Source organism: Shewanella avicenniae (genome assembly GCF_017354945.1).
Classification (GTDB): Bacteria; Pseudomonadota; Gammaproteobacteria; order Enterobacterales; family Shewanellaceae; genus Shewanella; species Shewanella avicenniae.
Genome location: NZ_CP071503.1, coordinates 3,227,559 through 3,285,229 on the forward strand (window position 1 = coordinate 3,227,559; position 57,671 = coordinate 3,285,229).

The window sequence follows — 57,671 nt, forward strand, 5'->3', positions numbered from 1 at the left end:
ATAGATCTGTCGCCGCTGTAGCGAACAATATTTCGTGTTAACATAACCGCATTGTTCGCTTCAGCCACTATTTGAATGTCCAGTAAACATCGACTCAAGGAATCGCCACTTACCCCGCATATTCGTGGCGTACAATGGTCCCGCCAACGCTTACTGGCGGTGGTCAGTCAATTATGTATGTTGGTGATAACCATAGTGCTGATTGCCAATGTGGTGGTCACGCTTGGCGAACGTAAATTTCAACAAGAATGGGCTGTGCAACGTTACAGCGAATTGCAGACCGTTGGCACCCTGTTAGCAGATAAAGTCTCTTTTCAACAGTTTCGCACCCAGATGTTCGCCCGCGCTGAACAGCTGCGCCATTACTTGCAAAATCCCGGTGAGCAAGAACTCGATAAAATGCTAACCAGCTGGGATTCGATGAAACAAAATATTCCCGAACTGATGGACATCGCCTTGTTCGATGCCAGCGGGAAATTTAAACAAGCCAGCAGCCCGCGTTTTGGTGCAGCACCATTACCTAAAACCTTACTGCAGCAGGTCAATACTCTCAGTGACAACAATATCTATATCTCTGGGGTAGAGTTTGTGCCAGTTGAAGATCGGCTTGAGCCTTATCAGATGCAAATAGCCCGTCTGGAAAACCCCGATCAATCGGTACGCGGCTATCTGGTCACCTACAACTCCTTACAGCAGATGTTGCAAGCGATTAAGCCCGCATTTTCCAGTAATGATTCGCCACTGTTACTGTTAGATGACCAAGGCCAGTTATATGCTGGTGCCAGCAATCTCGATCCTTTGCCCGGTATTCCCGATACCTTAGGCAGCAGCTTGCGCCAAACCTACCCGACGTTATGGCGTGAGTTAGCCATGAACAATTTCGGTGAATTCCAAGGTGATAACGCCGCCTTTGTGTTCCTCAAAATTCAGTTAGGCGCCCAAGCCACAGCAATTGATGGGCAACAATACCTGCTGATGTCCTACATTCGTAATGACGACATCACCGCCAGATTTGAAGAGTGGCGCAATATCCTGCTGATTTCAGTAGTGATTATGACCATTCTCGCCACCGCTGTGATTGTGTTGGTGCATCTGTATCGCATTGAACAGCGCTCACGGGCTAACGCCATTGAGTTGGCCGATGGCTTGTTCGGTAGCGATGCCGGCTGCCTGCTAGCCAATACCATGGGGCGGATTATCTGCGCCAACGACCGCGCGGCAAAATTGTTCAAATTAGCTCAGCAAGACATTGAAAACCGTAGCTTGCAGAAGCTATTTGAACAGGATGATCTCTGGTACAGCAAAGTCCGGGAGCATCTGCAACACGCCCAAATTTGGCACGGTGAAGTACAGTTACAGTCGCTCGATAACATCTATATTCGCTTTAATATTCGCCTCAGCGGTGATCACGAATACACCTATGTGTTAGTCACTTTTGAAGATATCAGTGACCTTAAACAAGCACGCGAAGAAGCCCATTTGAACCAAATGCTGAGCGACTCATCGGTGGCCACCGCCTTGCTTCGAACCAATGGCCAGTTGGTTAAGGTGAATGACAGTTTTAATCAACTGCTGCGCCTGAATGATTGCCTACAACAAAGCCTGCTGCAGCTGCTGAAAAATGATTTTGAAAACCAGTGGCAACGGATTTTAAAACTGATCAGCATGCATGGTCATTGGCAAGGGCAAATCCTCAACGGTGAACGCCGTGGCGAATGCCTACAAATCACCTTGAAAGGCTGTTTAGATGAAGAAGGTGAGTTGGAGTACTTGATCTGCACTCTCGAACAAGCAGGGAATCACTGGGGTCACAAAGGCGAACATGCGCCCTATCGCAGTACCGTGATGAATGAATTGCCCGATTTAGAGCGCTACTTTGAGGCAATGGATAAGGACGACAAGCGCCACAGTTGCCTATTACTGTTAGATATCAACCCAGAAGATATGTTGAGTCACTTTAGTGATATTGGCCAATTGGAAAGCCGCCAGCAACAGGTCGAAATGCAACTGCTTCGCGACCTGCCACGGGGTTATCAAATGTCGAACTGGCAGTTAGGGCGGCTGGTGATCTTGCTGCCAAATACCGACCCAACCCGTACCCATCACTACGCTAAGAGTTCGCTCGATAAACTCAGCCACAATGGGCTGTCTGATGGCATCTGCATGGGCATTGCAGCCTATAGCAACGGACAATCGTTAGAGCAGTTTTTAGCCAACGCCGAAGTCGCGCTAAAACGCGCCAAGCAAAGTGGATATGGCAGCATCTGCCAAGCCTATACAGCCGAGACTAGCGCTCCGCAATAGGCGTTGATTGGCTGTCGAGTCGCCCGGTCGCACTGCCATTCTCGTCAGCCAACTCATCGATTAGTGGCAGGTTATCCGGCAGATCACTCATGGTAATCTCCACAATTTGATGACGATTCACCGTGATTTTATAGCGCGCATATTGCACATCCTGCTTTTCCCGCTGACACATCACGACCAAGTTTATTTGATAACGGCGCTCCACCGGCTCACAGGTCACCATGCCGTCCTGCTCGTGATAAATCTGATCGCTACCGCGCTCAAGAAATTCGACAAAGGGCACCAAGCTAAACACCACTTGCTCTTGTATGGTGTTATAGCCGGTTAAAAAATCGGTATCGGCCACCCGCGTTTCAATGCCGTAATGCAAAATTTCAGCCTCGACTTTGTTTTGGCTGTGGCGCCGCTTGAGGATCTCATTCACGGCATCGGGTAGATCACGCGTTTTGACAAACTCCAACCAAACGAGTTGGCGCGCGATCAGCTCCTGAGTGGTGGTATCACGTAGAATACGGCTCCAACGCGGCCGACCACGTTGCACCACACGCCATAACGCGTTGCGCACATCCTCTTTAAAAATCTCACGCGCGCCGTAAATCAACGCCAAGACAAACACCAGCACTAAGGTCAGCCCATCAAACGCACCTTGGGCTTTGATAATCAAGGTTGAGACCACCAACATCACCAGTGCAGTGGCAAAACCCGTGGTGAGTTTTTTGAGCCCTTCACCTAAGGTTTTGAGTTCCTCTTTGAGAACTACCCCTTGCTGGATCAACCGCCGCAACAGCAGCATTTTATTGGCAATACGGTTGGGGTCTTTACTGGTACGTTGCGAGTTATATTTGCGGCCATCGCGATACTCACGCTCCTGCCGACATAACATCAACACCTTTTCGGTGACATGATTAATGTTGCCATCACCATATTTTGCCAACAGTTTCAGCAGTTGCTGTTCAGTAAACCATGATAGGTAGTTATCGGCATTTTCAAAGTAGTGATGCCATTTTTCATCCGCAGGCGCACCGCGTCTAAAACGCCGCAACAAGGTGGTGGCATGCACCGTAAATTCATTTAAGGCTTTAAAGAACGCTTGGTCATCATCAATCCGCAGTAATTCACGGGCATCGTTTTCCATTGCCACCGCATATTGATAGGCGAACAGGTTCATATAGAGTCGAAACTCTTCTAAGGTGCGCTTTTTTTGGCTAACAAAGCGTGATTGCACCAGCGGCAAATGCAGCCCTTCGGAATAGTAGGCACGCCGCCCTTGCACCCCACTGAAATAGTATTCTTCTTCGTTAAGACTATTTGGGCCAATGCCCATCTCCTTTGGCAAAGAAAAATAGAGATCCAGCTTGCGCCGCTCACCGCGACCAAGCAAATGATTGAATTTAATGGAGAGCTGTTCTTCCTGCTTAATGCGCAACTTTGACAAAGTGGCAAATCCAAACCAACTAGTTGATTAGTTTGAATATAGCGGATTTAGCCCCTGAAAGAAATCGGCGTTAGTGTTGTAGACGACAACTGTAGACAGCGTTGCCCGGTTGAAACCGTACAATGGCAAATTGCTGCTTTTCATTGGTATCAAGCATCTCTAACGTCATCGGATGCACCGACTTATTAGTTAGGTTTAAGCCACTGATATACGACAAGTAGTCCATATGCGCAGGCTTAGTTTCCTGCAGCAATTGCTCATCTTTGTCGCGAATGGTGATGTCATAACTTGAACCGGCGGGATTACGTTGCCAATCCCCCTGCATTTTGACGCTGCCAACCGGGGTGCCATCCACAGTGAAATAGCGGTAGTTCAGCAGCACTTTTTTGCTGTCAGCTTGCAGATCCATCAGTAAATAGTACTGCTGCGACTCCGCTTTATCTTTGTCGTGATCGTACAGTTCGGAGCTACAGTTGAGCAGCAACTTTTGACTGTCATTACTGCGGGCATAGTAAACACGCACAACAGCAAGTAGAACGGCGAGGACTAATACCAACCACACCCAAGCTCTATTCACAAAGATTAACTCCAGCTAACCACTGCTGACTGAAAAATCCCATATGGCGTTCTACATCACTGGCTTTGAGGTTACGCAGTTTGAAGTGGCCGTTTTCTTCCCCTTTCATTGAGATGTTTAACATCTGCTTTTCATGGGAAATAGACAGGTAAACCTGCTGCCAAGGCACTTTACGACACTGCATCAGCGCCGATGCCAGAACCGTCGCATGAGACTCCAGAATATGGTTATTCATACGTGAGTTGGCGTAGAGAATTAACTGTACTTGCTGGCCAGATGATAACGTCAGCGTTTGCTGTGACAGCGGCATGGTCACTGGCACAGGAAAACGCTTCAGGAAAAAGACGCTCAATGCCAACATAGCCACCAGCACAAGCACCACCCCCAGCATTTTGGGTGCTGGGTTCATCTGCTCATGCAGCATATATTTGGGTGTGCGAGGTTGCGCAAAAGTTTGCACCATAATGTCCTAACCGACGTTGTTCAATAAAACTGTTTCTGAATTCACTGTGGCAAACCGCCCAGTTGCAGCTGAGTATAGGCAAAAGCAACAGGCTGAACTGTGATCTTCTTAACCAAGGGCTGGTGCTAACCATCTAAAAAACGGGTTAATTTATCAAATAGTGATCTATTCGATGCTTTTTAAGTATTCGTAACCTAAGTAAAAAACCTTTATAAAGCATATAGCTATGCTATCTAACTTATGCCGTATTTTTGTGATCTTACAGATTGTTACAGTAAAAAGGCCGCCCGAAGACGGCCAAAAACAACAAGAAAACAACATGAAATCGTAACCGAGCTAGTCCGCAGTAGGTGACAGTAAGGCCACTTCGTTCACCTGGTCGTTACCAAAAATCTCAATCGCTACCCGATAACGCCCAGTTGAGCCGGGTGCGGCATTTTGATTCCAATACAAGCGCTGCGGTGCAAAGCTGTATTGGCCTTCCGTATCGCGTGCTTGAATCGGTTCATCACAACTGCCAGCCGCATCGCACTCATAGCTGTACACCACATGCCACAGTTTCCAAGCTTTCGGGTTTGCAGAAGCATCCCCTTGCGGTGGAAAACCAAAATAGCGAATGCGATATTGCTGCGCGTTGACAATCGCAAGCCCATCAGGATCTTTTAATGAAAACGCAACGCTGCCTGTCTTGGGGTCAAAATTGTCTAAGGTTAACTCGATACCACTGACGCTAGAGATGTCGATAGAAGTTTTCGCAGGTTCGGGTTTTTCCACTACCACAACTTCTTCAACACTGTCATCGCCACAGCCACTGACTAACACGGTTCCCAGTAACAGGCTAAAGGCTAACTTGTTCATGGAAGCTCCTTAGTTGTAATGTCCGGTGTGACAAACAGTACATTCCATATCTGATTTCACGCTTGGTGCGGAAGCGAAGGTACTGGTGCTGCCATGACATGCTTGGCAATTTTGAGCATCGGCAGATGGCTTAGATTCGGCGCTGGCGCTGATCGCTTCACCAGCGTATGCGCGGTTAAGCAGTTCAACTAATTGATAGGTCATTGATGCGGATAACCGCGCACAACGTTCACCTTTTTCACCAAAGGTTTTGCCAGAAGCTTTTGACCAATTACTGATAGACGCGTGGCACAGTACGCTTTTGGCAACGGAGGAACTGACCACTAAGGTTTCGGTTTTTTCAACAGTTGAGCCAATACCTTCAACAAAGGCAACATCAGAGAATGGCAGCGGTGTGTTTTCATAGAAGCGCATCGCCGCACCGATAACCGCAGCGTTTTGGCCATTTATGTCTGCCAAGATATTGGTAATCATCCCCACAGCATTGTTGTTACCGCAAAGCGTACCTTGACCACCCACCCCTGCGGCACCATATCCGGCAATAGCGGTTGGGATGCTGGCGAATTTGGCTGCATCTTCACTTTCGGAATTAGCCAACATAGTGACCATTGCGTAGAACACTTGATGCATACAACCGCCACCGGTTTGATAGGCCAGCTTGGCGGCTGCCATTGGGTCCAGTGGTACATACTTCAGTTTATCGCCGAGTTCTAAACGGAAGTTGCCGTTGCTATCGGTTCCGGCAAATGCTGAAACAGCAGTAAGCCCCAAGCCTGCTGCGCCAGTAATGCCAATGATTTTGCCCAAGGCTTGACGTCTGTTCATGCTCATCTGATTGTCCCTTTTGTTGTTTTTACTTGTCGGCAAATGCGCCGTTTTGGTGTTCGAGAGTCAGCTTAGAGGGCGAAGAAATGAAGATTGTGATAAAACACGCATGAATCATCGGCGACAAATTTGGGCCGATGCGCCGCAAAATCAATCTACAAACTAGATTACAAAGACAATCATTGATTAACGATAAAAATTACAATCTGAACCAAATCACCTTATTTGTTAAATTCAGGTAAATTCAGCAAGATTTGCACAGCGATTCTCTACACTTTAATTGGTTTAAATCAGTCAACATCCATCACATTTTTCTTTTTAAGTCATATATTTATTTAAACTTTACTAATACAGAAGATAACGTGAATGGCAAAATTGGACCAAAAGCTTACTGAGCTGGATCACTATTTGGATTATTGGCCAAATTCGAGTTAATGGAGATCACATTACCAATTAGATTTTTTGCATAGACTGAGGCAGGAAACCAAGGAGTGACCCTATGCGAATTGGAGACTGTTGGTTCGACCCAACCAATGGTGAACTGAAACATCAGCGTGATGACAAGCGTTGGCATCTCCCCCGCGCCGAGTTACACGTATTGAACACATTGATCGCCCATCAAGGCTCACCTGTGAGCAAATTTGACTTGCGCGGTGGCGATGATGAATACCCGCCGCTGAGTGATTCCTCCGTGGCGCGGGCGGTGTGCATGCTGCGTTCTTATCTTGGGCCAGAACATGAGCTGTTGATTGAAACCATCAAAGGCAAAGGCTACTTGCTGCACAGCCAAACACCGAGCAAATCCGCCAAGCAAGCGTCTCCACGTTGGCGTTACTGCTACTGGCGTTGGTTGCTCAGCGCCGGGTTAGCGCTGTTGGTGATGGCCAGCCTTTATTATCTAAATCACCACACAGATCCAACCCCAAGCGAGCCGGTGGCTAACCAAGTGCTGTACACCCAATCCGGGCAGCAGTTGCAGCTGATGCTGTACGCCAATTCCCGTACCAACAATCAACTGTTAATGCAGCAAGCAGAGGTCATTAACCAAGCCATGCAAACCTGTAACACTACAATTTGGCACGAAGTTTACGCGTCGCTCTCCCATGATAAACAGGTGCTGAATATGACCTTGCGCGGCGAATCTAAAGGGCAATCTGTGGTACGAAATCTGAAGATCAGTGATGCACGCCAACCAAAAGATTTTATCAACAAGGTCTGGCTACAAGGGGCTAATCTCTGTGGTTAAATCGCAATACTGGCATTGGGCTATCAATCTTATGCTGTTGCTACTCTTGTTAGTCGCAGCGTTTAAGATCAATCAGTTGCATCAAAACAGCCAACAGTTAATGCTGAGTTGCAGTTCTGAACTATTTGATCGGCGACTCGAAGCGGGCGCCGATGATGAACACTACCTGGTTGTCGACTTGCAACTTAATGGTGCCAAAGCCGTGTTGAATTACCGCTATTTTGATATGGATGGCGCCGCCGCGGGCACCCTGTTAATGGATGGAAAAGTGGAGCGTCTAGCGGATAAGCAATATCAGATCTCGATTGATCACAAACAAGAGCTCGATGGCACTGGCCAAATGCCAGCGCACATGCAATATGTGTCTTACATCAGTAACATCAACCTCAATCGCGATGGTAACCATCTGCTTTCCATCGAGATCCTCGATGTTGATGCCAGTAAAGATTATGCGGTGGTTCGCTTTCAGCCGAGCAACACCGTCTGCGGTTGCCGCTTAATGCACTGATCATCAACACTAAACATACGCGCTGAGCTCTAATCATGAGCACTAAGCAACAGCCACAGAGTTAACCTCAATCATTACTCAGCCTGCGCCACTTTTTGCGCTTGCTGCTGCAACTCATACATAGCGCGATAGCGGCCATGCTCAAGGCGCATCAATTGTTCGTGATTGCCCTGCTCAATCAAATGGCCTTTATCCATCACCAAAATACAGTCGGCATTGCGAATGGTTGATAAGCGGTGCGCCACCACGATCATGGTCACTTGCCGGTGCAGATGACTGAGTGCACGCTGCACCACCTGCTCAGTTTCGCTGTCCACATTGGCAGTGGCCTCATCTAACAACAGAATTTTCGGTGAGCCCGCCAGTGCCCGTGCAATAATTAACTGCTGCCGCTGTCCGGTGGAGAGACGCAGCCCACCTTCGCCCAACTCAGTTTTATAGCCTTGCGGCATCGCCATAATCACCTCATGCAGGTGCGCTTGCTTCGCTGCCCGTTCCACCGCTTGCTGAGTTAATTCGCGCCCCATATCGATGTTTTCAAAGATACTGCTGGCCAAAATAAAAGGCTCCTGCGGAATCAGCCCAATCCCTTGGCGTAGAGCGTCATGGCTGTAACTTTGCAGCGGTTGACCATCAATTAAAATCTGCCCTGACTGCGGCTGATAGAAATTCAGCAATAAGCTGAGCAGAGTGCTTTTACCACTGCCGGTGTGACCCACAATTGCATAAAAGCCACCGGCTTCAATTTCAACATTAACGTTATCCAGCACAGGTTTATTGGCTTGATAGGCGAACTGCAGCTTTGAGATCGACAATTGACCATGAACAATTGCACCGCCCTGCCCTTGGCTGGTTGCGCCGCTCGGCTCTTGCAGCAACTCATACACCCGGTTACCCGCAACAATAGCTTGCTGATACAAACTAAACCGTTGGGTGATCTCCACTAAAGGTTCAGTGAAGCGCCCCAAGTAGTTGAGATAGGCGTACAACACGCCAATTTCAGCCACACCTTGCACCACTTTCATGCCAAAAAACCACACAATGCTGGCCAACACCAAAATGCTGAGAAAGTTAATCGCTGGCCGCAGCAGCAGCGAACCAACGGTCACTGCTTTTAGCCGCGTACTGTAATAACGGCTGTTGATATCATCAAATTGCGCCAGCTTAACCTGCTGTTGATTGGTCGCTTGGATCACTGACATGCCACTGATCGACTCACTGACCGTGGCGTTTATATCTGAGCGTAACTGCCGACTTTCGCTGACCACTTTCACACTAAATTGCTGATAAACATAAATTAATGCCATAACCGTTGGCAGCAGAAACAGCGCAATCAACATCAGTTGCAGATCCAAAATCGCCATTGCCACCAAAATGCCGATCAGCAAAATCACATTCGACAACACATTGGAGAGAAACTGCACATAGATATCTTTGATCGATTCGGTGTCGTTGGTGATACGGCTGACCAATTGCCCGGTGCGGGCATAATCAAAAAACGACATAGGTAAGCTGAGCACATGTTCAAATACTCGCTTACGGATATCCAATACCGCATTCAACGCCATATCCAAAAAGCGCATACTTTGTTGATATTTCAGCAGCGTGCCGACCACCACCGCAAACGCAAACAGTGAAATCACACCCACAATCGGCCACAACGGGTAATGCCCCGGCACAATAAAATCGTCAATAAACACCTTACTGAGCATCGGCCCCATGACATCGAACACGGTGGCCACCACCACTAGCAGCAAGGTTTTGAAAAATCGTACTTTGTCGGCAAACACATAGCTCATCAACAAGCGCAATGAGCCGTTGTCTTGCGCTTTCGCGTTCTCAGGACGCATAGGCCACACTCTCCATTGCTTGTTCCATCTGCTGATACGCTGCCATGCGTGCATACCAGCCATCATGCGCCACCAGCTGTTGGTGAGTGCCGCGCTCGCAAATTTCGCCGTGGGATAACACAATAATCTCGTCGGCTTGCTCAAGTGCTGATAAGCGGTGGCTAATCACCAGCAAGGTTTGCTGCCGCCGTTGCCGCAGATGCTGAATAATGGTCTGTTCGGTTTCAACATCCACTGCTGACAAGGCATCGTCCAAAATCAAAATCGGCGCGACGCTAATCAATGCTCGCGCAATCGACACCCGTTGCCGTTGGCCGCCCGACAAGGTAACGCCACGCTCACCCACTAAGGTGTGGTAGCCATCAGGAAACTGCAAAATATCCTCATGAATTGCCGCTAGTTTTGCCGCTTCATAGACTTCCTCATCAGTGGCGTGCTCACGCCCCATGCGAATGTTTTCGATAATGCTCGTGCTAAACAAAAACGCATCCTGCGGCACGTAGGCATACATGCCACGTAAGCTGGAAAGCGGCAATTGCTGGATGGGCACATCGCCCAGCCGAATCGAGCCATGCTCCACTTCCCAATAGCGCATCAACAACTGCACTAAGGTTGATTTACCGGCGCCAGTCGCACCGGCAACGCCAAGCGTATGATTTTGCGGCAATAGCAGATTAATCCGCTGCAAATTGGCTTGCTGAGTCGCTGGGTAGTGAAATGCGAGATCATTCAACTGCAGCTGATAACCTGCGGCAGTTTGCTGGCCGTTATCGGCAATGGTATCGGGCAGATTCAGCAATTCATCGAGGCGCTCAATCGCCGCATTCCCGCGCTGAATAATGTTCATCAGCCAGCCAAAGGCGAACATCGGCCAGATCAGCTCCGACAGGTATAGAGTAAAACTGGTTAACTGCCCTACGGTCAGATTGCCACTGTGGATCTGCCAGCCACCCGCCAGCAGCACAATCAACAATGCTGCCCCTAAACTCAATTGAATGATTGGTCCGAATAAGGCTTCTGAACGCTGAACTTGATAGGTGCTCTGAGCCGCTTGCTCTGCAATTGCATTAAACTGCTGCGCTTCAATCGGTTCGCGCCCCATCGACTTGATCATGCGAATGCCAGTCATGGCTTGCTGAGTTTGCTGGTTCAGTAAGGAGAACTTATCGAGCGAGTCTTTAAACTGACTGTGGATCCGTTTCGATACCCGATAAAACGCCACCGCCATAAACGGGAAAGGTAACACCGCCAGCGAGGCCAAGCGCCAATCAATAAACACAAACATCATGATCAGCACTAAAAAGAAGGTCAGCACCCCATCGAAACCGGAAAGAATTCCCTCGCCAGCAGCCACTTCAACCGCATCAATATCGTTGGTGGCGCGCGCCATTAAATCGCCGGTGGAATGGGCGTTATAGAATGCTTGCCCTTGCTTAGTGAGCCGTACATAAAAGCGTTGCCGTAAAAAATTGCCCAGTTTGTAAGAAGTGCCAAATAGCATTCGCCGCCAACCGTAGCGCAGTAGATACACGGCAAAGCCGCCTGCAACCAAACCGAGCAGATAGGCTTCTGTGGCCGATTGTTGTTGGCTGGCGAGTAACTGGTCAACGGCGTCACCAATAAATTTGGGGATCGCCATATTGATCACCCCCACCAAAAACAACATCAGCATCGCCAAGGCGTAGGTGTACCAGTAACGTCGGAAAAACCATTTAAGATGTAAAAATAACTGCATGTGATTTGATCCAAACTCACAGTAACCATGTGTTACTGCGGGTAAAGACTTAACTTAGTCTCAAAAATAATCTGTTGGACTGAAACGGCTGCGCCCATTGTCGAGATTACGGCCAGTGACAATGTCGCGCCCATCAGCACAGTTAGGGAATCGTGTAGAAAATTAAGTGGTGCTTGCGGAAAAATCGCCTAGCAACAGACAGTGTTTCACTTCGCGCAAACCACTCAGACGCACACTGAAACTACCTTCGCCAACGCGGCAAGGTAGCGTTATTGGCGTTATTTTAGAGCGAATCGCCGCGACTGGCTATCCCAACCAAGATTAGCGCCATCGCTGATGGTGATGAATTTTAATCATAAAAAAGCCGACAACAGAGTTGTCGGCTGATAAATCAAACGCTAAAGCGCATTAAAACAGGCTGTTATTGAGGAAGTAGTGCACCAAAATACTGGCGATATAACCGAGCGCCACCACTGGCGTCCACTTCAAGTGCGCGCCAAAAGTGTAGATACCGCGCGCTTGCCCCATCAATGCCACACCCGCTGCACTGCCGATAGACAGCAAGCTACCGCCCACACCGGCCGTTAAGGTCACCAACAGCCATTGACCAACCGCCATATCAGGGTTCATGGTCAATACCGCAAACATCACCGGAATGTTATCCACGATTGACGACAACAGACCGACCGCCACGTTGGCATAAGTGGCATCCCAGTGGCCATACATAGCTTCAGACACCATCGCCAGATAGCCCATTAAACCGAGGCCACCTACGCACATTACCACACCGTAGAAGAACAGCAGTGTGTCCCATTCGGCCATTGCGATACGGCTAAATACGTCAAAAGGCACAAACTGATCGCACTCTTGCAGTGCTTTCTCATCTTTTGCTTCAGCGGCCTTCTTACGCAGTTTGCTGATATTTTTGTCAAAGTCTTTGCGCAATACAAAGCCAAACAGTTGTAGCAAACCAAGACCGGTGATCATGCCAAGTACTGGTGGCAGTCCCAACAGTGAGTGAGCACAAACCGCCATAGTGATGGTCAGCAGGAACAACACCACAATCCGCTTTGCCCCCGGTTTAGTGTGAACCACTTCCGCTTTGGCTTCAGATTGAGAATTACTGATAAAGATGCTCATGATTGCCGCTGGCAACACAAAGTTAACCAGTGATGGAATGAACAGGTCAAAGAATTGGGCAAACTGCACCACACCTTTTTGCCATACCATCAAGGTAGTGATATCACCAAATGGGCTGAAAGCACCGCCCGCATTGGCGCCAACCACAATGTTGATACAGGAGACTGTAATAAATTTCTTATTGTCGGCGCCCATCTTCATCACCACGGCACACATCAGCAACGCGGTGGTTAAGTTGTCCGCAATTGGCGAGATAAAGAACGCCAAAAAGCCGGTAATCCAGAAAACTTGTCGTAGGGTGAAGCCTTTGTTGACCATCCAAGCGCGCAAGGCATCAAACAGTTTGCGCTCTTCCATGGCGTTGATATAGGTCATCGCCGCCAGCAAGAACAGAAACAGTTCGGCGTATTCGAGTAAGTCGCTACGGAATGCCGCTTCGGCCACTTCCGACATGTTATGTTGGGTGTATACCCAGCCTAAAATGCCCCAAATAATGCCCGCCGCAATAATCACCGGCTTAGATTTACGTAGATGTAATTTCTCTTCTGACATCACCAAAGCATAAGCGATCACAAAAATCGCCACGCCAAGATAACCGGCAAAGGTATGCGTAAGCGCGAGGTGCTCACCAGCTGCTTCACTGGCCATAACGGCAGGAGAAACGATCAATCCCAGCAAACTTCCCCCAAAGGCTGCGAGCCCTTGGTACATGCTCTTCAACTTCATTTGATTGCTCTCATTTTTATTAGAATGTGCTTAAAAATTACCATAGCCCCAATTAGGCCAATATTGACGTAAAACAAGAATCAAGAATTTGGTGAGTAAAAGAGATAAACCTGCCAGCCGAGACTGACAACTGTTTTTAAGGAGGAATTCGGTTGCTGGGATAAAGATCACAAAGGCACCAAAAGGTGCCTTAATTATGGATCACAAAAAAACGGCTAAATGACGTTTATTTCCGCATATTAGAAGGAATACAGAATCGTCATGTTAGTTTCAGTGTCGGTGCTTTTGATGTCATCTAGAGGGTCGGAATTGTAACGCACAATCACCGCAAACTTCATCGACAAGGCACCGACAATGTTCGCCGTCACAGAGGTTTCTGAACGAGCATCGAGCTTATCACCATAATCAGCCACAAAGGTTTGCTTGAACCTAGAGGTGGGGCTGATCTTCCATGAGTAGTTCAACACGCTATGCACCACCCAGCTTGATTCACTGGTGTAACCCAGATCCGCTTGCTGTTCTTCGTCTAAACGTTGGTATTGATAACCGGGACCGACTTCCGCATCAACAAAGCTATTGGCACCTTGGTAGAGGCGATAACCATAACCAGCCGCTGCATTGTAACGAAAATCATAACCGGTGAATGGATCGACTTCATAACTGCCGGTGGCAAAGGTGTAGCTATGTTTACCAAAGCGATAGTTACCTTGAACACTGCCAAGATAACGTTTCGCGGTGACTTCGTCGGTGTCTTCCTTATACAACCCTTCTAGCACATATTCATTTTCCCAATTCCCCAGCTCGTGTTTCAGATCTAAACGACCTTTGATCGAAGTGGTATCGGTATTCCCTGTGGTCATAGTCGCGCCTAATTCGGCGTCCCCCCCAAAGGTGGCCTCACCCGGCACAAACTCAGTATCCGCAAACACACTTGGCGCGGCCAGCAGCGTTGCTATCGCAATCATCGTTGGCTTCATAACTCTCTCCATTTGGTTAACATTTAATCCTCAATTTTCAGCGACGATCTTATCATCTAAGCCATTCAAATGTGAGCTAAAGCACAGTTTTTATGGGTTTTGTCGTAATTTCCGTCAGTTTAATCGGTTTATTTGGCTATTTTTTCGCTGGCAGCTACCGCATTAGACAGCGTAAAATAGCGCTCACGCCGTTGTTGTCACATCAGTCGCGCCCGCGAACTGAATCACAATGGCACTCACATTGATTAATTTTCGGACTCCCGAGTAAGTAACAACTGGAACACACATGACACACCAAGCCCAACAGGGGCCGGGTTCGCTATTTTCGCTGACCTGGCCACTGTTTATTGATATTGCCTTGCACTTTGCCACCGGGGCAATGAACACCTTTATGATGGGACAAATCAACTTTGCCGACGTCGCCGCCTTGGCCGTGGGCAACCAAGTGTTTGATTTGGCGATTACCGTGTTCAGCTTCGTCAGCATTGGCTCCAGTGTGGTACTGACCCAATATTTGGGAGCAAAACGCTATGACGATGCCAAGGTGGTGATCCATAGTGCGATTGGCTTCAACTTGTTGATTGGATTGCTCGCTGCAATTGTAATTCTCACCGGTGCGGGGCCGATCTTGCAGGCGATGAATCTACCCGCGCACTTGCTAGGCGATGGCCAGTTATATCTGACCATTATCGGTTTGTGCCTGTTACCGGAGGCTGCGGCGTTGTGTTTGGCGGCCACTCTGCGGGCTCATGGACATACCCGCCAAGCCATGTACGCCACCTTGCTGGTTAACTTAGTCACCTTTATCAGTAACCTGACCTTGCTTTACGGCTGGTTTGGCTTGCCCCAATTTGGCGTAGCGGGGGTCGCGATCAGTACCGTGATTGGCCGATTAACCGGTATCGCTTTGCTGATCTGGTTAGTGCAAAAACGTGCAGGTATTCAGTTAGTGCCCAAAATGCTGCTGCATCCCAACAAAGACAAACTGCGTAAAGTGCTGCGTATCGGCCTGCCCGCCGCAGGGGAAAACCTGTCGTGGATGCTGCAGTTTATGGTGATCACCGCCTTTGTCGGGCTATTGGGTGAAACTTCACTGGCGACCCACTCTTATTATTTCCAGATCTGTTTGTTTATGATGCTGTTTGGCATCTCTATCGGCTTGGGTAATGAGATTATCATTGGCTACCTGATTGGTGGCCGCCAGTTTGATTCCGCCTACGCGCGACTACTAAAAACCTTGAAGCTCGGCATTATCGTCACCTTTATCGTCGCCTGCTGCGCCGCGGTTATTGGGCGTCAGGCCGTCAGCTTTTTTAGCGATGATGCCACCATTATTCAGCAGATTTCGATGCTGTTTTTAATCAGTATCATTATGGAGCCGGGGCGCACCTTCAACTTGGTGGTAATTAACGCACTGCGTGCCACTGGGGATGCGCGCTTTCCGTTGATGATGGCATTGTGCTCTATGTGGGGCATTGCCGTGCCGCTGGCCTATTACTTTGGTATTCACTGCCATATGGGCTTAGTGGGGATTTGGATTGGCTTAGTGTGCGATGAATGGGTACGCGGATTGGCGATGTTGTGGCGCTGGCGCAGTCGCCGTTGGCAAAATAAATCGCTGATTGATGATAACGAATTGCTCCCGCAATAACCGCGCATTGCAATGGTATTTGCCCCAGCGATAAGGGGGCACCTAAAAACATCCCAGCTCAGCGCTGGGATGTTTGTTGTACTCAATCAGTAATGTGATGAATTACTTCACAATCACCATCTCATCCAGCAGGTTGTCCGCATGGTCAACATACTTCATTACCCACAGCATATAGCGGCTATCGAGGTGAATTGAGCGGTTGGTGTTATCGTCATAATTCCAATCGCCGATGATGCTTTCATACACGCCATCAAACAGCAAACCGACTAATTCAGCACGGCCATTCATGGTCGGTGAACCTGAGTTGCCGCCGGTAGTGTCAACGGTAGACAGGAAATTCACTGGCACAGAATCCAGCGATTTCACGTAAAGGTCACCATAATGTTTCTCTTTAATCAGCTTCAGCTGTGCGACTGGCGCATTGAATGGATCAACACCGGTATCCTTTTGGGTGATGCCTTCCAAGGTGGTAAACGGAACTGCGTACATACCATCTTTTGGTGAGTAACCTTTGACATTGCCGTAAGTCACCCGCAAGCTGGAGTTAGCATCAGCATACACTGGCTTACCTTTAGCGCGGTTGTAGGCGATGATCGCTTCCATGTATTGCGGTCTGATTTTCATCAAATCGCCCGCCAACTGCTTATCTTCATTACGAATTTTTTCATTGGTGTCGTACATCGCCACAGCGTATTGGATCATTGGGTCTTTTGAGGCTTTGAACTCCTCAAGCGACTTATCCATCCACGCTAAACGCACAGCCTTGTCACCCAACTGAGTGTTAGCAAACATGCTGTCTAACTTTTTGCTGAGCTTGGCAGCATCAATGCCTTTTTCAATGCCAAAGAAGGCATCAAAAGCCGCTAAATGCTCACTGGCAGGCAGTGCGGCATAACGATTTAACAGTTCCATTGCCAAGGTTTTGGCCACGGTTGGGTCGTAACGGCGGTCGATACTTTCTAAACCGTTCACAAAGCGCTTCATGTCGCGCTCTTGATAGCCGGGTTCACGTTCCATATCGGGCAGCTGTTTTTCATGGGCTAAACGATACAAACGCTCAGCAGTGGCTGGCATGGTGGTGTAATAGAAGTAGCCCAATATCATGTCACGCGCTTGATGCTGTTCGCCCTTTTTCACCAAGGCATCCAACGCTGCCAGAACTTTGCCGTACTGCTGTTTACGGTTCTTGTCAGCGTTGATCCACTTGGTCAACTCAGCTTCCGTGGCACGACGATCTTGCAACATGGTGGATTTGCCATAGAACTCAATCATTGAAGTGAAATTCTTGGCATAGTTGTTCAGCCCCGCCAAGGTGCTCTCATACTTAATGCGGGCATCGCTGCCTTCTGGTGCACTTTGTTCAATCAGGGCAATCACTTGCTCACGCAGCTCTTTGGCGGCGGGATAGTAATTTTCAAACTGATTTTGCACTTCATCCGCAGTACGATAGCGGTTGGTACGGCCTGGGTAGCCCGCCACCATCACAAAGTCGCCATCACTCACGCCTTTAGCCGAGACTTTCAAAAAGCTCTTTGGCTCAAACGGCACGTTATCTTTAGCAAAATCCGCTGGCTTACCGGCTTTATTCACGTAAGCGCGATAGAAAGAGTAATCACCGGTGTGACGTGGCCACATCCAGTTATCAACATCGCCGCCGTACTTACCAATACTTTCGGCAGGGTTATACACCAAGCGCACGTCGCGAATTTCCAGCTGTTTGATCAGGTAATATTCCAAACCACCGTGAAAGCTATACACCTGACAACGGTAGCCGTCGTCCTGTTCGCAATCCGCAATCAGCTTCTTATCGGCCGCTTCAAGCGCTTTGTAGTAAGCATCGCCATTCAGTTTGTCTGTGCCTTGGGTGATCTTGTCGGTCACATTGGTGACGGATTCCGTCACATACACCCGTGAACCTGGCGCGGCGGGCAACTCTTGTTCAAATGATTTTGCTAAGAAGCCATCACGCAGAATGTTGTTTTCAGGGGTGGAGTTATATTGCGCTGAACCATAAGCGCAATGATGGTTGGTCACCACAAGGCCTTTAGGTGACACAAACGATGCAGTACAACCGCCTAAGCTGATCACTGCGTTCATTGGGAATTCGGTCAGTTTCGAAATTGATTTAGCGTCTATTTCCAATCCTTTGGCTTTTAACACATCAGCCATTGCAGGCAGTTGATACGGTTGCCACATCCCTTCATCCGCGCTGGCGCCGAAGCTTGCAGTTACCGCAGCTGCAATTAACCATTTATTCATATCAATCCTCTATGTCGTAAGCTAAATAAGTCACTCGCAAAAAATGCCATGCCTACAAAGCAAAAATCGGGCATTGCGCCCGATTTTAACATAGTCAACAATTATCATATATGTACAGGAAAACCCTGGTTACAATTGTTTAACCTTTGCAGCCTTCTAACGCTGGTTACAGCGCCACATACAGCTGCGACACAATGATTAACACTGCACAGATAATCACCAATACCAAGGCTGGTTTACCGCCTACCACTTGATAACCTTCACTCGTGGCAGCACGTTGTTTTAAGGCAATTATGACCGGTAAAATCAACGAGATAACCACCAGCGGGATCGCCGCAAAGCCCAACAAGGCGATAAAACCATTTGGGTAGAACAGCGCACAGGCCAATGGTGGAATAAAGGTCAGCAACCAAGTTTGCACACGACCGCCCACGGTTTTACGCGCACGGATCAGTTCGGCCAAGAAATCATACAAACTCAGGGTAACCCCGAGGAACGAGGTGATCAGCGCCAAGTCTGCAAAGAAGCCGACAAACTTGCTGATCATTGGCTGGTTGGTGATCTCCTGCAACGCACCAATCATCTTCTTCAATGCACCATCAAAGCTGGCAATCGAATCGCTGCCCACAGTGCCCAAGGTCACCAACAACCACAGGATGTAGCAGAACAACGGAATGGTAGAACCAATCAACAATACTTTACGCAGTGTTGCAGCGTCGCCATCAAGATAACGCACTAGAGTAGCGATACACACATGGAAGCCAAAAGAAGTAATCACCACCGGAATTGCAGCAAGCCACACCTTGCTCACAGAATCGGTTGCTGCATGGTGAGCTAACACCTCACCGTTTACCTCAGGCAGCAAGAAAGCAATCACTAATACCAGTAATACCACCATGGCAGAAAACAGCATACGCGATACTTTGTCTACCCAGCCCACACCCAGCGCGGCAAATGCACCGAGGAACAGGGTAAACATCAATACTGCCGGGGTATTGGCTAATTCAAAATCAAACCAAGATTTGGCTTTCAGGGCTAACAGATCGGCACCACCGGTGAGGTAGGCAGCCGTTAAGGCGAACAATAAACTTAAAAAGGACAAGCTCTGCACAACTTGTCCTTTTTTACCTAATGCTTTACCTGTGATGACGTGTAAGTTGTCACCCACACCTGAGCGTAAATTCACTTCCAGCATGAGTAACGAGGTGTAGGCAGAGATGGCCCAGCAACCCAGCATCAGCAAAATGCCGGGATAGAAACCGAGGGCGGCGGTTGTTAACGGCAAGGCAAGCATGCCCGCACCGACAGCAGTACCTGCGACGATTGCGATAGATCCTAGTATTTTAAAATTCACGAAAGATGTCCTGTCTTATATTGTTATTGTTTAATTGTTATTGCGCAGTTTGGGGGGCGCATTAGTTGTTACGGCGAGGAAACATGCAAAATTCACGATGTCCTTAAAGCCGCCCACTAACCTCTACAAGTTAACAACCTGTAAAAATGGGTCAGAACAGTTACGACATTATCAGTTCAATACCAACGCGGCAACATATCTGAAGCTCAAAACGACAATGTATTGCCGTTTCTGCAATCAAGTTCCGACGATTTCTTGGCTTTTGTTGAGTTTGTTAAATCTATCGTTATAATGACGCAACTTCTTAGGGGAGTAGCCGACTCAAATTTGGATTTGAGGGTATATGTCAACACACTTGGCGGTCGCCATGGCATATACAGCAAGCGTTAGACTTGCCTGGCAAGACCTGAGCATAGTGCATCACTCTTTAGGGGTGATGGTGCATTATGCCTGGTTTTTAATTCACCCCTGAGGAATGTCGTTTGGAAGCTCTATTTGCCTCAACCTTTGCTGTAGCCATCGCCGAAATTGGTGACAAAACCCAACTGCTGGCACTGCTACTCGCCGTAAGATTCAGAAATAAAACCGCTATCGTTTTAGGCATCTTACTGTCTACCATTCTCAACCACCTGCTCGCCGCCCTTGTGGGTGAATGGGCTTCAAGCTGGTTATCCCCCGATATTGCCCGTTACATCGTAGCTACCAGTTTCTTTGCCATCGCGCTGTGGGTGCTCGTGCCCGATAAAGCCGACGATGAAGATAACCGCTTCTATCGTTACGGTGCCTTCTTCGCCACCTTTGTGTTGTTCTTCCTCGCCGAGATGGGTGACAAAACCCAAGTCGCGACAGTGGTACTTGCCGCTAAGTACCAAGCCTTAGCTTGGGTAGTTGCCGGTACCACTATCGGCATGTTGCTGGCCAACGTGCCAGTGGTGATTGCAGGCAGCATGGGCGCAGGTAAGCTTCCGATGAAGTTGATTCATCGGACATGTGCAGTGTTGTTTTTCGTATTAGGTGTAGCCACCCTTTTGTGGTCGTAGGCTGAGCCTACGTGCCAAGCTGCGCTTGGCTTTTCTATACCGCTGCGCGGTAACAAGCTAACGCTTGGCAAGATTTATCACTACGTGATTGCAAACTACGTTTGCGAAAGTCGTGGAACTACTCGTTCCACACCAGAGGATAAGGGGGCTGGACAGCCTCGCCCCCTTATCAATCCCCCAACTGCCCCACGGCGCAAAACGCTACGGCGCTTCTGGTTTGCCATTTTCGCAAATCGCCGCCAACTCGGAATCCATTCCTCGGCGCGGCTTCTTCGGCATCCATGCCTCGATTGCTCAATGTCTGCCCAACGCACCTGCGCTGCGCCGAAGGGGAATTGGTGTTGTCTGATAGTTCATTGGCATAGCTGAGTCAAAAATTGGTGGGTATCCCCATTTTTGGTTAAATGTCTAAAAGCTCGACAGGCATACAGTCATATTTAAATTGTGACCATTTTTATCCCAACTTCGTGCGCGTTTTCACATTCCGAAATAAATAAATACAATTAAAATCATGTGGTTATAAAAAATATAAAGTAGATAATAGGTTTGGAAAACGCGCATGCGCATTTTTCCAGATGGTGAATTTAGCAAAATGCTGATAAGTTCATTACATACAGATAGTTAACTGTGTGCGTTTTCACTGGTCCAACGAGGTAAACGCGCATGCGCACGAATAAAATGTTAAAAGGTCTTTCAGTTCAAACTCGTATAGGAATTATATGAATACAATTACCGTTAATCTATGGGATGTTAATTTATTCGGCAATGACGCCGCGGAGGAAGAGCACGAAGATATATTTCAGTCCTATGCTTTAGAACGTAAAGAAGCCAACAAGTTTCTGGATGAAAACAACAAAATACAAGTTGTTAGAGCATATAAAGGTGAAGGCAAATCAGCACTACTACGCATAGTGTCAAATAAATTAACTCGCGAAAAAATAAATTCAGTAAAAATAATTACCACAGGTGTTGCTCTTTCGCCAAATATTGAATCTGATGATTCTGATTACTGGACTAGAGAGTGGAAAAAAAACATAGTAAAACTAATAGCTTCAGAGATTGGTAGCAGAATTGGTTTTGCGTATAAGGATGATGCAATATCATTAGTTGAAGAAGCTGAAAATAATAGCTTTAAAGAGAGATCTTTCGTTTCTACAATTGCAGACCGACTAAAAAGTTCAGCTATCCCGTTAGAATACAATAAAAAGTCAAACTCGAATCACGAACAAGTATTGAAGAGATATTTAGAAAATGGTGAAAAAGTTTGGATTGTTATTGATGATGTTGACCAAAATTTCAAAAACACCGAGAAAAATAAAATTAAAGTCGCATCTTTTTTTACCGCTTGCAGACAAATAGTCAATGCAATACCAGAAATAAGAATTAGAACATGTGTACGACCTAATGTATGGAAAATAATTAAAAGAGAATATGAAGCATTATCACACATAGAGCAATATATGTATGACATAGTCTGGGATTTAGATAGGACTGTCGAACTGCTAGCAAAAAGAGTTCAGGGTTATTTTGAAAGAAATAACAATTGGGTCGAGGTGAAAAAGTCGCTTTCTGATGATATAGAAACAAGAAATAAACAGCTTATATATCTTGTTTTTGAGTCAACTATGAACTGGGGCGCATACAATAGAACGCGCCCGGCACAAATAATATTAAATACTTTGTCCAGAAGTAGACCTAGATGGTTAATTGAACTATGTAAAGTCGCTGCTAAATCAGCCGATTCTCGAGGTTCAAAAACAATTCAAATTAATGACATCACTGACCAATTAGAAGAATTTGGCAAAAGAAGAATTGACGATACCATTGCAGAATTTTCCTCACAATGCCCACAGATTGAAGATATTATTTCTGCATTTTCACAACAAAATGAAAGATATCCAACTTCTGAAATACTCAAGCTAATTGATAATAGAGTTTTATCTAGCGTTAATCCTAAGATTTTTGGTGTTGTTGGTAATCCATCCAATAAAGAGGTTGCTCATTTTCTTTTTCAAGTAGGCTTTATAACAGCAAGAAGAGACTTAGATAATGGAGAATATCAACATATTTCATTCGTTGAACAGCCCGACTTATTAAAAAGTAGAACAAATATTGATGACGGCGTTAGTTGGGAAATACACCCTGTATTTAGACAAGCGTTAAAGCTTAAAAATGTTGAAACTAAACAACAAGCCCAACGTACTCGTAAAAGAAAGTCCTATTAACAAAACTTGAAACTGGATGGCACTACGTGCCGCCATTTAAGTAAAAGTTAATCCATACGGAGAATGGGACCCCACTACCTTAAGATCAACTAACTACCTGAACTATCAGGCAACACCAATTCCCCTTCGGCACAGCGCAAGTGCGTTGGGCAGACATTGAGCAATCGAGATATGGATATCGAGAAGCGATGGTGAGCGAGGGACCTCGAATCAGAGCGATTTGCGAAAATGGCAAACCAGAAGCGCCGTAGCGTTTTGCGCCGTGGGGCGGCAGGGGGATAGATAAGGGGGCGAAGCCGTCTAGCCCCCTTATCCTCTGGTGTGGAACGAGTAGTTCCACGACTTTCGCAACCGTAGGTTGCAATCGCGCAGCGATAATCTTTTCTTTTCAGCAAGGCTAAAAGCCTCACCAACCATTTCAGGATTGCACCGAGATTCCTCAGCACAGATGAACCAGTGACCGTCCGAGGCAGGAGCCGAGGCCGAGCGCCCACGGATGGGTTCACAGCGTGTCACTGGATCATCTGTGCATGCGCCCGCAGCAGGCGATTTAGCGCGACCAACTCGCAGCAAATACTAATTGCTAAATGTAGTCGCCAGAACAACACGGCAACTCCCCTTTGGCGCCAGCCAAAGAAAAAGCCCAACTTCCGTTGGGCTTTCCACATCCAAACCTGGCAGAGCCAGATTATTTGGCTAATGCCGCCATCACCCGAGCCCCATAATCTGCATCGGCGCGGCTGAAATGACAGATCATCCGTTGCTGCACATCATGTGATGCTTGGCTCAGCGTACCGGCAATGGTGTCAGCTAAACGTTGTTTCTCTTCTTCAGAGAAGATGCGATACAAATCCCCTGCTTGAGTAAAGTCATCTTGGTCAAAGCGACTGTAGCGGTCAGCGTCACCGTCGATACGCAGTGGCGGCTCTTTAAATTGGCTGGCGTCCTGCAAACCGGTTGCCACTGAGTTTGGCCCATAGTTCGCTGCTGCATCGCCACCAGTTTGGCTTTGATGATATGGGCACTGCGTACCGGCCATGGCACCAGCACGTTGGTGATGGTTAGCCTGCGTGGCATGCGGGCAGTTCACTGGCAACTGGTTGTAGTTGGCACCGATGCGGTAACGCTGGGCATCGGCATAGGCAAACAACCGCGCTTGCAGCATTTTGTCGGGCGAGGCGCCCACACCTGGCACTAAGTTACTTGGTGCTAATGCCACCTGCTCAACTTCAGCAAAGTAGTTTTGTGGCAAGCGGTTCAGCTCCATCATGCCCACTTCAATCAATGGGTAATCTTTGTGTGACCACACCTTAGTTAAATCAAACGGATTGACGTGATATTTCTCGGCGTCGGCTTCCGGCATGATCTGCACACACAACTGCCAGCGTGGCAAATTGCCATCAGTAATCGCGGCGACGATATCGCGCTGGGCGTGGTCTGGGTCGATGCCCTTCACTTTTGCGGCTTGCTCTTCGGTCAGGTTGGCAATCGGTTGCTGGCAACGGAAGTGGAATTTCACCCAGTAACGTTCGCCTTTGGCGTTCCAGAACGAGAAGGTATGCGAGCCATAGCCGTGCATTTGGCGATAGTTGGCCGGAATACCGCGATCAGACATCAAAATAGTGACTTGATGCAGTGACTCTGGGTTCAGTGACCAAAAGTCCCACATCGCTTGTGGATCTTTTAAGTTGGTCATCGGGTTACGTTTTTGGGTGTGGATGAAGTCTGGAAACTTGATGCCATCACGCAAGAAGAAGGTTGGCGTGTTGTTGCCGACGATATCGTGGTTGCCACGGGCGGTGTAGAAACGCACGCCAAAGCCGCGTGGATCACGTTCGGCATCGGCCGAGCCCATTTCACCGCCCACAGTTGAGAAGCGCACAAATACTTCGGTTTGTTTGCCCACGCCTTGGAAGTGGTCGGCAATGGTGTATTGGCTTAAATCGTTGGTCACGGTAAAAGTGCCGTAAACGCCAGTACCTTTGGCATGTACTACCCGCTCAGGGATACGTTCACGGTTAAAATGCGCCAGTTTTTCAATCAGATGGAAATCTTGCAGCAATACTGGGCCACGCGCACCGGCGGTAACTGAGTTTTGGTCATCGGCCACTGGGGCACCGTTTTGGCTAGTAATGTATTGGTTAGTCATGGTCTTGCTCCTCAAGTGCGGATGGTGTTAACCAGAGTTCAATCAAATCAACGAGTGTGGCCATAAGTTACTCCTGCTGAGACAGTGGCCTTGGATTGAGATGAATAATAGAGAAGCATATTAAACAAATAAAACGATTAGTTATGATTAAGGCAATTTGTTTTTTATATTAGAAATTCACTGAGCACCATAGTCGCGATGACGACAGCGAACTAAACTGACCAACGAGGCAAGTAAGTAAGGCCGGTAAAATAAGCAGAGGAAATAGCCCAGGAAATAGGCTGAAAAAATCGGCATGGGAAATAGCCAAGGAAGTAGGCAAGCAAAATTGACCGCTAAACAACGGGGATTAACCCGCTGTTTAACAAAGAATTGATAATGTTCGCTCGCTTATTAGCAAATTAAACGGTGAGCAAAACTAGGGTTCAGCACCTAAGGGGTTAGCCTAAAATAGCCTGCAGAAAGCCACCAGCAATCACACACACCAGCCCGATTTTTGCGGCACGACCTAAACGCACCTGCTTGAGAAAGTGCAAATCTCGGCGCATCGCACCGGTGGCGATATTGCCGATGGCACACTCAATCAAGATTAACGCCGCACCGAGTGAGGTGAAACAGGACGGCAGCAGTGCCCAGCGTAACCCCGCACCAGTGAAGCTCTGGTAAATCACCTGCAGTTGCATCAGCACCACAACCAGCGCCAAGCACAGCAAAATATTACGGCTAAGCGGCGGCAATTTTTGCACTGCGTTTGCGTCAGCACTCAGGTTTGTTTGGAAATGATTGTTGGCAAGTTCTGAGGAATCCTCTTGCGAAGGGTTTTGCGAATGTTTTGGCGAATGCTCGTGTGAGGAGCTGCGCGGTGCTTCCGGGGCTGCGTTCATGGTAAGTCCTTTACAACATTGACTATATCAGCAACAGATTCGCTGAGTTCGGCGTTTACTCTAGCACAGCACATGCCGCTGAATTTACTCAGTTTTGGTGAAACTCTGTAACCAATTTTTACCCGCGTATACTACGTTGTTTCTACACTGGCAGGTACGCGCTTACGCTGGCAAGAAAGTAGTCATACGGCCAGCGTTCAAGCTAATCAAACATGCGATACACCTGCTGCACCACTTGCGGATACAGATCGTCACGTTGATATTGATTGATGTAATACAGCACGATTAATTGGTTTTGTGGGTCGACCAGATAACCCGTGCCCATCATCCCGCCCCAACCATAAGCGCTGTTAGAAACCGCAGCAGCAGGCCGTTGCAACTGAAACAGCTCAAAGCCCAAGCCAAAGCGAAATTTATCGTCGGCATCATCAGGATTAGATGGCAACCGATTAATTTGGGTCATCTGAGCTACGGTTTCTGGTTTCAAAATGCGCACGCCGTTAAGCTCGCCTTGATTCAGCATCATCTGCAAGAATTTGGCGTAATCACCAATCGGACCATTGAGGCCAATCGCCCCTTCGGCATAGCGATGATCGCTGGCAACCGCGCCTTGGCGATACAGATTTGGCTCCGCCACCAATTTGCCATCAATACTGCTATAGGCGCTCACAAAGCGACTCAGTTTATCAGGAGCATAGAACCAAGCAGTGTCGTTCATACCCAATGGTTTGAGCACCTTATTAGTCACATATTGCTGTAGCGATTGGCCGCTGATGCGTTCAATCAAGTAAGCCAACATATTGGTGCTGACGTGATAGCGCCACTCGCTGCCAGGATCAAGCCCCAGCGGCCAGCGCGCCAACTCCTGCATCTCATCTTGTAAATAGGGCCGTTGATAGTTATCACTGTGGCTCCGTTGCCCCGCCGGATATTGGCTGACGGGTTTACCATCCCACACCAACGTGGGCAGATCGGTTTGCTCGGCATCGCCCCAACGCAATTTCGGCACTTGCCCAGCGTTAAAGCCCGCCGTGTGCGACAACAGATGCACAAAGGTCATCGGCGTTGCCACTGGCCGCGTTTGATAGCTGCCATCGGAATTGATGTGGGTTAATACTGTGTTGGGGATCTCAGGGAAATAGTTCGCTACCGGATCATTCACATCCACCAATCCCTGCTCGACCAGCGTCATAAACGCGACTGAGATAATCGCCTTGGTTTGCGAAAACAGCACATAGTAGTCATCGGTGGCGACCGGGATCTGCTGCTCGATGTTTTTCCAGCCAAAGCCCTTTTGATACACGATCTGACCGTTCTTGGCGACCAAGGTCACCACATTGGCGAGCTTATGACTGTCGATAAAGGATTGCAGTAGCGCATCAAGCTTCTGTTGCTCCGCCAGATTGAGCGGCTCCGCCTGATTGAGCTGCAATGGCGCAGATTGGCTGGTGAGCTGGGTGTCAGCAGCAGTGGCAAATTGCGCCAGCATTACCCCACCGGCGCAGCTTAAAAACCACAGAGCTTGGCGCCATAAACGGGATGATTTGCAAGTAGTTGAGTGGCGATGCAACACAAGGCGAGTCCTCCGCAGAAGCTGAAGTAGCAATTATCGTCACCATTTATAATACAAATAAGTAACAATAAATAGCTTCAGCTTACGAGAAGCGCGACAGACTCACACAGTGACAGCACGCGAACCAGCGTTTAACTGAATTGCTGCACTAAGGTTCGCGAGACTGATAGAAGGAAACTTACTTGGCGTCGGGGCGTTTCACCACGGCGGCGGTCATACGCGAGATGCAGGTCAATTCACCGGCGGCATTGTAGATTTTAACTTCCCACACCGAGGTGCGGCGGCCAAGATGGATCGGCTTGGCAATGGCTTTGATCTCGCCGCTGCGCGCCGCTTTTATGTGGTTGGCATTAATCTCTTGGCCGACACAGTAATACTGCTCAAAATCGACCGCGAAATTAGCGGCATAGCTGGCTACCGTCTCCGCCAGCACCACATTGGCGCCGCCGTGCACCATACCAATGGGGTTATGTATTGCGGGGGTTGCGGGCATGGTAGCCACTAAATAATCATCGCCGATTTCAGTGACTTTAATGCCCATGGTTTGCATCAAACTGCCTTTGCCGCCCAAGCCTTTATCCAAACGGGCACAGTCTTCTAATGTCACTTCACGAAACCAAATACTCATGGAGAATTTCCTTAGCTTAAATTTTATTGAGCGCAGCCAACTGCTGATTGTGCAGCTTACTGAGGCTGACCATGGCGCAAATGGCGCCAATCAAGGCCATTAACATGTCAGATTGGGTGTCCCACACATACCCTTGGGTGCCTAAAAAGGCTTCGGCGCTATCGCCGGTTGCGGCGGCAACCCACCATTCAATGAGTTCATAAAAGGCCGACAACGCCAGCGCAAAGCAGCAACATAAAAAGCCACACCAACCGCTCGGTTTCAATACCTCGTTGCGCAACAATACTTCACGGCACAACATGGCGGGAATAAAGCCTTGGGCAAAATGGCCGAGTTTGTCGTAGTTGTTGCGTTGCCAATCGAACAGCGAGGAGATCCAATCAAATAGGGGTACTTCGGCGTAGGTGTATTTGGCGCCGACGAATAAAATACAACAATGGATCAGTATCAACAGCGAAATTAACCCGGTCGGGCGATGCTTAAGATAGAAAAAACCGAGCAGCGGCAGGGCGATTAATCCGGGCAAGGCTTCCATCCACCAAGTAAACATATCGTGGGGCTGGTACACCGACCAGAGCAGCACCATTGCATAAACTAATAGCCAAACAGCGTTTTTTTTCAATTTTCTACTCCCAGATCAGCATTGTTCTAGAACTAAAATAAACACTTTAGCCATCTAGCCCTCCACAGCGACCAAAAAAGGTGCTAATTTGAGCCTTGTGTTGAGGGGGAGCTTAACACATCACGCATCAAACTATCGTTAAGGGGTATCGAAATCATGGCGAAACATTCGCTGGACAAGGACAAAATTAAGTTCCTGCTGTTGGAAGGCGTTCACCAAACGGCTGTTGAAGTACTGCAGCGTGCTGGTTACACCAACATCGAATATCACAAAGGTGCACTGTCTGGTGACGAATTAACTAACGCCATCAAAGATGCACATTTTGTTGGGATCCGTTCCCGCACTCAATTGACCGCAGAAGTGCTGCAACAAGCAGAAAAACTGGTCGGTGTTGGCTGTTTTTGTATCGGTACCAACCAAGTGGATTTAAAAGCCGCAGAGTTGCTCGGTGTACCAGTATTTAACGCGCCATTCTCAAACACCCGTTCTGTGGCAGAGCTGGTGATTGGTGAAATCATTATGCTGATGCGCGGTATCCCTCAACGCAGTGCCTCGGCTCATCGTGGCGGTTGGATTAAAAGTGCCAAAGGCAGCTATGAAGTCCGCGGCAAAACCTTAGGTATCATCGGCTACGGCCACATTGGTACTCAGTTGGGCATTCTGGCTGAAACCTTAGGTATGCGCGTGGTGTTTTACGATATCGAAGACAAACTGCCACTGGGTAACGCCAGTCAAATCCGTTCACTGGCGGAGATGTTGGCACAATCTGACGTAGTCAGTTTGCACGTTCCCGAAACCCCTTCAACGCAAAACATGTTTGGCGCAGCTGAACTTGAAGCAATGAAGCAAGGTGCGTTCGTGATCAACGCTTCACGCGGTACGGTAGTGGATATCGATGCGCTGGCAGCGGCGTTGAGCTCAGAAAAAATTGCCGGTGCGGCAATCGACGTGTTCCCAGTTGAGCCAAAATCAAACGATGACGAATTCCAAAGCCCACTGCGCGGTTTTGATAACGTGATTCTGACCCCGCACGTTGGCGGTAGCACCGAAGAAGCGCAAGAAAACATCGGCATTGAAGTGGCCGGTAAACTGGCGAAATACTCAGACAACGGTTCAACCGTATCTGCGGTTAACTTCCCTGAAGTATCGCTGCCGCAATATCATGAAACCTCACGCTTGTTGCACATCCACAACAACCGTCCTGGTATACTGATCAAGATTAACCAAGCCTTCTCTGAAAAAGGCATCAACATCGCTGCACAATATCTGCAAACTACGCCAGATATCGGTTATGTGGTGATGGAAGTCAACACCAGCCAAGCGGCTGAAGCGCTAGAACAGTTGAAAGGCATCGAAGGCACAATTCGTACTCGCCTGCTCTACTAAGCTCAGCGCAAAACATAAGCTCAGCGTAAAACCGCAATTTTATCGGGCGTCCATTGTGACGCCCTGTTTATTTGCGCCAAATCCGCGTTACAATCGCTGCACTTTGATTGCAACTTATTGCAGGACATTTCTTATGAGCATTTCTGTCATTGCACCCACTTGGGCTCTGGACGCCGGTACGCCGGACTTACTGCTTTCACCACTGACGCATCTTGGCATCATCAGCGTAACCGGTGAACAAAACCGCAGCTTTATTCACGGCCAAGTCACCGCCGATATCACCTCGTTAGCGGCCAACGATTGGCGTTGGGGCGCACACTGTGACGCGCGCGGTAAGATGCAGTCAGCATTTCGCGTGTTCAGTGTTGGCGATACCCTAATACTGCTGATGCCAACAGATACCCTTGCAGGCGATCTGCCAGAATTTAAAAAATACGCTGTATTTAGCAAAGCCGAACTGACTGACGCCTCAGCGGAATATCGTTTGTTGGGCGTTGCTGGTAGCCAAGCACAAAGCTGGTTGAAAGGTAAATTTGCCGCATTTGATGCCGACCAGAAAGTATCGCAGCTGGAAAATGGCGCAATTTTGCAAGATGGCGAGCGCTATATTGTGCTGCTGCCAAGCGCAGAGTTTGAAGCATTAGTTGCCAGCGAAACCTTAGTGGATAGCTTGGCATGGCGCGCGTTGGAGATCCAAGCCGGCTACCCTAACCTGCCTGCCGCACACCAAGGCCAATTTGTACCGCAGATGTGTAACCTGCAAGCTGTGGGCGGTATCAGCTTTACCAAAGGCTGCTACATGGGCCAAGAAACCGTGGCGCGGATGAAATATCGCGGCGGTAACAAACGCGCACTGTATATTTTGCAAGGCCAAGCAACTGCCGTTGTTGGCGTTGATACTCAACTGGAAATCGCGGTTGAAGATGGCTTCCGTCCAGTAGGTGCTATCATCGAAGTGGCGCAGCAAGCCGAGCTGCTGCTGTTAACTGCCGTACTGCCAAACGACACAGAAGTGGGCGCAAAACTGCGGATTGCTGATGATACTGGCAGCGAACTGACTGTCATGCCACTGCCCTACTCGCTCGACGAAGAGTAACCGCTTTAGGCTTATGCTGCGCTTAGGCTAAGCCTTACGTTCGCTTAGGCTCTGAGAATAATAAAAAACGGAATACAGTTAGCGCTGTGTTCCGTTTTTTATACGCGCTTTATCGAGTCCTTTCATCATCGTGCCGATACTATTGAGTAGAATGAACTATTCGGGGCATCACTACGTAGTTAACTGCTCCAACCATTAAGATTTTTGCTAAGCTAATTCACTAGCAAGCTCGCGCAAGCGGTAACAAGCAAGGACACGCATGACCCACTCTTCTCACGCTGCTGTGGTTACTCTTACTCAAATCACCAAAGGGTTTGATGACGGTGGCCAATACCATCAAGTACTCAACCAACTTAACCTCAGTATTTTACCCGGCGAAACCGTTGCCCTAACCGGCCCGAGCGGCAGTGGCAAAAGTACGCTGCTGAATATTATTGGTGGCTTTGAGCAAGCCGATAGTGGTGAGCTGAGTTTATTGGGCAACAGCACCCAACGCTGGGGTGATGCCGAGTGGAGTGCGTTTCGGCGCCGCTCGCTCGGGGTGGTGTTTCAACAATATAACCTGCTGACGCCCTTGAATGTGGCCGACAACATTCAGTTCCCGCTGAGCCTATTAGGCGAGCGTTGGAATGACTGGTGCGATTATCTGGTCAACAAGTTGGGTATTGCGGAATTGACCCAGCGCGCGGTGGAGCAGTTATCCGGTGGGCAGCAGCAACGGGTGGCCATTGCGCGGGCTCTGGCGCATCGCCCAGCACTGTTGTTGGCCGATGAACCGACCGGCAACCTCGATGCCAACGCGGGTGATGAAGTGATGCAGTTGTTGGTGAAACTGGCCGCCGATGCCGGCACCAGTATTTTAATGGTGACTCACAGCGACACCGCCGCCCAATACATGACTCGCCGTTGGCACCTCGAACAAGGCAAGATCCATGAGTAGTGTGGCGCTCGCTTGGCAAGCGTTAAGGGTATATATCGCCCATTACCGCAAAGCGCCATTGCAGGCAGGCGCTATTCTGCTGGGGGTGATTTTGGCGGTCACCCTGCTAGTCGGCGTTAAAGCCACTAATGATAATGCCGTGCACAGTTACCAAGACGCGGGCGAAGCCTTGGGGGCTCAAGCTAGTCTGTTCCTCTCCAGCAAAAGTCGCCGCGGTAATATTGATGAGAACAGCTACTTTGCCCTCAAGTCCGCCGGCATCACGGCGATGCCGGTACTCAGCGGCGATTTAGATGATGCCGACGGCCGCCCTTGGCATATCACCGGCAGCGATGTGATTGCAGCGCTCGCCGCCATTGGTCAGCATAGTGGTTCAAACGCCTCAGCAACGCCTGAATTTAATCCCTTTGGCAGTTTACCGTTAGACCGCTTACTCGCTGGCGCGCCGTTAGTTGTGATGAGCCAAAGCCAGTTTGAAGCGCTCGGTTTTAGCAAAGTTACCGCACCGAAATGGCTGCTGGGTGGCATTGAACTCACGCCCATTGCGCTACCGGATAGCAGTAATCTGGGGCACCGCTTATTTATGGATATTAGCCTTGCCCAGCAACTGCTGGGGCATCCACAGCAACTGAGTTATATCGCGCTATTTGGCGATGCCGAGCAGTTACAGCCGCAGTTAGCACAGCTATTGCCGCTCAATGAACTGCTGATCACCGCCCAAGATAAAGGCCAAGCGCTAACCGATTTAACCGCCAGTTTTCATCTCAACTTAAACGCTATGGCGATGCTGGCATTTTTGGTGGGGCTGTTTATCGCGTACAACGGCGTGCGTTATAGCTTGATGAAACGGCAGCGACTGCTGATCCAGTTAATGCAGCAAGGGATTGGTCGCCAAGCGATTTTCACCAGTCTGTTGGCCGAGCTGTTTTTACTGGTATTAGTCGGCTCTGGGGTCGGTTTTATTTTGGCACTGCAGTTGAGCCAATGGCTACAGCCGATGGTGGCACTCACCTTAGAGCAACTTTACGGTGCCACATTGTTGCCGGGCCAATGGCGTTGGCAGTGGTGGGCGCAAGGTGCTGGGCTAACGCTGGTCGCCGCATTGCTGGCCTGTGTGCCGCTGTATCGCAGTTTAAGTAGTGGCAGCTTGGCGCAAGGCGGCAAACGCTATCTGCAAGCCATGCAGCATCATCTTACTCACCACAGGCTGTTTTTGATTGGTGTTGGCTTGCTGATTCTGACCGCCGTGGCCTACCCATTTAGTCAGCAACATAAACAAAGCTTGGGGTTGTTGGGGTTACTGACCTTGGCGATTCCGCTGCTGCTGCCACAACTGTTGCAGTGGGGCTTGGCGCTGTTAGCACCGCTCACACGGCCGGGCATTTGGCGCTACGCCATTGCAGAAAGTCGTGAACTGATTGCACCGCTTGGGCTGGCCATGATGGCGCTGCTGCTGGCGCTGTGCGCCAATATCTCAATGAATACCTTGGTGGGTAGTTTCGATCAAACCCTTCGCAGTTGGCTGTCGACCCGCTTGCATGCCGATCTTTATCTGCATCCCGGTAGCGACAATGTCGCGCCAATCGAAACCTTTCTACGCCAACAACATCCTGAGCTCACCTACTTTTATCAATGGCAGGCGCCCTATTTTGCCAAAGCGCAAACAGTACTTCCGATTAATCTGATTGGCCGTGATGATGAGTCGCTGGCCGAAACGACAGTGTTTAAACTGCCCAACACCAGCACAGAACAACAAGCGGCGGTCAGCGCTGCGATTGCTGGCAAGGCGGTGTTTATCAGCGAACCTTTGTCGCTCAAACTCAAGCTAAAGGTGGGCGATAACATTCGCCTCTGCAGCGATAACCAATGTCAGCAAGCGCGTGAACTGCCAGTCGCTGCCATCTATTTTGACTACGGCAATCCCAAAGGCGAGGTCATCATCAGCCCGCCGCTATGGCATGGGCTGGGATTACCGGCTGAGCCGATTGGCTTGGCGCTGGGGCAAGTAGCGGATATTGATACCATGACCCAAGAACTTGAGCAGCAATTTGGTCTAAATCCAGCGCAAATCTACAGCCAGCAGCGGATCCGCAACCAAGCCTTTGCCATGTTTAATAAGACCTTTAGCATCACCCTAGTGCTCAATACTCTTACCTTGTTGGTGGCAGCTATCGGGCTATTTAGCGCGGTATTGATGATGACTCAATCGCGCCAAGCGCCGTTAGCCATGTTGCGCGCCCTTGGGGTTGAGCAGTCACGCTTGTGGCGCATGTTACTGGCGCAAATTGTGTTAGTGGTATTACTCACCTGTGTATTGGCGCTGCCGTTGGGTGCGATTTTGGGATACTTGTTGATCAACAAGGTCACGCTGCAAGCCTTTGGCTGGACCATCGCCATGCAGTGGGATTGGTGGGCGTACGCCCGCGTGGTGCTGCTGTCGTTATTGTGCGCCATTATCGCGGTGATTTTGCCGCTCTATTGGCAAAGCCGCCGCACACTGGTCTCCGCGATGCAACAGGAGGTGATGTGATGCGCCGTTTCAGCCACTATGCACTATTGAGTTTATGCCTTGGGCTACTCAGCGCCTGCGACCCAGCACCGCAACACAACGCCAGCATGGGCGAATTGATGGGACGCGCCGACAGCAACTTTGCCAAGGTTGTCGCCAACCAGCCACTGCAGTTTCCACAAGACCATCTGGCGCATCCAAAGTTTCGCCAAGAATGGTGGTATTTGACTGCCAACTTAACCACTGAAGATGGCGAGCCATTAGGATTGCAATGGACCCAATTTCGGATTGCGCTGAGCAGCCAAGCGCCGGCCAATGATTCGCCGTGGGCGACCAATCAACTGTGGATGACCCATGCTGCGCTCACCTTTCAAAACAGCCATCAAACCGCTGAACGTTGGAACCGCAACATAAATGCAGCCAATGCTCCCGCTGGCGTGAGCGGAATGCCGTTAGCAGTATGGAATGAAAACTGGCGTTGGCAGGCACGGGGGCAAAATGATAGCAACGCGCCCAATAACGGCCTGCTACCAGCGACCTTGAACGTAAGCGATGACTCACTTAGCTATCAACTGAACCTGACCAGCCAAGCGCCATTAGTACTGCAAGGCGATAACGGCTTTAGCATCAAAAGTGCTGATGGCAAGGTGGCCTCTTACTACTACTCGCAACCATTTATTGAAGTGTCCGGCCAAGTGAAACGGCAAAATAAGTGGCTAAAAGTCTCTGGTAAAGCCTGGCTGGATCGCGAGTGGAGTTCTGAGTTTTTGACTCGGCAACAACAAGGCTGGGATTGGTTTGCCATCCGCCTCGACGATGGTTCTGCTTTGATGCTGTTTCAACTGCGCGGCAGTGATGATGCGGCACCGTTTTTCAGCGGTAAACGGATTTGGGCTGATGGTCGGCAACGGGTTATACCCACCAGTGAGATCAACATGCAGCCATTAGCTTGGCAGCAGATTGAGGCGAAACGTTATCCGGTCAGCTGGCAAATTGCGCTGCCGAGCGAAGCGTTAACCCTAACGGTAGAAGCACTGAATCCGCAGGCGCGGATGCCATTGTCGGTCAGTTACTGGGAAGGGCCAATTAAGGTTAGCGGCAGCCAAACTGGCAGTGGTTATTTAGAGCTGACGGGCTACTAAATCTCGGCTAACGCTTGCCGGACGATGAGCAGCCCATTGGCGTAAACGCAGCGAAATGGCAGCTTGATTATTCTGGTAAAGGGGTTTCACCGCGCTGCCATTTTTATAGGGTATCCGCTTGTTAACGTACAACCAGCGGTTGCGCTCGCTAAACGAGCTTGGCTAATGTTGCCCTTCTTGATGATAAAAATGCAGCGTCGTCAGCGCCAGCTTGAACACATCGGCGCTGTCATCACCATCAACGTTTTTCACCACGGTAATCGCGCGCTGATGCTCACGACACATAATGGTCATGGTGATGCCGCCCATCGAGCCACCGGAGTGCATCACTGCCTGCGGCATATCGTCCATCATTTTTAGTGTTGCCGCATCGTCGCGATATTTTGGCCGTTGGCGATAGCCATCAAACCCAATCATCCAACCAATACCGAAATTCACTGGCGTACCACCATTGAGGTGAGCTTTGCTGAACATCAGCGCTTGGGTGCTGGGTTTGAGATAGTCGCTATCGAGCTGCGCTAAGGCAAAGCGGTCAACATCGCTCGGGGTAGCGATAAAGCCACCGCCTGCCCATTTATAACTGTGGTCGGTCTGCGGTGAGTTTTGCAACACCCCGTCATGAACGCTATATGGTCTAGCGCGATGGGCAATCAGCGGATATTGGTCATCAAATACCATGTCGTTAAGCTTTAATGGCGCAAATACCTCTTGCTGCATAATCTGCCGAAAATCCCGCTGACCATCCGCCCCTTCCATCGCGGCGCTGACCAAAGTCCAACCAAAAGTGGAATAACTAAAATCGCTGCCGGGAGCGAACAGTAACGGGTCGTCTTTAAACAGCGCTAAGCCAGCGTTGACGTCTGCAAACGGCGTATTGAACAGAAACTCGTTAGCGCCCTTTTTGTAGTGGCGAATCCCCGCGGTATGCGAGGTGACTTGCTTGAGCGTCATCGGTGCTTTGTCTGTTGGCCATGCCGGAACGTATTGGGTGACTGGCGCATTAAGGTCGACCTTGCCTTGATCGTATAAGCGCATCAAACCCGCTGCAGTAATCACTTTGGCCACACTGCCAATTCGCAACTTATGTTGTGCTGTCATTGGCAGTTGGTTTTCCACATCGGCATAGCCATAACCTTTGGCCCAAACGATGCCATGGCTATCGGCCAGCGCAACACTGATGCCGGGCACCGTGGGGCTGCTTACCGCAGTGGTAAATAGCGTATCAATCTTGGTTGGGACTGGCTGCGTGGCAGCCCAAGTTGGCGAAAATGCTAAAGCCAGCAGGCTGAGCGTAGGGAAAGTTAACTTCATCAATCGCTTCTCTTTTGTTGTTTTTGTTGTTGCTTTTATTGCTTTTTTTTAAGCAGTTGGCGCGCCATGTTACTGCGGCTTTGTTTGAATACTGCGCCCCACTATACCCAAAACTACCAAGCTAACACGAGCACTCCATGTTGCCATGTTGTAAAAAAGTGTTTAGCTACAATCGCCTCGCACTGGCTTCAGCAATATGTGAAACAGCGCCAACTCGCCGCGTCTGCAATTGCCAATCAAGCCGCAAAATTAACGCTACAGCTAAAGTGGAGTTTATTCGGCCAGCAAGCTCACGTAAGGTGTGACATCAACGCCATCGTTCACGGGAGTTTTCCATGTTCAAAGCACTGTTATTAGAGCAACAAGAAGGCACGACCAGCGCCAGTATCAGCGAGATAGATGAAGCACTGTTGCCAGAAGGCGATGTCACCGTCAAAGTCAGCTACAGTTCGCTCAACTACAAAGACGGCCTTGCAGTGACCGGCACGGGCAAAATCATTCGTCAATTCCCAATGGTGCCAGGCATCGACTTTGCGGGCGAAGTAGTGCAATCGGCCGATCCGCGTTATCAAGCGGGCGATAAAGTGATTCTGACTGGCTGGGGCGTGGGCGAAACACATTGGGGCGGCATGGCCGAGTTGGCGCGGGTCAAAGGCGATTGGTTAGTGCCAATGCCTGTAAACTGCGATGCCGCAACTGCGATGTTAATTGGCACCGCCGGTTTAACTGCCATGCTGTGTGTGCAAGCGATTGTTGATGCCAAAATTACGCCGGATGCGGGCGAAGTTTTGGTGACAGGCGCCAGTGGTGGCGTTGGCAGCACGGCGGTGGCATTACTGGCGAAACTCGGCTATCAAGTCACCGCCTGCAGTGGTCGGCTTGAGAAAAACGGCCCGTTACTAACCGCACTCGGCGCAAGCCAGTTACTTGATCGCACAGAATTAGCCGCTCCCTCACGGCCACTGGAAAAACAACGCTGGGCGGCGGTGGTTGATACTGTGGGCGATCAACCGTTAGCAACGGCGTTAGCACAGATGAATTATGGCGGTGTAGCGGCTATTTGTGGTTTGGCTGCGGGCTATAATCTGCCTACTACCGTGATGCCGTTTATTCTGCGAGGTGTCAGCCTGCTTGGGATTGATTCTGTCTATTGCCCGCGGGACAAACGTATCGCGGCGTGGACTCGTATTTTGGAGCTGCTACCAGCCAGTTTCTTTGAACAAGCCGGTACCGAAATCAGCCTAGAACAAGTGCCGCAATACGCCGCCGACATCGTCCAAGGCGCGGTCACCGGGCGCACGCTAATCAAAGTTCAGTAAGCGATTCTATGCCCACGGCTGAATATCAATTCATCTGTGGGCGTTTACCCTATCCTCCTGCAGGTTATCAGCGCTTCTTGCTCGCTTGTCACATTGCGGTAACACTCTTTCACAATTTCGCTATACATCACTTTTCTGAAGCGTGTAATCTTGTCGGCTCGTTGATCATCAAATTGCATAAGAATTCACATGACCATAAAAAATATCATTGTCGGCGGATTATTGTTTGCTGGCGTTAGCGCGCTCGCCCAAGCACAAACCGTGGCGGAAATGGCCAGCCAAATCGAACCAGAAGTGATCCAATGGCGTCACTATTTACACCAACATCCAGAGCTGTCCAACCGCGAGTATGAAACCGCGAAATATCTGGCTAAGTATCTCAAAGACCTAGGCCTCGAAGTGCAAACTGGCGTGGCTAAAACTGGTGTAGTGGCAATTCTCGACAGCGGTAAACCCGGCCCTGTAGTGGGATTGCGGGCTGATATTGATGGTCTACCAGTAAAAGAACTTAACTCGCTGCCCTATCGTTCTGAAGCGATTGGCGAATACCGTGGAGAGAAAGTGCCGGTGATGCACGCGTGCGGTCACGATACCCATATGGCGATGTTGATGGGTGCCGCGAAAATTTTGGTCGCACAAAAAGACCAATTGAAAGGCAAAGTGAAGTTTGTATTCCAGCCAGCGGAAGAAGGCGCACCGAACGGTGAAGAAGGTGGCGCTGAGTTGATGGTAAAAGAGGGCGTGTTAAAGAACCCGAATGTTGACGTGATGTTTGGTTTGCATATCAACTCCGCCACGGATGTTGGCACCGTAAAATACCGCGCGGGCGGCATTATGGCGGCAGTCGATACGTTTAAAATTGTGATTAAAGGACGTCAGGCGCACGGCGCATACCCGTGGAAGAGTGTTGACCCAGTAGTGACCTCAGCACAGATGATCATGGCGCTACAAACCATTGTAAGCCGTGAACTGACAGTGATTGATGATGGTGCGGTGGTGACCGTGGGTATCATCAAAGGCGGTAACCGCTCGAACATCATTCCAGAAGAGGTGACCTTAGAAGGCACCATCCGTACCCTGAACCCAGCGGCCAGAACCCTGATCCACGAAGCGATGCATCGTAAAGTGAAAGCGATTGCGGAAAGCATGCGCGCGTCAGCAGAGCTGATCCTGCCGTACGGCCCAGCCTATCCGATTACCTACAATGACCCAAGTTTGATGCAGCAAATGCTGCCAACCTTGGTGCGCACTGCGGGCAACGAGCACGTCAAAGAAGCCAAAGCCGTGACCGGTGCGGAAGATTTCTCTTTCTTCCAAACGCAAGTGCCAGGCCTGTATCTGTTCGTCGGTGGCAAGCCATTAGCTGTGGCCGAAGCCGATGCACCGCCGCACCACACGCCAGATTTCTATGTGGATGATTCAGGCATGAAGCTAGGGGTCGAAGTGCTGACCAACCTCACCATGGATTACATGAACAAAGCGAACTAACCTTTGCTTAGCTGCCGCCACATTGCCTCAGATGTGGCGGCAATTTTTACTCACGCCTTATTCAAGCCATTGCCATCATTACACTTCAGTAACATCAATTCACAATTTAGCCATTCATCGGTTTTTTCAGTTGGTGTAGCCTGTTGATTCGTTAATCAACATCTTATAAGTCTCTACAATGATAATAAAAAATGTATTCGCCAGCGCACTGTTGTTGGCAGGTCTCAGCGCTGTGGCGCAGGCACAAACCGTGGCTGAAATGGCCACTCAAATCGAGCCTGAAGTGATTCAATGGCGGCACCATTTTCATCAATACCCTGAACTGTCGAACCGAGAATTCAATACCGCCAAATATGTGGCCGAGCAGCTGAAAGCGCTGGGGTTAGAAGTGCACACCGGAGTTGGCAAAACAGGCGTGGTCGCCATTTTAGATAGTGGCAAACCGGGGCCAGTAATTGGGTTGCGCGCCGATATGGATGCCCTGCCCGTCAAAGAAGACAACAATCTGCCCTATCGCTCACACGAAACCAGCGAATATAACGGCAAAACCGTGCCAGTGATGCACGCTTGTGGCCATGATACTCACATGGCGATGCTGCTCGGCGCAGCCAAAGTGCTGTTAGCCCAAAAAGATCAGCTGAGAGGCAAAGTGAAGTTTATCTTCCAACCAGCGGAAGAAGGCGCACCCACAGGTGAAGAAGGTGGTGCCCAGTTGATGGTCAAAGAGGGTGTGCTGAAAAATCCAGATGTCGACGTAATTTTTGGGCTGCATATTAGCTCTAACGCCGATGTTGGCAGCATCACCTATCGCCCCGGTGGCACCATGGCGGCGGTAGACTCATTTAAAATATTGATTAAAGGACGCCAAGCTCACGGCGCATCGCCTTGGGCCAGCGTCGATCCTATCGTAACCGCCGCGCAGATGGTGATGGCGATGCAAACCATCGTCAGTCGTGAATTGACACTGATCGATGATGGCGCAGTGGTGACAGTGGGCAGCATTCACGGCGGCAACCGCAGCAATATTATCCCCGGCGACGTTGAGCTTGAAGGCACCATTCGCACCCTTAATAATCAGGCGCGCGAACTGGTACATGAAGCGATGAAACGCAAGGTCAATGCGATTGCGGCGAGTATGCGCGCCACAGCCGAGCTAACCTTACCCGCCAATGAAAGCTACCCAGTGACCTACAACCAACCTGAGCTGATGCAACAGATGCTGCCAACCTTGCAGCGTACCGCCGGAACAGACCACGTCACAGAGATCAAAGCCATTACCGCAGCAGAAGATTTCTCTTTCTATCAGCAACAGATCCCAGGGTTGTATCTGTTCGTTGGTGGCAAGCCGCTGGATGTACCTGCCGATAAAGCGCCGCCACACCACACCCCAGATTTTTATGTCGATGATTCCGGCATGAAAGTGGGCGTTGAGCTGCTGAGTAATCTCACTATGGACTATATGCAGCAAGCGAAATAACCTATGCCAATCCGCTGGCGTGTAGACTGAACTTACGCGGCAGCGGTCACCCCAAAACATGCCACACATCGCACCATTAATCACAGTGTGATCTATATCACTAAATAAGTTACATAAGTTAACTTAGATAGCTTAAGTATTCGTAATTATCTAAAGATTTCCGCCAGTTACCCTCAGTGATAATTTAACGCCGATTCAGAACAACGAGCTCTAAACCAGCGCAGACTGACAGGAGCTCTGATGGGGCCACGCCTCTTATCTGCCAGCGCTGGATGCGCGCTCTTCTCACCGCAGTGTCCACCGCTGATTAACTATCACAGAGCAAACCACTATGAAAAAAGTCAAACTAACACTGCTCAGCGCGTTGGTAAGCGCCGTCACAGTGCTAACCCCGGCACAAGCGGATGAACAACAAGTTGACGTATTGCTGATCGGCGGCGGCATCATGAGTGCCACCTTAGGTACCTACCTACAAGAGTTGGAACCAGACTGGTCAATGACCATGGTTGAGCGTTTGGACGGTGTTGCCCAAGAAAGCTCAAACGGCTGGAACAACGCCGGAACCGGTCACTCAGCACTGATGGAGTTGAACTACACCCCCGAAATGCCTGATGGCAGTATCAATGTTGAGAAAGCGGTTAAAGTTAACGAAAACTTCCAAATCAGCCGTCAATTCTGGTCATATCAAGTAGCCAACAACGTGATGCATGATCCTGAATCATTCATCCGTACCGTAAACCATATGAGCTTTGTATGGGGCGACAAGAACGTTAATTTCCTGCGCAAACGTTACGCCGAACTGCAAAAGAACACCCTGTTCCAAAGCATGGACTACAGCGAAGATCCAAAACAGATCGCCGAATGGGCACCACTGTTGATGGATGGCCGTGATCCGAAGCAATTGGTTGCCGCGACTCACTCAGTCATTGGTACTGATGTAAACTACGGCGAAATCACTCGTCAGTTAGTTGCTGGCCTGCAAACCAAAGCAAATTTTGATCTGCAATTGAAAACTGAAGTCCGCGAACTGCACCAAAATGCAGATAAAAGCTGGACCATTACCGTAGCGGATTTAGCCAACGATGAAGAAGAACACACCATCAAGGCTAAGTTTGTGTTCATCGGTGCTGGTGGTGCCTCACTGCACTTATTGCAAGCGTCAGGTATTCCAGAAGGCGCCGCGTACGGTGGTTTCCCAGTGGGTGGTCAATTCCTGATCACTGACAACCCAGAAGTGGTTAAACAACACGTCAACAAGGCGTACGGCCAAGCTGAAGTGGGTGCACCACCAATGTCAGTACCACACTTGGACGCTCGTCGTATCGACGGCAAAGAAGTACTGCTGTTTGGACCATTTGCTACCTTCTCAACTAAGTTCCTGAAAAACGGTTCATTGTGGGATCTGCTGAGTTCAACCACCACAGACAACGTGATTCCGATGATGAACGTCGGCTTGGACAACTTCAACTTAGTGCAGTACCTGATCCAACAAGTGATGCTAGACGATGATGATCGTTTTGCAGAACTGCAAAAGTACTATCCAAAAGCCAATAAAGCAGATTGGAAACTGTGGACTGCTGGCCAACGGGTACAGATCATCAAAAACGATCCTGAAAAAGGCGGTCGTCTGCAATTTGGTACTGAAGTGGTCGCCTCCAAAGACGCCAGCTTAGCAGCGCTGTTAGGTGCATCACCTGGTGCATCAACTGCAGCACCTATTATGTTGAACGTGATGGAAAAAGTGTTCGCTGACAAAGTAGCGGGTGAATGGAATGCTAAACTGAAGCAGATCATTCCATCCTATGGCACTAAGCTCAACGGTAACGTTGCAGCCACCGAGCGTGAACTGAACTACACCAGCGAAATGTTGCACTTGCACAAGCCGCAAGCACCGCAAAATGCTGCACCAGCGGGCGACGATGCAGTGACTTTGCCAGAGCAAAAAGCTGTGGCAAATATCGAGCTGTAATGCTCATTGCAATTGTCCCGTTATAAAAAACGTAAAAAAGCTCCGAAATTCGGAGCTTTTTTATTAATTCAGCAACAGCAAAGCGACAACATAGCGTCACGCAATGTCGCCAAAATCGACTTTAGTCGAATAGTCATTTCGGCAATACACACAATAGCGTTTAAAACACGGAGCAGTTATCGAACTTATCAAATCACAAACCCGCACAAAAAATTCAGCTAAATTTAATAAAACCTAGCTGTCATGCGCCATAGCGGCCAATTAGATTAAAAGATCAGCGGTAATCATTTGATAAATTATGGTTAATTCAATAACGGCAAGTTAACTTGCCGCGATGAAAAGCGCTAAAAACCGCCCTCTTTACATCCTTCAAAAAAACAATAAAATTGATTCACATCACATTTTTAGTTGCTTAAGTTAACTTAATTAGCTCAGCAGTAACGAATCATTCAAACAGAATCCGTCACTTAAGTTAACGGCAGTTTAGCAAAACACCTCACAAGATCTGACACGGGCACATACCCCAATATGTGTCCAAGCAGAGGATGCCCACGCTCATTGTTAAGGATAGCGAGAGTTCCCCTACTTTTGATACTCAGTGACTAAATGCCGTGCGACGTTCACAGAGCGATATCAAAATGAGAAAAGCAAAACGTATTAGGCTGGCCGCGCCTGCAAGTGTTTCATCATTTTTTAGTTCCGCCTCAAATCAACCGCAACAAACGGTTGATGTGCTGTTAATTGGCGGTGGCATAATGAGCGCCACCATGGGCACTTATCTGCAAGAGTTAGCGCCTAACTGGTCAATGATGATGGTCGAGCGGCTCGATGCGGTCGCCAAAGAAAGCTCTAACGGCTGGAATAATGCCGGTACTGGCCACGCAGCCTTGATGGAGCTGAACTACACGCCGCAACTGCCCGATGGCAGCATCAGTATTGATAAAGCGGTGCACGTCAACGAAGCATTTCAGATCAGCCGTCAGTTCTGGGCACATCAGGTCGAGAAAAAAGTATTGGGACGCCCCGATAGCTTTATTCACACCGTGGACCATATGAGCTTTGTTTGGGGTGATGAAAACGTTGCCTATCTCAGAAAACGTCACCAACTGCTGCAGCAAAACACCCTGTTCCAAAACATGGAATACACCGAAGATAAATCGCTGTTGCAACAGTGGGCACCGCTGCTGATGGAAGGACGCGATCCGCAACAAAAAGTGGCGGCAACCCGTTCAGAAATGGGCACAGATGTGGATTTTGGTGAGATCAATCGCCAGTTGGTCAACAGCCTGCAAACCCATCAAAATTTCAGTTTGCGGCTGCAATCTGAGGTACACAAATTACAGCAAAATCCCGATAACAGTTGGACAGTGACCATTGCCGATCTTGCCAATGGCAAGCGCGAATACAAAGTGCGGGCGAAGTTTGTATTTATCGGTGCCGGTGGTGCGGCGCTGCCGTTGTTGCAAGCTTCAGGTATCCCTGAAGCCAGTCAGTATGGTGGTTTCCCCGTGGGCGGGCAGTTCCTGATCTGTGATAACCCTGAAGTGGTTAAACATCATAAAGCCAAAGCCTATGGCAAAGCGGAAGTGGGCGCACCGCCGATGTCGGTACCGCATCTGGATACCCGTTATATCGATGGCAAAGATGTGCTGCTGTTTGGCCCGTTTGCCACATTCTCGACTAAGTTTTTGAAAAACGGTTCATTCCTCGATCTTATCCGCTCAACCACGCGCAAAAACCTGCTGCCAATGACTCGCGTTGGTTTAGATAATTTTGACTTGGTGAAATACCTGATGAGCCAAGTGATGCAGAGCGATAATGACCGCTTCAATGCGTTGAAGAAATACTACCCCAATGCCAAAAAGTCAGACTGGAAGCTGTGGACAGCTGGTCAACGGGTGCAGGTGATCAAGAAGGAAAAAAGCAAAGGCGGCGCGCTGCAATTTGGCACTGAAGTGGTTGCCGCACAAGATGGCACCATCGCCGCGCTGTTGGGTGCCTCCCCCGGCGCATCAACAGCCGCACCGATCATCCTGAATGTGTTGGAAAAAGTATTCCCAGATAAAGTCAGTGGCGAATGGCGTGACAAACTGCGCCATATCATTCCATTCTATGGCAAGCAGTTAAACGGCGATCTGGCTGCGACTGAGCGTGAGTTGCTCTATACCAGTGAAGTGCTGCAACTGCACAAACCTGAGTTGCATCAGGCGGAAAACATGCTGCTAGAGCAAACCGACCTGCAGCACCTCGCCAGTTAAGCTTGCTAACTGATGAACCCCGACAAAGCCCCGTATTCATGCGGGGCTTTGTTTTTCTGCTTAACGCTGAGCATTCTGCGCCAAGCATAACAGCGTTATAAAAACGCCATCTAAGCGTCACCATTTGTTAACAAATAGTTGCAACCATCTTCCAGCAATAAATACCCTTGGTAACCCCCCATTGATGATTAAGATGCGTGCGACCGCAAACACCGACCTTCCTCTGCCGCTGTTCGCTGTGCTGGTGCTCGCGACGGTAATTATCATCGTCCATCTGTTTATTCGCCCAATTATGCCAATTGATGAAACCCGCTATATATCAGTCGCTTGGGAGATGTGGCAAAGCGGCAACTGGCTTGTTCCCCATGAAAATGGCCAAACCTATGCCCATAAGCCGCCGATGCTATTTTGGCTGATTAATCTTGCATGGGCGCTTGTTGGTGTTAGCGAATGGGCCGCACGTAGCATCATCCCACTGTGTTCGTTAGCCAATTTTGTCTTGCTGCATTACTTAGCAAAAGCCTTAATCCCCAACTGCGCGAAAGCCGCCCAGCTCGCGCCGGTTGTACTTTTAGCTAGTGCGGCTTGGCTGTTTTATCTCCCCACCACCATGTTTGACCTGCTGCTGAGCGTGTTTGTGTTGGGCTTTAGCCTCGCCATCGTGCATGCCAGTAACAAACAGGTTACCCAGCTGCGCTATTGGCTCGCCGCAGCACTGATGATTACTGCTGGCCTGCTCACCAAAGGTCCAGTAATGCTGCTGTACTGCCTGCCATTTGCGCTGCTCTACTCCTTGTGGCGCCAGCCCAACAGCATCAAAGTAACTCAGTTTATTGCACGCTGTGGCATCGCTACCCTCATGGGAATTGGCTTGATGCTGCTGTGGGTGATACCGGCGGTGATCAGTGGCGGCGAAAGCTACGAAAACGAATTACTGTGGCAGCAAACCTCTGGCCGCATGGTGAACTCTTTTGCGCATGCAAGGCCGGTGTATTGGTATTTGATGCTACTACCCGCATTGCTGCTGCCATTACCGCTACTGCGTTCATTTTGGCGCGGATTACGCGCTCCGCTGTCACGGCTCGACAAAGCTCTGCTGCTATATTTGGCAATCCTTGTGGGTTGCTTCAGCATGATTAGCGGCAAACAGATCCATTATTTAATTCCGCTATTTCCGTTTGCGGCGCTGTGGGTGGCGCATCGATTACCGCTGCGACTGGTACGTGAGTGGCCACTGACACTGCTGATGTTGCTGCTCGCGCTAACCACGCTCAGTATGCCGTTGTGGCTTAAGAGTATCGAAACACCCAACAGCTGGTATTGGCTTGGCTTAATTCCTTTAGCCTTGATGTGCTTCGCTGTGATTGGCAACAAACGCAATCCCAGCGCGACCCTCACCACCCAACTCTTGCTGCTACCGATTGGGTTAACCTGTAGCCTGAGCGCCTTAGCTCCGGTGCTGCAACATGCATACAATATCGAACCGATTGCCCATTTGGTGGCACGTTATCAACAACAGGGAAAAACCGTTGCCAGTTGGCAGAGATACCACAATCAGTTTGGCTTTTATGGTCGGTTGCAACAGCCCTTGGTGGATATCAGTGAGCAAGCTGAAACTCGGCTGCGATGGGCACAAAACCATCCCGACAGCCTCATTTTGCTCAGCGAACGCCAGCCTAATCCACGCTGGTTTGAGGTGGCGTTAGCGCATCAAAGTTATCGAGGCCGACAACTGTTTATCGTGCGCGCAGCCGATGTCACCGATGAACTATCGCAGTTAGCAGCAGCACAATCTGTGCAAGGAAATGCGCCAGCGTCACCGAACTGTCACAAAGATTGCCTAACATTAGCCGATTAGAGAGCTTTAACGTTTTAGGATAACCAATTGAAACGCTCATTAATTACCGCCTTACTCCCACTACTGGCACTGCCAGTTATCGCCGCAGATTGGAGCGATAGAAACGCCAACGGCGATCTCACCCAAACCGGTGGCGCACGTCGGTTACAGCAGGATATCACCGCCGATCTCAAGGCTTCTCTCAGTGATAAACGTGCTAAAAATGTGATTTTATTGATTGGTGACGGCATGGGGGATTCAGAAATCACCATTGCTCGTAACTATGCCCGCGGTGCCGCTGGCTTTTTTGCCGGTATCGATGCCCTACCACTGACCGGGCAGTACACCCACTACTCGCTCGATCGCGATACCCATCTGCCAAACTATGTGACTGACTCAGCGGCCTCTGCAACTGCATGGACCACGGGCACTAAATCTTATAATGGCGCTATCGGCGTTGATGTGTTCGGCAATCCGAAAGCAACCCTGTTGCAACTGGCGAAAAAAGCCGGCAAAGCGACCGGCAACGTTTCTACCGCGGAGATCCAAGATGCCACACCTGCGGCAGAGGTGGCCCACGTGTCGCAACGTAAATGTTACGGTCCAACTGCAACTGAGCTGAAATGCCCCGAAGCTTCGCTGAAGAACGGTGGTTTAGGCTCAATTACTGAGCAGCTGCTGGATACTCGCCCAGACTTAACCTTAGGCGGTGGCCGCGCCACCTTTGATGAAAAGGCCACAGCCGGAAAATGGCAAGATAAGACCCTGATTGAACAAGCTTATGACCGCGGCTATCAATTTATTTCAACCGCCGGAGAGCTAGAACAGATCACGACAGCCAACCAACAGCAACCCCTGCTGGGGCTATTTTCACAAGACAATATGCCTGTACGTTGGTTAGGACCGAAGGCGAGCTATCACGGCAACTTGGCCAAAGACCCGGTGGTCTGTAAACCTAACCCAGAGCGTACAGCGGATATTCCAACCCTGGCACAGATGACCAGCAAAGCGATTGAACTGCTTCAAGCTAACAAAAATGGTTTCTTCTTGCAGGTGGAAGGCGCTTCGATTGATAAACAAGATCACGCCGCCAATCCTTGCGGACAAATTGGTGAAACCGTTGATTTAGATGAAGCCGTACAAGTGGCGTTGAAATTTGCCAAGCAGCAAGGCGATACCTTAGTGATTGTGACCGCCGACCACGCTCACTCGTCACAGATCATTTATCCAAACGCGACCGCGCCAGGCTTGACCCAAGGTCTGTTGACCCATGATGGCGCCAAAATGAGTATCAGCTACGGCAACTCAGAGCAAGGCAGCATGGGCCATACTGGCACGCAGCTTCGCATTGCCGCGTACGGTCCACATGCCGCCAACGTGGTGGGCTTAACCGACCAAACTGACCTGCACTTTACCATTTTGGATGCCCTAGGCATCAAGCACTAACCGAGTCATTGCAAAGGAGGCCCTTTATGCTCTCAATGAGGGCCTTCTTTTTTTCTTCTTGCCAACCACGAATCACTCTTTCAGCTTTTGCCGTTCGCGAATGACGGGGAACATCCACATCCACGCCGCCACCACGACCAAAGTGCCCACCCCACCAATCACTGCCGAGCCCACCGCACCGACAGCCGCCGCCAAAACACCTGATTCAAACTCGCCTAACTGATTAGATGTATTGATAAAAATGGAGTTTACCGCGGTGACTCTTCCGCGCATTTCGTCGGGAGTTTCTAATTGCACCAAGGCACCGCGGATCACCATGCTCACCATATCAAATGCACCCAAGGCAAATAGCGCGATCAGTGACAGATAGAGATTGGTTGATAGCGCAAACACTAAGGTTGCCACACCAAAGCCTGCCACCGCGCCAAACATGATTTTGCCAACGTTGCGCTCCAAGCTATTACGCGCCAGCCAAAATGACATTAACAATGCCCCAACCGCAGGTGCAGCACGCAGTAGCCCAAGCCCCCAAGGGCCGGTGTGCAGAATGTCTTTGGCAAAAATTGGGAGTAAGGCAGTGGCGCCCCCAAGCAGCACGGCAAAAAGGTCGAGCGAAATTACCCCGAGGATCACTGGCCGCGCGCGAATAAAACGTACCCCGGCAAAAAGATTGGTCAGGTTCATCGGCTGCTTTTTCGGAATGGTGTGATGGTAGCGCAGCCCAAATAACCCGACTAATGAGATGAAATATAAACAAGCCGCTAAGCCGTAGGCCACCACGGGCCCACCAATGTAGAGCAAACCGCCTAACGCCGGGCCGGCAATACTGGCCATTTGAATGCCAGAGGAGTCCATGGCCAATGCCCGAGGCAAGACTTCATCGGGCACCAACGCCGGCAACATCGATTTTAATGCTGGAAATTCAAAGGCTTTGAACACGCCGATAATAAACACCAGCAGCAGAATCATCTGCTCATTCAACAGCTCGAACCAACTGCCGCCCACCAGCGCTAACAGTGCCAGCCATTGGCAACTTTGAGTCACCAAGACGATATTGCGCCGATGAAATTGGTCGGCCACATGCCCCGCTGGCAAAGCTAATAACACTGACGGAATGAACTGGGCTAAACCGATTAAGCCCAAGGTGAGTGGATCGCCAGTGATGTCGTACACCTGCCAACCCACGGCCACCGAAATCACTTGAAAACCAAATGCAGAAGTTAGCCGGGTAACCCAATAACGCCAAAATGCAGGATAGGCTTTGAGTGACGTTGCGGGCGCCACCGTCGAATGAGTGTTCATATATTACTGACTGAAAACAAGGGGAAAATGATGCTATCAGGCTGGCGTTAAATCCACCAGTCTGCTTTTGGCGCAGCGAGCAAAATTACCGGAACGGCGTTTTAATGGGGTTACTGATGCTCGCGTAGGTACTTGATAAACTGCGCGGCGGGCATTGGCCGTCCCAAATAATAGCCCTGTACTTCATCGCAGTGATAACGCTTCAATTCCGCCATAGCTTCGGCGGTTTCAACGCCTTCCGCGATGGTTTTAAGCCCTAAGCCTTTGGCCATCTGCACAATGGCGCGCACAATCGCCGCATCGTCTTCATTGTTGATGATGTCGCGCACGAAAGACTGGTCGATTTTCAGTTTATCCACCGCAAAACTTTTCAGATACTGCAGACTAGAATAGCCCGTACCAAAGTCGTCAATGGTGAATTGATATCCCTGCTGTTTTAAGCGCCGCACTGTTGCCAACACGCTTTCGGTATCGTGGATCATAATCGATTCCGTCAACTCGAGCTCCAGCATAGAGGGAGAGATCCCCGCAGCCATCACCGCGTCATTCACCGCTTGCTCGATGTTACCGCGCGCAAACTGCAACGCCGACAAGTTCACCGCCACCACAGGATCAAGCATCCCGGCGTCGCGCCATTGGGACACCTCGCGGCAAGCCTCCTGCAGCACCCACTCACCGATGGGCACAATCAGCCCCGACTCTTCCGCGACCGGAATAAAGCTCGCGGGCGAAATCATGCCAGTTTCAGGATGGATCCAGCGGATCAAGGCTTCAGCACCCACGACCCGCCCGGTTTCAATATCCAATTGCGGCTGATAGAACAGCTGAAACTGATGGTGTTCGAGCGCCTTGCGCAACCCCACACTGATACTCAACTGCTCGGTGGCTTCGTAATTCATCTCTTCATTGAAGAAACGATAGGTATCACGTCCTTCTGACTTGGCGCGGTACATCGCCATATCGGTTTTTTTCAGTAGGGTTTCAAAGGCTTCGCCATCAGCGGGACTCATAGCAATCCCAACCGATACCGACAATCGTAATTCAGTTTGTGCCACAAAATAGGGCTTAGCTAGATGCTCCATTAAACGACTGACCACAGTTACACAGCTGTCAGCATTGGGGAGATTGGGTAATAACACCAAGAACTCGTCACCCCCTTGACGACTTACCGTATCAACATCACTCACTTGCGACACAATACGCTCGGCGACTTCGGCAAGCAGCTGATTACCTACGCCATAGCCAAGAGAATCATTGATCGTTTTAAAGCGATCTACATCTATTGCCAGTAAGCCGACTAAACGTTGATGACGGGTGGCCATCGATACGGCTTGCGACAAACGATCTTTAAGTAACTGAAAATTTGGCAATTTAGTCAGAGGGTCATGGTGGGATAAAAATAACGCTTTATCTTCGGCCAATCGCAGATCATTGACGTCGTTAAACATCCAAATACTGCCCTCATCTGGATGCTTTGGATCATTCGCTTGTCCGGTCAGCTCACACAGAAATTCACGACCATCAGCACGTTTCAACATCACCCGCGCACAATATCGTCGCCCCCCTTGCATGGCCCGATAAGCATCTTCACCTAAGGCATGATAGGCATCTTCCTCTTGATAAATCAGACGTGTACTACGGCCAACCAACTGCTCAGATGAATACCCCATCATCTGTTCAAAGCGCCGATTACAGGATTCAAAGCAACGATTGCGAACACTCACAATGCCAACCAGTGCATTATCAAGCAGCGCCGCTTTCTCCGAGAGCAGCTTATTCATCAGCTCTTCATTGCGCTTACGCTCAGTCACGTCACGCCCCACCAACACACCATAATTTTGCAGATCTACCTTGGCAATTTTAAAGCTAAGTTCCAGCCAACTCTGCTTTTCGCCGTTATCGGAGGCAGTTATTAATGAATGGTTGCGATAGTGGCGTTGTTTTCCGCCCACCACCATATCTCGATGCAGTAATTCGATAATACGTTTGCAATCATTACAGAAGGTTAACTCTTTGAAAGATTGACCAATAAGCTGCTCTACACCGGTGTTCATCAGTAGACCGAAAGCCGCATTAGCGTCTGAAATGTCACCACTTGGCATATTAATCAACACCACGAAATCTGACGTGTGATCCAGCAGCGTATGAAAACGCTGCAAGCGATCCATATTTTGTCTGAGTTGCGGATAGTAACTCTTACGAAATGAACGTTCCCCTAATCCGATGATACTCGCTTTACGTGCTTCCCAGCTTTGTATGTCATCAGAGGGCTTCGCCATAGATCACCTTGAGATCGTCCAAAGATGCGTGACGAGGATTAGTCACTAAACAAGCATCATGTACCGCGTGATGAGCTAAATCAGGAATATCACCATATTTAACACCCCAGTTGCTCATTTTATCTGTCAGCCCGAGCACACTCCGTTTGTTTGATAATGCCTGCGTAATACTAGTCGCTCGTTGCCGTTCACTCAGCCCTTTACCGTTAAGCCCCATTACCGTTGCAATTCGCTGGTATCGGTCAGGTTCGGCAGCAATATTAAAGCGAATCACGTGATCCAACAGCAACGCATTACATTCACCATGCGGAAGATCGAGATAACCGCCGAGTGAGTGCGCCATGGCATGTACTGCCCCCAAACTCGCATTAGAAAACGCCAACCCCGCTTGCAGACTACCAAGCAGCATGTTTTCTCTTGCAGCTAAATCGCTTGGATTCATCACCGCTTGCTCGACGTTGTTCCACAGCAGCTCAATTGCCGCTAGTGCATGCACATCCACCACGGGTGAGTTTGCAGTAGAAACAAAGGCCTCAATCGCATGAGTCAACGCATCCATACCGGTACAGGCGGTAAGATGCGGTTGCAAAGTTAAGGTGGTTTCAGGGTCAACCAAGGCCACATCGGGTACTACACTCTTACTGATAATCGCCATTTTGTAACGCTCTGGCGAATTCACAATGATGCTAAATTGGCTGATGTCGGCAGACGTCCCCGCCGTAGTAGGAATACAAATAAGCGGCGGGCCAGGGATATCCACGTTATCAACCCCTTCAAACGCATGCACCTCACAGCCATTGGCAAACACAATCCCAATCGCTTTGGCGCAATCGATAACACTGCCACCGCCGAGCGCCACAATCACATCACAACATTGATCTTGATAGAACTTAGCGCCCACCATTACCTCGTAATCTTTGGGATTTTCGGTGAGCCCACTAAATATGGCGTACTCGATACCCGCTTCTGCGAGATCTTGTTTCACATCGTCAAGCCATCCTGCGGAAATAACCCCTGCGTCCGTGACAATAAGTACTTTGCGCGCCTGCATATTGCGAGCGTAAAACCCCACTCGATGCCGCGCGCCAACACCAAAAATAAACTCCGGTGCAACAAACTTACGCATTTCATACAACGGCATATTGCCCCCACAGTATCAGCCTAGTTTTCTGACATGCTCTGATTACAAATGAAGTGTAGACCAGCGAAAAACAGCGCACTGAAAATTTGTCGACCTAAAATCAGTATGTAAAACGTCCCTGTTTGTGGATTGGCTAATACGAATCTTTCGCTATTCAAGTAATTAGTTGAAGCTGCTAAGCTACAATTCTTAACATAGGAAAAAATCTCATCATACGGACAGAGCGAATACTGCGGTGAATCTTGGACTGACTGTGAAACAAAAATCCTTACTATGGTTGTTATCAGCCTTGTATGTGATGTTAGCGATTGTCACCACCGAGTTTGTGACGCGCAGTTTTGCGCAGCAACAGCTGTTTGCCGAACAAGACTTGGTGAAAAATCGCCTATCGCTAATACGCTCGCATTTAGAGTCCGCCATTTTTATGGATACCTACCTCGCCGATAGTTTGGCTACCGTCGTGACCATTGATCCCAACTTTGCCATTGATAACTGGAATGCCATCGGCGCCAAGCTGTTGAGTAAAGCGCATTTCGTGCGCAACGTTGGCATAGCGCCGAATAACATCATCTCCCATATTTTTCCAATCGAAGGCAATGAAAAAGCAATCGGCTTTGATTTTCGCTCTCGCCCAGAGCAATTTCGTACGGTGGAATTGGCCAAAAAACTTCAGGGAGTTTATATCGCAGGACCGCTTGAGCTTGTGCAAGGCGGCGAAGCAATTATCGCGCGCTTTCCTATTTTTGCTGATTATCCCAAAAATACCCGTTATTGGGGCAGTGTCAGCGTGGTCATGGATTTTCAGCGCTTAATCGAAGCCAGCGGGTTGACCGCCCTTAGCGGTGCTCACGCTAGTCTAAAAAAACGTGACATTTCCAATCCGCAAGGGCGGATATTTTATGGGGACCCAGCCATCTTTGACGTGCCAGATATCGAAATGGGTATCACCCTTCCCAATGGTGAATGGCTGTTAGCCGCCCAATACGATATTCACAATGCCGATCATGTACAGATGACAAAACTCAGTATTCGCTCGATGGGCGTGATTGTGGCAGTGCTAGGTTACATCATCATTATGTTGCTCTATCGCAACTATTTGGTGGTACATACCGCGTCACTGCAAGACGAATTAACCTCGCTTCCCAACCGCCGCTCGATGATGTTGTTGCTCAAACGTTTATTAGATCGGCCATCCGGCCAGTACACTTTTGCCATCCTCAATATCGATCTTAATGGGTTTAAGCATGTGAATGACGAATTAGGCCATGAAGCAGGCGATGAACTGCTCAAACACGTCGCGAGGCAACTAAGTAACGCCGTGCGCAACGATGATATGGTGGCGCGGATCGGCGGCGACGAGTTTATTGTGGTGTTACAAAACGTGCGCAAAGACACTCATATTGGTGAAATCGCCGAGAAGATTAAACAAATTACTGAGGCGCATTCGCTATCGTGGGGAGAGAGCCAAATTTCCCCTTCTTTGAGTGTGGGTTACGCCGTTTACGATGGTTCACAGAAATCGATAAAAGACCTACTTAAACAAGCAGATAATCATATGTACCATGTAAAAACCCGCTTCAAACATGCGTTGGATTACACGATTTAACGCCTAACAACCAACGGCAAGCATCAACAATCGACAATCGACAATCGACAATCGACAATCCAAATCATATCAAAGAAAAGGTCGAGTAATTCACTCGACCTTGATCTATGCACCACGTCGCTACAGTGAGCTACTTGCTAATCCGCTATCGGCAGCACGATATTGGACGGCGCTTTAGCATCGTGATGCACCTTGATGGTGGCTTTTTTATAATCCTGCGGTTTCGCCCAGAAGATGTTATCCACGTAGGTTTGTGGGTTGCGGTCATACAGCGGGAACAAGCTTGATTGCACCTGCACCATGATCTTATGCCCCGGCAGGAACACGTGATCCACGTTAGGCAGTTCAAACTGATAATGTTCCACTTTGTCTGGCGTTAACGCGGCGGGTTTATCGAAACCATGCACATAACGGCCACGGAAGATCTCAATCCCCAACGGCAGTTCAAAGCCGGTCATCTCTTGGCCGACATAACCTTGCTCATGCCCTTCTGAAGTGGTATTCGGGTACACATCCACCAGTTTCACTACCCAGTCACCATCGCTGCCCGAGGTGGAGGCAAACAGGTTCACTAGCGGCGCGCCCATAATATGCACCGGTTTATCGAGCACATCGCTGCTGTACACCAATACGTCTGGGCGGCTCGAAGCAAAGCGCTGATCGTGCACTAACCACGGTTTCCATTGGCTGGAGTCATCCATATTGATAGGACGTGGAATAAACGGCACAGGTTTTGCCGGATCAGACACATAATCGTCAAACGCTTGCTTGGCTTTAGGTGCATCAAACGACAGGCCAAAGTTATCACTCAGGTAGATTTTCTTGCTTTCGCCCATTGGCCATTTGCTGGATGCGTTCCATTGGTTAACGCCCGTTGCATAGGTCAGCACCGGCGGCGTATGTGGATCAGGCGCACCTTTCAAATAGTGATCGAAAAACGGCTTCATGTACTTTACGCGGAACTCTTTGGCGGTATCGCCAGTAAAGGTCAGCGAGCCGAGTTCATAACCGTAGTGATTCACGCCGGAATGGCGCCATGGACCGATCACCAACGACACTTTGTCGTTGTTTTTATCTTTCGGTTCAATCGCTTTATACACCGCTGGCGCACCGTAAGAATCCTCTTGATCCCACTGACCAACAATCAGCATAGTCGGTACTTTTAATGGTTCTTTAGCGAGGATTTTATCCACCGCCTGTAATGACCAAAAATCGGTATAGGCCGGATTTTCAGTCAACTTGCGAATAAATGGATAGTCTTGATAGCCCCACTTTTTGATAAAATCGCCAGTCGAGCCCGCTTCTAAAAAGCGCGTGTAGTCATCCATCGGCTCAGTGGCAATATTGCCCCCTTCAGCTTTCGCGGTGCTTTGGCCAATGGTGTAACCAATATTCACGTTACGAAATGCACCATTATGAAACCAATCATCGCCCATCCAGCCATCAACCATAGGGCTTTGTGGCGCAGCGGCTTTCAGCGCTGGGTGTGGATTAATCTCCGCCATCAAGCTGGTGAAACCGAGATAAGACGAACCCACAATGCCGACGTTGCCGTTAGTTTCAGCGACGTTTTTCACCAGCCAATCAATGGTGTCGTAGGCATCAGTCGCTTCATCGATACCTGTGTTATTTAATGGGCCAACCACTGGTCGGTTAGTCACATAGTCACCTTCAGAATTGTGCAGGCCGCGAATATCCTGATAAACGCGAATGTAGTTGTCTTGCACATACTCGATATCCATCGCATCTACTAATTCTTCGATATGCTGACTGGTATTACGTGAGGTACTGCCTTTGGCATCATAAGGGGTGCGACTCAACAAAATCGGCGCATTCTTGGTGCCCTTTTTCATCAAAATGACGGTGTAGAGTTTAGTGCCATCACGCATCGGCACCATTTCAACACGCTTAATGTAATCCGCTTCAGGACGAATATTGTTATAACTGGCAACGCCATCGGGCGTCATAGGGGTAATCTTGCTCAAGCTATCTGCGGCAAATGCGGCAGGCAATAAGCTAGTCGCAGCCAATGCCAGCATCAAGGGGGAAAGTTTCATGAACGGCCTCTGTCACTATTTTCATTATTATGCTGCCGCAACAAATGGAGCGTGCGGCGAAGCAACTAACTTACTCCCA

The 57,671-nt window shown here is 49.3% G+C and carries 41 protein-coding genes and 1 riboswitch (1 of these 42 only partly in view); of the genes, 20 read left to right on the forward strand and 21 right to left on the reverse strand.

What is annotated here, in order from left to right; all coding sequences use genetic code 11:
- On the forward strand, positions 1–4 hold the 3' end of the coding sequence (locus tag JYB87_RS14345; RefSeq protein WP_207354149.1) for a TatD family nuclease-associated radical SAM protein. The gene continues 611 nt to the left of window position 1, outside the view; the window shows 4 of its 615 coding nt (coding positions 612–615); its start codon lies off the left edge, out of view; its stop codon occupies positions 2–4.
- 71 nt (positions 5–75) lie between these two features.
- Positions 76–2,304 carry a PAS domain-containing protein gene (locus tag JYB87_RS14350; RefSeq protein ID WP_207354150.1) on the forward strand — a complete coding sequence of 743 codons (2,229 nt, stop codon included), beginning with the start codon at positions 76–78 and terminating at the stop codon, positions 2,302–2,304.
- Here JYB87_RS14350 and JYB87_RS14355 read toward each other — a convergent pair.
- From JYB87_RS14355 to JYB87_RS14375, 5 genes are all read right to left on the reverse strand, one after another.
- The gene (locus JYB87_RS14355) at positions 2,288–3,739 is read right to left on the reverse strand and encodes a hypothetical protein (protein WP_228729877.1); all 1,452 of its coding nucleotides are present in this window, start codon (positions 3,737–3,739) and stop codon (positions 2,288–2,290) included. The genes JYB87_RS14350 and JYB87_RS14355 overlap by 17 nt on opposite strands.
- 70 nt (positions 3,740–3,809) lie before the next feature.
- Complete coding sequence (locus tag JYB87_RS14360) at positions 3,810–4,316, reverse strand: hypothetical protein (RefSeq protein ID WP_207354151.1); 507 nt, start codon at positions 4,314–4,316, stop codon at positions 3,810–3,812.
- Positions 4,309–4,779: a hypothetical protein gene (locus JYB87_RS14365; protein WP_207354152.1), complete on the reverse strand. Its 471-nt coding sequence runs from the start codon at positions 4,777–4,779 to the stop codon at positions 4,309–4,311. The genes JYB87_RS14360 and JYB87_RS14365 overlap by 8 nt, the downstream gene beginning before the upstream one ends.
- 336 nt (positions 4,780–5,115) lie before the next feature.
- The gene (locus JYB87_RS14370; RefSeq protein ID WP_207354153.1) at positions 5,116–5,637 is read right to left on the reverse strand and encodes a hypothetical protein; all 522 of its coding nucleotides are present in this window, start codon (positions 5,635–5,637) and stop codon (positions 5,116–5,118) included.
- A gap of 9 nt (positions 5,638–5,646) precedes the next feature.
- Positions 5,647–6,468, reverse strand: coding sequence for a cytochrome c3 family protein (locus JYB87_RS14375; RefSeq protein WP_207354154.1), 822 nt, complete (start codon positions 6,466–6,468; stop codon positions 5,647–5,649).
- A gap of 493 nt (positions 6,469–6,961) precedes the next feature.
- On the opposite strand from JYB87_RS14375, the gene JYB87_RS14380 reads away from it, so the two are divergent.
- Both JYB87_RS14380 and JYB87_RS14385 read left to right on the forward strand, forming a co-directional pair.
- On the forward strand, positions 6,962–7,708 hold the full coding sequence (locus JYB87_RS14380; protein WP_207354155.1) for a winged helix-turn-helix domain-containing protein: 747 nt from the start codon (positions 6,962–6,964) through the stop codon (positions 7,706–7,708).
- Entirely contained in the window at positions 7,701–8,216 is a 516-nt protein-coding gene (locus JYB87_RS14385; RefSeq protein ID WP_228729878.1) for a hypothetical protein, read from the forward strand. The genes JYB87_RS14380 and JYB87_RS14385 overlap by 8 nt, the downstream gene beginning before the upstream one ends.
- Before the next feature lie 74 nt (positions 8,217–8,290).
- Here the strand turns inward: JYB87_RS14385 and JYB87_RS14390 are convergent, their stop codons facing one another.
- From JYB87_RS14390 to JYB87_RS14405, 4 genes are all read right to left on the reverse strand, one after another.
- Positions 8,291–10,066: an ABC transporter ATP-binding protein gene (locus tag JYB87_RS14390; RefSeq protein ID WP_207354156.1), complete on the reverse strand. Its 1,776-nt coding sequence runs from the start codon at positions 10,064–10,066 to the stop codon at positions 8,291–8,293.
- Positions 10,056–11,801 carry an ABC transporter ATP-binding protein gene (locus JYB87_RS14395; protein ID WP_207354157.1) on the reverse strand — a complete coding sequence of 582 codons (1,746 nt, stop codon included), beginning with the start codon at positions 11,799–11,801 and terminating at the stop codon, positions 10,056–10,058. The genes JYB87_RS14390 and JYB87_RS14395 overlap by 11 nt, the downstream gene beginning before the upstream one ends.
- 408 nt (positions 11,802–12,209) lie before the next feature.
- Positions 12,210–13,652 (reverse strand): sodium:proton antiporter NhaD, encoded by a 1,443-nt coding sequence (nhaD, locus tag JYB87_RS14400; protein WP_407695850.1) that lies wholly within the window; start codon positions 13,650–13,652, stop codon positions 12,210–12,212.
- A gap of 254 nt (positions 13,653–13,906) precedes the next feature.
- Positions 13,907–14,644 carry a DUF481 domain-containing protein gene (locus JYB87_RS14405; protein ID WP_207354159.1) on the reverse strand — a complete coding sequence of 246 codons (738 nt, stop codon included), beginning with the start codon at positions 14,642–14,644 and terminating at the stop codon, positions 13,907–13,909.
- Between the two features lie 286 nt (positions 14,645–14,930).
- Between JYB87_RS14405 and JYB87_RS14410 the strand changes: the two genes are divergently transcribed.
- On the forward strand, positions 14,931–16,295 hold the full coding sequence (locus tag JYB87_RS14410; protein WP_207354160.1) for an MATE family efflux transporter: 1,365 nt from the start codon (positions 14,931–14,933) through the stop codon (positions 16,293–16,295).
- 102 nt (positions 16,296–16,397) lie between these two features.
- Here the strand turns inward: JYB87_RS14410 and JYB87_RS14415 are convergent, their stop codons facing one another.
- Both JYB87_RS14415 and JYB87_RS14420 read right to left on the reverse strand, forming a co-directional pair.
- The gene (locus JYB87_RS14415; protein ID WP_207354161.1) at positions 16,398–18,554 is read right to left on the reverse strand and encodes a S46 family peptidase; all 2,157 of its coding nucleotides are present in this window, start codon (positions 18,552–18,554) and stop codon (positions 16,398–16,400) included.
- A gap of 166 nt (positions 18,555–18,720) precedes the next feature.
- The gene (locus tag JYB87_RS14420; RefSeq protein WP_207354162.1) at positions 18,721–19,908 is read right to left on the reverse strand and encodes an amino acid permease; all 1,188 of its coding nucleotides are present in this window, start codon (positions 19,906–19,908) and stop codon (positions 18,721–18,723) included.
- A 295-nt stretch (positions 19,909–20,203) separates the two neighbouring features.
- Positions 20,204–20,306, forward strand: a riboswitch (yybP-ykoY riboswitch).
- Positions 20,307–20,390: 84 nt separating this feature from the next.
- On the opposite strand from JYB87_RS14420, the gene JYB87_RS14425 reads away from it, so the two are divergent.
- Entirely contained in the window at positions 20,391–20,948 is a 558-nt protein-coding gene (locus JYB87_RS14425) for a TMEM165/GDT1 family protein (RefSeq protein ID WP_207354163.1), read from the forward strand.
- A 719-nt stretch (positions 20,949–21,667) separates the two neighbouring features.
- Complete coding sequence (locus JYB87_RS14430) at positions 21,668–23,173, forward strand: P-loop ATPase, Sll1717 family (RefSeq protein ID WP_207354164.1); 1,506 nt, start codon at positions 21,668–21,670, stop codon at positions 23,171–23,173.
- Positions 23,174–23,861: 688 nt separating this feature from the next.
- Here the strand turns inward: JYB87_RS14430 and katB are convergent.
- The 5 genes from katB to JYB87_RS14455 all read right to left on the reverse strand — a co-directional run bounded on the left by katB (position 23,862) and on the right by JYB87_RS14455 (position 29,029).
- On the reverse strand, positions 23,862–25,322 hold the full coding sequence (gene katB, locus JYB87_RS14435) for a catalase KatB (RefSeq protein ID WP_207354165.1): 1,461 nt from the start codon (positions 25,320–25,322) through the stop codon (positions 23,862–23,864).
- 440 nt (positions 25,323–25,762) lie between these two features.
- Complete coding sequence (locus JYB87_RS14440; RefSeq protein ID WP_207354166.1) at positions 25,763–26,206, reverse strand: hypothetical protein; 444 nt, start codon at positions 26,204–26,206, stop codon at positions 25,763–25,765.
- A gap of 202 nt (positions 26,207–26,408) precedes the next feature.
- Entirely contained in the window at positions 26,409–27,695 is a 1,287-nt protein-coding gene (locus JYB87_RS14445; protein WP_207354167.1) for a serine hydrolase domain-containing protein, read from the reverse strand.
- Between the two features lie 262 nt (positions 27,696–27,957).
- Entirely contained in the window at positions 27,958–28,407 is a 450-nt protein-coding gene (locus tag JYB87_RS14450; protein WP_207354168.1) for a PaaI family thioesterase, read from the reverse strand.
- Positions 28,408–28,423: 16 nt separating this feature from the next.
- On the reverse strand, positions 28,424–29,029 hold the full coding sequence (locus JYB87_RS14455) for a DUF2238 domain-containing protein (protein ID WP_407695817.1): 606 nt from the start codon (positions 29,027–29,029) through the stop codon (positions 28,424–28,426).
- 156 nt (positions 29,030–29,185) lie between these two features.
- On the opposite strand from JYB87_RS14455, the gene serA reads away from it, so the two are divergent.
- The 5 genes from serA to JYB87_RS14480 all read left to right on the forward strand — a co-directional run bounded on the left by serA (position 29,186) and on the right by JYB87_RS14480 (position 36,102).
- Positions 29,186–30,415: a phosphoglycerate dehydrogenase gene (serA, locus tag JYB87_RS14460; RefSeq protein WP_207354169.1), complete on the forward strand. Its 1,230-nt coding sequence runs from the start codon at positions 29,186–29,188 to the stop codon at positions 30,413–30,415.
- Positions 30,416–30,548: 133 nt separating this feature from the next.
- Positions 30,549–31,511, forward strand: coding sequence for a tRNA-modifying protein YgfZ (gene ygfZ, locus JYB87_RS14465; protein WP_207354170.1), 963 nt, complete (start codon positions 30,549–30,551; stop codon positions 31,509–31,511).
- A gap of 259 nt (positions 31,512–31,770) precedes the next feature.
- Positions 31,771–32,451, forward strand: a complete 681-nt coding sequence (locus JYB87_RS14470) for an ABC transporter ATP-binding protein (protein ID WP_207354171.1) — start codon at positions 31,771–31,773, stop codon at positions 32,449–32,451.
- On the forward strand, positions 32,444–34,981 hold the full coding sequence (locus JYB87_RS14475; RefSeq protein WP_207354172.1) for an ABC transporter permease: 2,538 nt from the start codon (positions 32,444–32,446) through the stop codon (positions 34,979–34,981). Before JYB87_RS14470 ends, JYB87_RS14475 begins: the two co-directional genes overlap by 8 nt.
- Entirely contained in the window at positions 34,981–36,102 is a 1,122-nt protein-coding gene (locus JYB87_RS14480; RefSeq protein ID WP_207354173.1) for a lipocalin-like domain-containing protein, read from the forward strand. The genes JYB87_RS14475 and JYB87_RS14480 overlap by 1 nt, the downstream gene beginning before the upstream one ends.
- 162 nt (positions 36,103–36,264) lie before the next feature.
- On the opposite strand, the gene JYB87_RS14485 is transcribed toward JYB87_RS14480, so the two are convergent.
- Entirely contained in the window at positions 36,265–37,413 is a 1,149-nt protein-coding gene (locus JYB87_RS14485) for a serine hydrolase domain-containing protein (RefSeq protein WP_228730018.1), read from the reverse strand.
- A gap of 335 nt (positions 37,414–37,748) precedes the next feature.
- Here JYB87_RS14485 and acuI point away from each other — a divergent pair, with 335 nt between their 5' ends.
- The 7 genes from acuI to phoA all read left to right on the forward strand — a co-directional run bounded on the left by acuI (position 37,749) and on the right by phoA (position 49,207).
- The gene (gene acuI, locus JYB87_RS14490) at positions 37,749–38,732 is read left to right on the forward strand and encodes an acrylyl-CoA reductase (NADPH) (RefSeq protein ID WP_207354175.1); all 984 of its coding nucleotides are present in this window, start codon (positions 37,749–37,751) and stop codon (positions 38,730–38,732) included.
- 189 nt (positions 38,733–38,921) lie between these two features.
- Positions 38,922–40,220 (forward strand): amidohydrolase, encoded by a 1,299-nt coding sequence (locus tag JYB87_RS14495; RefSeq protein WP_207354176.1) that lies wholly within the window; start codon positions 38,922–38,924, stop codon positions 40,218–40,220.
- 178 nt (positions 40,221–40,398) lie between these two features.
- The gene (locus tag JYB87_RS14500; RefSeq protein ID WP_207354177.1) at positions 40,399–41,697 is read left to right on the forward strand and encodes an amidohydrolase; all 1,299 of its coding nucleotides are present in this window, start codon (positions 40,399–40,401) and stop codon (positions 41,695–41,697) included.
- A gap of 331 nt (positions 41,698–42,028) precedes the next feature.
- A complete protein-coding gene (gene mqo / locus JYB87_RS14505) occupies positions 42,029–43,666 on the forward strand; it encodes a malate dehydrogenase (quinone) (protein ID WP_207354178.1) in 1,638 nt (545 codons plus the stop codon).
- A 638-nt stretch (positions 43,667–44,304) separates the two neighbouring features.
- Positions 44,305–45,924, forward strand: coding sequence for a malate dehydrogenase (quinone) (gene mqo / locus JYB87_RS14510; protein WP_207354179.1), 1,620 nt, complete (start codon positions 44,305–44,307; stop codon positions 45,922–45,924).
- A 184-nt stretch (positions 45,925–46,108) separates the two neighbouring features.
- A complete protein-coding gene (locus JYB87_RS14515; protein WP_207354180.1) occupies positions 46,109–47,782 on the forward strand; it encodes an ArnT family glycosyltransferase in 1,674 nt (557 codons plus the stop codon).
- 27 nt (positions 47,783–47,809) lie between these two features.
- Positions 47,810–49,207, forward strand: coding sequence for an alkaline phosphatase (gene phoA / locus JYB87_RS14520; RefSeq protein ID WP_207354181.1), 1,398 nt, complete (start codon positions 47,810–47,812; stop codon positions 49,205–49,207).
- Positions 49,208–49,279: 72 nt separating this feature from the next.
- Here the strand turns inward: phoA and JYB87_RS14525 are convergent, their stop codons facing one another.
- The 3 genes from JYB87_RS14525 to ercA form a co-directional block, all read right to left on the reverse strand.
- On the reverse strand, positions 49,280–50,509 hold the full coding sequence (locus JYB87_RS14525; RefSeq protein ID WP_207354182.1) for an MFS transporter: 1,230 nt from the start codon (positions 50,507–50,509) through the stop codon (positions 49,280–49,282).
- 110 nt (positions 50,510–50,619) lie between these two features.
- Positions 50,620–52,788, reverse strand: coding sequence for a sensor domain-containing protein (locus JYB87_RS14530; protein WP_207354183.1), 2,169 nt, complete (start codon positions 52,786–52,788; stop codon positions 50,620–50,622).
- Positions 52,772–53,929: an alcohol dehydrogenase-like regulatory protein ErcA gene (gene ercA, locus JYB87_RS14535; RefSeq protein ID WP_207354184.1), complete on the reverse strand. Its 1,158-nt coding sequence runs from the start codon at positions 53,927–53,929 to the stop codon at positions 52,772–52,774. The genes JYB87_RS14530 and ercA overlap by 17 nt, the downstream gene beginning before the upstream one ends.
- A gap of 253 nt (positions 53,930–54,182) precedes the next feature.
- Here ercA and JYB87_RS14540 point away from each other — a divergent pair, with 253 nt between their 5' ends.
- Positions 54,183–55,535 (forward strand): diguanylate cyclase domain-containing protein, encoded by a 1,353-nt coding sequence (locus JYB87_RS14540; protein ID WP_207354185.1) that lies wholly within the window; start codon positions 54,183–54,185, stop codon positions 55,533–55,535.
- Between the two features lie 137 nt (positions 55,536–55,672).
- Here JYB87_RS14540 and JYB87_RS14545 read toward each other — a convergent pair whose 3' ends face one another.
- A complete protein-coding gene (locus JYB87_RS14545) occupies positions 55,673–57,592 on the reverse strand; it encodes a CocE/NonD family hydrolase (protein ID WP_207354186.1) in 1,920 nt (639 codons plus the stop codon).
- Positions 57,593–57,671 lie beyond the last annotated feature (79 nt).

What these genes read in the sequence shown, in the direction of transcription:
- JYB87_RS14390 (WP_207354156.1), bottom strand. Translation starts at nt 10,066, where the DNA reads ATGCGTCCTGAGAACGCGAAAGCGCAAGACAACGGCTCATTGCGCTTG.
- JYB87_RS14480 (WP_207354173.1), top strand. Translation starts at nt 34,981, where the DNA reads ATGCGCCGTTTCAGCCACTATGCACTATTGAGTTTATGCCTTGGGCTA.
- nhaD (WP_407695850.1), bottom strand. Translation starts at nt 13,652, where the DNA reads ATGTACCAAGGGCTCGCAGCCTTTGGGGGAAGTTTGCTGGGATTGATC.
- JYB87_RS14450 (WP_207354168.1), bottom strand. Translation starts at nt 28,407, where the DNA reads ATGAGTATTTGGTTTCGTGAAGTGACATTAGAAGACTGTGCCCGTTTG.
- JYB87_RS14370 (WP_207354153.1), bottom strand. Translation starts at nt 5,637, where the DNA reads ATGAACAAGTTAGCCTTTAGCCTGTTACTGGGAACCGTGTTAGTCAGT.
- JYB87_RS14475 (WP_207354172.1), top strand. Translation starts at nt 32,444, where the DNA reads ATGAGTAGTGTGGCGCTCGCTTGGCAAGCGTTAAGGGTATATATCGCC.
- katB (WP_207354165.1), bottom strand. Translation starts at nt 25,322, where the DNA reads ATGACTAACCAATACATTACTAGCCAAAACGGTGCCCCAGTGGCCGAT.
- JYB87_RS14515 (WP_207354180.1), top strand. Translation starts at nt 46,109, where the DNA reads ATGATTAAGATGCGTGCGACCGCAAACACCGACCTTCCTCTGCCGCTG.
- JYB87_RS14415 (WP_207354161.1), bottom strand. Translation starts at nt 18,554, where the DNA reads ATGAATAAATGGTTAATTGCAGCTGCGGTAACTGCAAGCTTCGGCGCC.
- JYB87_RS14410 (WP_207354160.1), top strand. Translation starts at nt 14,931, where the DNA reads ATGACACACCAAGCCCAACAGGGGCCGGGTTCGCTATTTTCGCTGACC.
- JYB87_RS14500 (WP_207354177.1), top strand. Translation starts at nt 40,399, where the DNA reads ATGATAATAAAAAATGTATTCGCCAGCGCACTGTTGTTGGCAGGTCTC.
- JYB87_RS14470 (WP_207354171.1), top strand. Translation starts at nt 31,771, where the DNA reads ATGACCCACTCTTCTCACGCTGCTGTGGTTACTCTTACTCAAATCACC.
- JYB87_RS14405 (WP_207354159.1), bottom strand. Translation starts at nt 14,644, where the DNA reads ATGAAGCCAACGATGATTGCGATAGCAACGCTGCTGGCCGCGCCAAGT.
- JYB87_RS14380 (WP_207354155.1), top strand. Translation starts at nt 6,962, where the DNA reads ATGCGAATTGGAGACTGTTGGTTCGACCCAACCAATGGTGAACTGAAA.
- JYB87_RS14350 (WP_207354150.1), top strand. Translation starts at nt 76, where the DNA reads ATGTCCAGTAAACATCGACTCAAGGAATCGCCACTTACCCCGCATATT.
- mqo (WP_207354178.1), top strand. Translation starts at nt 42,029, where the DNA reads ATGAAAAAAGTCAAACTAACACTGCTCAGCGCGTTGGTAAGCGCCGTC.
- ygfZ (WP_207354170.1), top strand. Translation starts at nt 30,549, where the DNA reads ATGAGCATTTCTGTCATTGCACCCACTTGGGCTCTGGACGCCGGTACG.
- ercA (WP_207354184.1), bottom strand. Translation starts at nt 53,929, where the DNA reads ATGCCGTTGTATGAAATGCGTAAGTTTGTTGCACCGGAGTTTATTTTT.
- JYB87_RS14395 (WP_207354157.1), bottom strand. Translation starts at nt 11,801, where the DNA reads ATGCAGTTATTTTTACATCTTAAATGGTTTTTCCGACGTTACTGGTAC.
- JYB87_RS14525 (WP_207354182.1), bottom strand. Translation starts at nt 50,509, where the DNA reads ATGAACACTCATTCGACGGTGGCGCCCGCAACGTCACTCAAAGCCTAT.
- serA (WP_207354169.1), top strand. Translation starts at nt 29,186, where the DNA reads ATGGCGAAACATTCGCTGGACAAGGACAAAATTAAGTTCCTGCTGTTG.
- JYB87_RS14445 (WP_207354167.1), bottom strand. Translation starts at nt 27,695, where the DNA reads ATGCTGGCGCAATTTGCCACTGCTGCTGACACCCAGCTCACCAGCCAA.
- acuI (WP_207354175.1), top strand. Translation starts at nt 37,749, where the DNA reads ATGTTCAAAGCACTGTTATTAGAGCAACAAGAAGGCACGACCAGCGCC.
- JYB87_RS14430 (WP_207354164.1), top strand. Translation starts at nt 21,668, where the DNA reads ATGAATACAATTACCGTTAATCTATGGGATGTTAATTTATTCGGCAAT.
- JYB87_RS14545 (WP_207354186.1), bottom strand. Translation starts at nt 57,592, where the DNA reads ATGAAACTTTCCCCCTTGATGCTGGCATTGGCTGCGACTAGCTTATTG.
- JYB87_RS14495 (WP_207354176.1), top strand. Translation starts at nt 38,922, where the DNA reads ATGACCATAAAAAATATCATTGTCGGCGGATTATTGTTTGCTGGCGTT.
- JYB87_RS14485 (WP_228730018.1), bottom strand. Translation starts at nt 37,413, where the DNA reads ATGAAGTTAACTTTCCCTACGCTCAGCCTGCTGGCTTTAGCATTTTCG.
- JYB87_RS14440 (WP_207354166.1), bottom strand. Translation starts at nt 26,206, where the DNA reads ATGAACGCAGCCCCGGAAGCACCGCGCAGCTCCTCACACGAGCATTCG.
- JYB87_RS14365 (WP_207354152.1), bottom strand. Translation starts at nt 4,779, where the DNA reads ATGGTGCAAACTTTTGCGCAACCTCGCACACCCAAATATATGCTGCAT.
- mqo (WP_207354179.1), top strand. Translation starts at nt 44,305, where the DNA reads ATGAGAAAAGCAAAACGTATTAGGCTGGCCGCGCCTGCAAGTGTTTCA.
- JYB87_RS14375 (WP_207354154.1), bottom strand. Translation starts at nt 6,468, where the DNA reads ATGAGCATGAACAGACGTCAAGCCTTGGGCAAAATCATTGGCATTACT.
- JYB87_RS14530 (WP_207354183.1), bottom strand. Translation starts at nt 52,788, where the DNA reads ATGGCGAAGCCCTCTGATGACATACAAAGCTGGGAAGCACGTAAAGCG.